This is a genomic window from Clostridioides sp. ES-S-0049-02 (genome assembly GCF_020658465.1).
GTDB lineage: Bacteria > Bacillota > Clostridia > Peptostreptococcales > Peptostreptococcaceae > Clostridioides.
The window spans coordinates 57,672-110,305 of sequence record NZ_JACVWG010000011.1 but is presented as its reverse complement, the minus strand read 5'-3'; the positions used below and the strand labels follow the sequence as shown (position 1 = coordinate 110,305).

The 52,634-nt window shown below is 28.6% G+C and carries 44 protein-coding genes, 1 pseudogene, 2 riboswitches and 1 other annotated feature (1 of these 48 only partly in view); of the genes and pseudogenes, 36 read left to right on the top strand and 9 right to left on the bottom strand.

Annotated elements, in window-relative coordinates:
- On the bottom strand, positions 1-1,813 hold a 1,813-nt coding region (locus IC213_RS17285), incomplete at its 3' end, for a serine hydrolase domain-containing protein (RefSeq protein ID WP_227863304.1).
- A gap of 330 nt (positions 1,814-2,143) precedes the next feature.
- Between IC213_RS17285 and IC213_RS17280 the strand changes: the two genes are divergently transcribed.
- The 7 genes from IC213_RS17280 (at position 2,144) to IC213_RS21075 (ending at position 10,138) form a co-directional block, all read left to right on the top strand.
- A complete protein-coding gene (locus IC213_RS17280) occupies positions 2,144-3,493 on the top strand; it encodes a glucose-6-phosphate isomerase (protein ID WP_227433670.1) in 1,350 nt (449 codons plus the stop codon).
- Positions 3,494-3,647: 154 nt separating this feature from the next.
- The gene (gene htrA / locus IC213_RS17275) at positions 3,648-4,727 is read left to right on the top strand and encodes a serine protease HtrA (RefSeq protein WP_227481856.1); all 1,080 of its coding nucleotides are present in this window, start codon (positions 3,648-3,650) and stop codon (positions 4,725-4,727) included.
- A gap of 346 nt (positions 4,728-5,073) precedes the next feature.
- On the top strand, positions 5,074-5,982 hold the full coding sequence (locus IC213_RS17270; protein WP_227433672.1) for a trans-4-hydroxy-L-proline dehydratase activase: 909 nt from the start codon (positions 5,074-5,076) through the stop codon (positions 5,980-5,982).
- A 4-nt stretch (positions 5,983-5,986) separates the two neighbouring features.
- Positions 5,987-8,356, top strand: a complete 2,370-nt coding sequence (gene hypD / locus IC213_RS17265) for a trans-4-hydroxy-L-proline dehydratase (RefSeq protein ID WP_227433673.1) — start codon at positions 5,987-5,989, stop codon at positions 8,354-8,356.
- A 303-nt stretch (positions 8,357-8,659) separates the two neighbouring features.
- Positions 8,660-9,463 carry a pyrroline-5-carboxylate reductase gene (gene proC / locus IC213_RS17260; protein ID WP_227836293.1) on the top strand — a complete coding sequence of 268 codons (804 nt, stop codon included), beginning with the start codon at positions 8,660-8,662 and terminating at the stop codon, positions 9,461-9,463.
- A gap of 251 nt (positions 9,464-9,714) precedes the next feature.
- Positions 9,715-9,960 (top strand): hypothetical protein, encoded by a 246-nt coding sequence (locus tag IC213_RS17255; RefSeq protein ID WP_227863303.1) that lies wholly within the window; start codon positions 9,715-9,717, stop codon positions 9,958-9,960.
- Positions 9,961-10,006: 46 nt separating this feature from the next.
- Positions 10,007-10,138, top strand: coding sequence for a hypothetical protein (locus IC213_RS21075; protein ID WP_255619096.1), 132 nt, complete (start codon positions 10,007-10,009; stop codon positions 10,136-10,138).
- Positions 10,139-10,206: 68 nt separating this feature from the next.
- Here the strand turns inward: IC213_RS21075 and IC213_RS17250 are convergent, their stop codons facing one another.
- Entirely contained in the window at positions 10,207-10,788 is a 582-nt protein-coding gene (locus tag IC213_RS17250) for a TetR/AcrR family transcriptional regulator (RefSeq protein WP_227836290.1), read from the bottom strand.
- Between the two features lie 171 nt (positions 10,789-10,959).
- Here IC213_RS17250 and IC213_RS17245 point away from each other — a divergent pair, with 171 nt between their 5' ends.
- Entirely contained in the window at positions 10,960-11,145 is a 186-nt protein-coding gene (locus IC213_RS17245; RefSeq protein WP_227433678.1) for a hypothetical protein, read from the top strand.
- Between the two features lie 190 nt (positions 11,146-11,335).
- On the opposite strand, the gene feoB is transcribed toward IC213_RS17245, so the two are convergent.
- Both feoB and IC213_RS17235 read right to left on the bottom strand, forming a co-directional pair.
- Positions 11,336-13,282, bottom strand: a complete 1,947-nt coding sequence (gene feoB / locus IC213_RS17240) for a ferrous iron transport protein B (protein WP_227863302.1) — start codon at positions 13,280-13,282, stop codon at positions 11,336-11,338.
- Positions 13,283-13,299: 17 nt separating this feature from the next.
- Positions 13,300-13,518, bottom strand: a complete 219-nt coding sequence (locus tag IC213_RS17235; protein WP_227433680.1) for a FeoA family protein — start codon at positions 13,516-13,518, stop codon at positions 13,300-13,302.
- 206 nt (positions 13,519-13,724) lie between these two features.
- Here IC213_RS17235 and IC213_RS17230 point away from each other — a divergent pair, with 206 nt between their 5' ends.
- The 17 genes from IC213_RS17230 (at position 13,725) to rgaR (ending at position 34,101) form a co-directional block, all read left to right on the top strand.
- Positions 13,725-14,234 carry a Gx transporter family protein gene (locus IC213_RS17230; RefSeq protein WP_227433681.1) on the top strand — a complete coding sequence of 170 codons (510 nt, stop codon included), beginning with the start codon at positions 13,725-13,727 and terminating at the stop codon, positions 14,232-14,234.
- 77 nt (positions 14,235-14,311) lie between these two features.
- Positions 14,312-14,473 (top strand): aspartyl-phosphate phosphatase Spo0E family protein, encoded by a 162-nt coding sequence (locus IC213_RS17225; protein WP_009891746.1) that lies wholly within the window; start codon positions 14,312-14,314, stop codon positions 14,471-14,473.
- A gap of 174 nt (positions 14,474-14,647) precedes the next feature.
- Entirely contained in the window at positions 14,648-15,313 is a 666-nt protein-coding gene (locus IC213_RS17220) for an MgtC/SapB family protein (RefSeq protein ID WP_227828304.1), read from the top strand.
- A 66-nt stretch (positions 15,314-15,379) separates the two neighbouring features.
- Positions 15,380-17,164 carry an oligoendopeptidase F gene (gene pepF, locus IC213_RS17215; protein WP_227433683.1) on the top strand — a complete coding sequence of 595 codons (1,785 nt, stop codon included), beginning with the start codon at positions 15,380-15,382 and terminating at the stop codon, positions 17,162-17,164.
- 256 nt (positions 17,165-17,420) lie between these two features.
- Positions 17,421-18,254 carry a phosphate ABC transporter substrate-binding protein gene (locus tag IC213_RS17210; RefSeq protein ID WP_227433684.1) on the top strand — a complete coding sequence of 278 codons (834 nt, stop codon included), beginning with the start codon at positions 17,421-17,423 and terminating at the stop codon, positions 18,252-18,254.
- 254 nt (positions 18,255-18,508) lie between these two features.
- A riboswitch (cyclic di-GMP riboswitch) is annotated at positions 18,509-18,592 on the top strand.
- Positions 18,593-19,170: 578 nt separating this feature from the next.
- On the top strand, positions 19,171-19,848 hold the full coding sequence (locus tag IC213_RS17205) for a response regulator transcription factor (protein ID WP_227863301.1): 678 nt from the start codon (positions 19,171-19,173) through the stop codon (positions 19,846-19,848).
- A gap of 78 nt (positions 19,849-19,926) precedes the next feature.
- A complete protein-coding gene (locus tag IC213_RS17200; protein WP_227863300.1) occupies positions 19,927-21,942 on the top strand; it encodes a sensor histidine kinase in 2,016 nt (671 codons plus the stop codon).
- A gap of 49 nt (positions 21,943-21,991) precedes the next feature.
- Positions 21,992-22,672, top strand: a complete 681-nt coding sequence (locus tag IC213_RS17195) for a response regulator transcription factor (RefSeq protein ID WP_227863299.1) — start codon at positions 21,992-21,994, stop codon at positions 22,670-22,672.
- Positions 22,673-23,011: 339 nt separating this feature from the next.
- A complete protein-coding gene (gene pstC, locus IC213_RS17190) occupies positions 23,012-23,929 on the top strand; it encodes a phosphate ABC transporter permease subunit PstC (protein WP_227855993.1) in 918 nt (305 codons plus the stop codon).
- Between the two features lies 1 nt (position 23,930).
- Positions 23,931-24,755, top strand: coding sequence for a phosphate ABC transporter permease PstA (gene pstA, locus IC213_RS17185; protein WP_227433689.1), 825 nt, complete (start codon positions 23,931-23,933; stop codon positions 24,753-24,755).
- Positions 24,756-24,773: 18 nt separating this feature from the next.
- Positions 24,774-25,538 (top strand): phosphate ABC transporter ATP-binding protein PstB, encoded by a 765-nt coding sequence (pstB, locus tag IC213_RS17180; RefSeq protein ID WP_227433690.1) that lies wholly within the window; start codon positions 24,774-24,776, stop codon positions 25,536-25,538.
- A gap of 27 nt (positions 25,539-25,565) precedes the next feature.
- On the top strand, positions 25,566-26,219 hold the full coding sequence (phoU, locus tag IC213_RS17175) for a phosphate signaling complex protein PhoU (protein ID WP_227433691.1): 654 nt from the start codon (positions 25,566-25,568) through the stop codon (positions 26,217-26,219).
- Between the two features lie 156 nt (positions 26,220-26,375).
- Positions 26,376-27,248 (top strand): FUSC family protein, encoded by an 873-nt coding sequence (locus IC213_RS17170; RefSeq protein WP_227433692.1) that lies wholly within the window; start codon positions 26,376-26,378, stop codon positions 27,246-27,248.
- An 83-nt stretch (positions 27,249-27,331) separates the two neighbouring features.
- Positions 27,332-28,768: a [Fe-Fe] hydrogenase large subunit C-terminal domain-containing protein gene (locus IC213_RS17165; protein ID WP_227433693.1), complete on the top strand. Its 1,437-nt coding sequence runs from the start codon at positions 27,332-27,334 to the stop codon at positions 28,766-28,768.
- Between the two features lie 47 nt (positions 28,769-28,815).
- Positions 28,816-29,643, top strand: coding sequence for a polysaccharide deacetylase family protein (locus tag IC213_RS17160; protein ID WP_227863298.1), 828 nt, complete (start codon positions 28,816-28,818; stop codon positions 29,641-29,643).
- Between the two features lie 320 nt (positions 29,644-29,963).
- Positions 29,964-30,228: a binding site (T-box leader), on the top strand.
- Positions 30,229-30,304: 76 nt separating this feature from the next.
- On the top strand, positions 30,305-32,971 hold the full coding sequence (locus IC213_RS17155) for a valine--tRNA ligase (protein ID WP_227863297.1): 2,667 nt from the start codon (positions 30,305-30,307) through the stop codon (positions 32,969-32,971).
- Positions 32,972-33,390: 419 nt separating this feature from the next.
- Entirely contained in the window at positions 33,391-34,101 is a 711-nt protein-coding gene (gene rgaR / locus IC213_RS17150; protein WP_227433696.1) for a two-component system response regulator RgaR, read from the top strand.
- Positions 34,102-34,357: 256 nt separating this feature from the next.
- Here the strand turns inward: rgaR and IC213_RS17145 are convergent, their stop codons facing one another.
- Both IC213_RS17145 and IC213_RS17140 read right to left on the bottom strand, forming a co-directional pair.
- Positions 34,358-34,681, bottom strand: a complete 324-nt coding sequence (locus IC213_RS17145; RefSeq protein ID WP_227433697.1) for an AzlD domain-containing protein — start codon at positions 34,679-34,681, stop codon at positions 34,358-34,360.
- Positions 34,674-35,387: an AzlC family ABC transporter permease gene (locus IC213_RS17140; protein WP_227481866.1), complete on the bottom strand. Its 714-nt coding sequence runs from the start codon at positions 35,385-35,387 to the stop codon at positions 34,674-34,676. Before IC213_RS17140 ends, IC213_RS17145 begins: the two co-directional genes overlap by 8 nt.
- A 738-nt stretch (positions 35,388-36,125) precedes the next feature.
- Between IC213_RS17140 and IC213_RS17135 the strand changes: the two genes are divergently transcribed.
- Both IC213_RS17135 and IC213_RS17130 read left to right on the top strand, forming a co-directional pair.
- Positions 36,126-37,148 carry a S8 family peptidase gene (locus IC213_RS17135; protein WP_227863296.1) on the top strand — a complete coding sequence of 341 codons (1,023 nt, stop codon included), beginning with the start codon at positions 36,126-36,128 and terminating at the stop codon, positions 37,146-37,148.
- Between the two features lie 129 nt (positions 37,149-37,277).
- The gene (locus IC213_RS17130; protein ID WP_227824485.1) at positions 37,278-38,576 is read left to right on the top strand and encodes a bifunctional folylpolyglutamate synthase/dihydrofolate synthase; all 1,299 of its coding nucleotides are present in this window, start codon (positions 37,278-37,280) and stop codon (positions 38,574-38,576) included.
- A 140-nt stretch (positions 38,577-38,716) separates the two neighbouring features.
- On the opposite strand, the gene IC213_RS17125 is transcribed toward IC213_RS17130, so the two are convergent.
- Complete coding sequence (locus IC213_RS17125; RefSeq protein WP_227433701.1) at positions 38,717-38,962, bottom strand: TIGR03905 family TSCPD domain-containing protein; 246 nt, start codon at positions 38,960-38,962, stop codon at positions 38,717-38,719.
- A 148-nt stretch (positions 38,963-39,110) separates the two neighbouring features.
- Here IC213_RS17125 and IC213_RS17120 point away from each other — a divergent pair, with 148 nt between their 5' ends.
- Positions 39,111-39,977, top strand: a complete 867-nt coding sequence (locus IC213_RS17120) for a YncE family protein (protein ID WP_227433702.1) — start codon at positions 39,111-39,113, stop codon at positions 39,975-39,977.
- A 3-nt stretch (positions 39,978-39,980) separates the two neighbouring features.
- On the opposite strand, the gene IC213_RS17115 is transcribed toward IC213_RS17120, so the two are convergent.
- Positions 39,981-40,517, bottom strand: a complete 537-nt coding sequence (locus IC213_RS17115) for a DUF4364 family protein (RefSeq protein ID WP_009891708.1) — start codon at positions 40,515-40,517, stop codon at positions 39,981-39,983.
- 190 nt (positions 40,518-40,707) lie between these two features.
- Positions 40,708-40,911 carry an alpha/beta-type small acid-soluble spore protein gene (locus tag IC213_RS17110; protein WP_003422115.1) on the bottom strand — a complete coding sequence of 68 codons (204 nt, stop codon included), beginning with the start codon at positions 40,909-40,911 and terminating at the stop codon, positions 40,708-40,710.
- A 290-nt stretch (positions 40,912-41,201) separates the two neighbouring features.
- Between IC213_RS17110 and IC213_RS17105 the strand changes: the two genes are divergently transcribed.
- The 8 genes and pseudogenes from IC213_RS17105 to prdB form a co-directional block, all read left to right on the top strand.
- Complete coding sequence (locus tag IC213_RS17105) at positions 41,202-41,966, top strand: polysaccharide deacetylase family protein (RefSeq protein ID WP_227824484.1); 765 nt, start codon at positions 41,202-41,204, stop codon at positions 41,964-41,966.
- A gap of 390 nt (positions 41,967-42,356) precedes the next feature.
- Positions 42,357-43,670, top strand: a complete 1,314-nt coding sequence (gene prdC / locus IC213_RS17100) for a proline reductase-associated electron transfer protein PrdC (RefSeq protein ID WP_227433704.1) — start codon at positions 42,357-42,359, stop codon at positions 43,668-43,670.
- Positions 43,671-44,133: 463 nt separating this feature from the next.
- Positions 44,134-44,219: riboswitch (cyclic di-GMP riboswitch) on the top strand.
- A gap of 589 nt (positions 44,220-44,808) precedes the next feature.
- The gene (locus IC213_RS17095; RefSeq protein ID WP_227863295.1) at positions 44,809-46,803 is read left to right on the top strand and encodes a Cys-Gln thioester bond-forming surface protein; all 1,995 of its coding nucleotides are present in this window, start codon (positions 44,809-44,811) and stop codon (positions 46,801-46,803) included.
- A 355-nt stretch (positions 46,804-47,158) separates the two neighbouring features.
- Positions 47,159-48,919: a sigma-54 dependent transcriptional regulator PrdR gene (gene prdR, locus IC213_RS17090; protein ID WP_227433706.1), complete on the top strand. Its 1,761-nt coding sequence runs from the start codon at positions 47,159-47,161 to the stop codon at positions 48,917-48,919.
- Positions 48,920-49,361: 442 nt separating this feature from the next.
- Positions 49,362-49,623, top strand: a pseudogene (locus IC213_RS21400) (D-proline reductase (dithiol) proprotein PrdA); the annotation flags it as partial.
- Positions 49,624-49,933: 310 nt separating this feature from the next.
- Entirely contained in the window at positions 49,934-51,814 is a 1,881-nt protein-coding gene (prdA, locus tag IC213_RS17080; RefSeq protein WP_227863294.1) for a D-proline reductase (dithiol) proprotein PrdA, read from the top strand.
- Between the two features lie 81 nt (positions 51,815-51,895).
- Positions 51,896-52,189 (top strand): CBO2463/CBO2479 domain-containing protein, encoded by a 294-nt coding sequence (locus IC213_RS17075; RefSeq protein ID WP_227433709.1) that lies wholly within the window; start codon positions 51,896-51,898, stop codon positions 52,187-52,189.
- A 40-nt stretch (positions 52,190-52,229) separates the two neighbouring features.
- Positions 52,230-52,634, top strand: the 5' portion of a protein-coding gene (gene prdB, locus IC213_RS17070; RefSeq protein WP_079739805.1) for a D-proline reductase (dithiol) protein PrdB. 321 nt of this gene lie beyond the right edge of the window; only the first 405 of its 726 coding nucleotides appear in the window; its start codon is at positions 52,230-52,232; the stop codon falls past the right edge of the window.

The window sequence follows — 52,634 nt, the reverse complement described above, 5'->3', positions numbered from 1 at the left end:
TATACAGTTTGATATCACTCAAATCACGACCCATTACACCAGGTATTTCTATAAAAGCATTTGAATTATTCTCATCTATTATTTTAGTATTAGCTAAAAAACCTGGAGTTTTATCAGAAACACCAAGCATTGCTTTAACAGAGCCAAACATATAGTATTGAGAAGTATATTTTTCATCTACTAGATAGTAACCTTTTTCACCTCTTTTTTCCCATGCTTCTTTGACACTATTTGATATATTATTGTCATCTACCTTTTGAGCTACATAGTATAAACTTGCTGTCTGACCTAATCCAGGAACATCATCATAAGAGCTCATATTTAAATATGTGATATTATTTTTTTCTTTTACAAATTTTAGGCAACTATTACCTTTTTCAGATACGAATCTATCTTGACCTATGTATACATATTTATCTTTAGGTCCATTTTCTATGTATGGAGAAGATACTGTTAGAGTACCATTATCATTAACATCAACTTTTAGCATATTTGAAGAAGCATAAAGTCCACTATTTTCTTTTAAATAACTTGGCATTTTGACTTGTTGTGGCTTACTAAATGTTTTATCAGGTTTTATTTCTTTAATTTTACCTTTTTCTTTTAATGCAGATAGTAAAATTTCTTGCCCAATTACTTCGTTAAGTTGACTACTTCCACCAGAAGAAACAACTGCAACTGCCATATTTTCATCTGGAAGCACTGTAAGATTACTATGGAATAATAAAGAATCTCCACCTTTTGTAAGTGCTTTTAGATTATATTGATTAAATGGATAAGTGTTGACACAATCCCATCCTAAACCATATCCAAGGATAGAGTCTTCTCCCTCAGGCCATAGACCATTTAAATATTCTTTATTTTCCATAGCTTTTACTGAAGCAGGAGAAAGAATTCCATTTGATTTTTTCATAAATGTTTGTGCAAATGTACATAGATTTTCTGCACTTGAATATAAACCACCTGCACCTATAGTATTAAGGTTATCTTGTGGAACTGCATCTTCCCAATAAGGTACATAGGCTTTTGCAAGTTTTGAACTATCAAAGCTATTTTCTGGAGTTTTTGTGTTTTGTAAGTTAAGTGGATTGTTTATGTATTTATCAAGAAAATTAGTAAATGACATACCAGATACTCTTTCTACTAAAATTTCAGCTAAAGTAAATCCATCATTACAATAAACAGAAAAAGCTCCTGGCTTAGCTTTTAATCTTTGTTTCTTTAATTCTTCTAAGAAATTATCATGATTATAAGAATCATTGTCTCCCAATAAAAGGGCATTTTTAAAACTACTTCCCATTAGCCCTGATGAGTGATTTAATAACATTCTTGGAGTGATTTCTTTATATCTATCATCAGCCATTTTAAATTCAGGTATATATTTTACAACAGGAGTATCTAAATTTACTTTTCCCTGTTCAACCAATTTCATAACAGCTGTAGTAGTAAATACTTTACTGATAGATGCAATATTGTACATATTATCCTTAGTTAAATTTTTATTATCTTGTTTGCTGTATACTCCACCATTTCCAGAAATCTCAATTTTACCATTATCAATTAGAGCATATTGAGCGCTTACAGCTCCGTATTTAGATAGTAAAGTTTGAATTTTCTCTTTAGCAAGAGCTCTAGTTTTTGTGTAAGACTCCGAACCTTTACTATAATCATTTAACTCTATATCAGAGCTTTGATACTTATCGGAGATATTGTTTGTGTCATTATCAGCAAAAGCAATATTTGGAGTAGCTGTAAATAACATACTAAGTACCAATGTGCTAGATAATAACTTAAATAATCTTTGCTTAAACATATTAAATTACCTCTTTTCCCTTTTAATAATTACAATTAGCATAACATTCTTAATTATTTTAATCAACAGATTATTGTTAAGAAAAATACATTTATAATAAGTTACATTTTATATATATGAGAGAAATAAAAAGATAACATTTTGCTATTGGACTATTCATTTATTTAATTAAAATTTTATAATTGACAAATAGTTGTAATATTTAGAAGAATCGATTTCCTAATAATGCTTGAGGATATATGCATTATTTTGTGGCAAACTTTTTAAAAAAACACCTAGATTTTATGTTATAATCTCTGTAAAACGCATATGCTGAAAAGAGGGATTTAAATGGGAAAAATAAATTTTGATTATAGTAAAGCTACGGAATTTTTTTGCCAAAAAGAAATAGATGTCATGCAGCCGTATGTAGATGTGGCACATGATATGTTACATAATAAAACTGGTTTAGGAAATACTTTTTTAGGATGGATAGACCTTCCTAAAAATTATGATAAGGAAGAGTTTGCTAGAATAAAAAAATCTGCTGAGAAGATAAAATCTGATTCTGAGGTTCTTTTAGTAATCGGTATAGGAGGCTCTTATTTGGGTTCAAGAGCTGCGATAGACATGGTAAGTCATTCTTTTAGAAATGGGCTTAAAAAAGAGCAAAGAAATGCTCCTGAAGTATATTTTGTAGGTCATAACATAAGCTCAACATATATTATGGATTTACTAGATGTAATTGAAGGTAAAGATGTTTCTGTAAATGTAATATCTAAATCAGGTACTACTACAGAGCCAGCTCTTGCTTTTAGAATATTTAAAAATTATTTAGAAAAAAAATATGGAAAAGAAGAAGCTAGAAAGAGAATATATGCAACAACAGATTCAAGTAAAGGGGCGCTTAGACAATTAGCTACAGAAGAAGGATATGAGACTTTTGTAATACCAGATGATGTAGGTGGTCGTTTTTCTGTATTGACAGCTGTTGGATTACTTCCTATTGCAGCTGCAGGACTTGATATTGATGCCATAATGAATGGTGCAAATGATGCTCGTGAAGCATTTCAAAATTCTGACTTAAAAAATAATGACAGTTATAAATATGCTGTAGCTAGAACAATTTTACATAGAAAAGGAAAAGATGTAGAGTTATTGGTTAACTATGAACCTCAACTACATTATATGAGTGAGTGGTGGAAACAACTTTATGGAGAAAGTGAAGGAAAAGAAAATAAAGGATTATTTCCTGCTTCTGTAGATTTTTCAACAGACTTACATTCTATGGGACAATATATTCAAGATGGAAAAAGACTTTTATTTGAAACAGTACTTAATGTTGAAAGTTCTAAGAGAAATATAACTATAAATTCAGAAGAAGTAGATTTAGATGGTTTAAATTATTTAGCAGGCAAAACTGTAGATTTTGTAAATCATAAAGCTTTTGAAGGTACTCTATTAGCACATACTGATGGAAAAGTGCCTAACTTGGTAATAAATATACCTAAGTTAGATGAGTATAATTTTGGATATTTAGTGTATTTCTTTGAAAAAGCTTGTGGAATAAGTGGATATTTACTAGGAGTTAATCCATTTGACCAACCAGGAGTAGAAGCATACAAGAAAAATATGTTTGCTTTACTAGGAAAACCAGGTTATGAAAAAGAAAAAGAAGAATTAGAAAAAAGACTTAAATAATTTTAGATAGTTAAGGTTTAATTAAGATTAGAATAATATAATGAAATCATCGAAAGAGAGTTTACTCAAAATAGATGATTTCATTTTTTTATGGAAAATTGGGAAAAATATATTTTGATAATTTATATTATATTTAGATAGGGAGTGGTATGAGATGTCAAGAAGAAAGAAAGGTATAAGTTTAGTAATATTAGTCGCTATAATAAGTTCAATACTTAGTAGTTTGCTAACAATAATTTTAGTTAAAGATAATTTAGGAAGTAAATCTACAGGAAGTTCTACGCCCATAGTTGTAAATGATGATGGAAAGAGCCAAAACATTTACCAAGCAGTTGCAGAAAAGGCAACACCATCTGTTGTAGGTATTACGACAACTAGCGTCGATACTAGTAATATGTTTGCAATACCAACTGAAACACAAGGAGTAGGAACTGGGATTATAGTAGATTCAAATGGATATATACTTACTAATTCTCATGTTATATCAGATGGCCAAGCAACTAGTGTTAATGTTTTATTTAATGATGGTTCAACAACATCAGGTAAAGTGGTATGGTTTGACCAACAACTTGATTTGGCCATAGTTAAAGTTGATAAAACTGGATTAACACCAGCTGAATTTGCAGATAGTGATAAAGTAAAAGTTGGAGATATATCAATAGCAATAGGTAACCCACTTGGACTAGACTTCCAAAAGACAGTTACTCAAGGTATAATAAGTGGATTAGATAGAACTATACAAACAGAAAAAACTAATATGACAGGGTTATTACAAACTGATGCAAGTATAAATGCAGGAAATAGTGGAGGGCCATTGTTAAATCAAAAAGGTCAAGTAATTGGTATAAATACAGCAAAAGCTTCTCAAGCAGAAGGGTTAGGATTTGCGATACCAATCAATACAGCTAAAAGTATAGTTGAAGAAGTAATAAAAACTGGAAAATATGAAAAAGTAACTTTAGGTATAAAAGGAACAGATGTATCAAATTATGAAGCAGCTACAGGTACAAAATTAAGTACTGACAAAGGAGTATATGTTGCAGAAGTAATATCTGGTTCATCAGCAGAAAAAGCAGGAGTAAAAGTAGGGGATATTATAACTAAAGTAGGAGATGCAGATATAACTGGTATGAATGACCTTAATAAAAAGTTATATACTTTCTCAAAAGGTGCTAGCACAAAAATTACATTAAATAGAGGCGGAAAAGCAGTAACAATAAATGTAAAATTCTAAATGTTACTAGAGAAACAGAGACTACATGGTAAAGTGTAGTCTCTGTTTTTATTTAATTTTTATAGTATATATATCTAAATTAATTAAAATAACATATTGTTTATAGAGATTATCTATATTTACTTATAAAAATAAAATTAATAAATATTTAAATTTAATTTATAAAATCAATATAAATATCATAATAAAATAAAAATTTTTAATATTACTAAAAAAATATAGACAAAATAATAACGAATATAGTATTATGTAATTGTAGAAATGCTTTTCATAGAAATAACCTATGAAGATGAATTACATAAAGATGAAAAAAAAGGAATGGATATTCTTTAGGGGTGAAAAAATTATGAATCCATTAGTTATAAATTTACAAAAATGTAGTATACATGATGGTCCAGGGATAAGAAGTACAGTTTTTTTTAAAGGATGCCCACTTGAATGTGTTTGGTGTCATAATCCAGAAAGTCAAACATATACAAAACAAGTTTTGTATAATGAAGAGAGATGTTCAAGATGTGAAGCATGTATAAATATATGTCCTCACAAAGCAATTTACAAAGGTGAAACAAAAATATGTCTAGACCAAGAAAAATGTGAGTTTTGTGAAACTTGTTTAGATTATTGTATAAACAATGCTAGAGAAATAGTAGGTCAAGAGTATTCTGTTAAAGAACTGGTTAAAGAGATAGAAAAAGATAGAATTTTCTATGAAGAATCAGGTGGAGGAGTAACTTTATCAGGTGGAGAAGTAATGGCTCAAGATATGGATTTTATTTGTGGAGTAATAAACATGTGTAAATCAAAGGGAATTCATGTGGCAATTGATACTTGTGGATATGCAAAGTCAGAAAATTACGAAAGAGTTGCTGAATGTGCAGATTTGTTCTTATACGATATTAAACTTATTGATGAGGAAAAACATATAAAATTTACAGGAAAATCAAATGATTTAATACTTAAAAATGTTAAACTTTTGAGTGAATCAGGAGCTAATATAAATATAAGAATACCATTAATTGTAGGCGTAAATGTAGATGATGAAAATTTAGAGGTTAAAAAAATGATAGAGTTTTTAAAGCCTTTGAATATAAAAGATGTAAGTCTTCTTCCATATCATAATATTGGTAAACATAAGTATGATAAAATTTATAAAAAGTATGAAGGAGAAGAGTTACAAAGACCTACTGAAGAAAAATTAGAAGAAATAAAAAGGCTGTTTGAAGCAAGTAATTTCAATACTAAGATTGGGGGGTAATAAAATGTTAAGAGGAACTTTTGAAAGAACTAAAAAATTAAGAGAAGAAAGTGTTAATGCAGAACCACACATATCTATTGAAAGAGCAGTACTTATGACAGAAGCTTATAAAAAATATGAAGGAAGTGTAGAAATTCCTGTACTTCGTGCTTTATCATTTAAACATTACATTGAAAACAGAACTCTTAGTATAAATGATGGAGAATTAATAGTAGGCGAAAAAGGAGATTCACCTAATGGAGCACCAACATATCCAGAAATTTGTTGTCATACAATGGAAGATTTAGAAGTAATGCATAATAGAGACATAATAAATTTTAGTGTGTCTGAAGAATCTAGAAAAATACATCAAGAGGAAATAATACCTTTCTGGAAGAAGAGACAAACCAGAGATAAGATAATAAATGCTATGACACCTGAATGGTTAGCAGCATATGAAGCAGGTATGTTTACAGAGTTTATGGAACAAAGAGCTCCAGGACACACAGTTTGTGGAGATACAATATATAAAAAAGGATTTTTAGATTTAAAGAAAGATATAGAAGCAAGACTAAAAGAATTAGATTTCCTTAATGACTTAGATGCATATAATAAAAAAGCTGATTTAGAAGCTATGGCAATAGCTTGTGATGCAATGGTTATATTAGGAAAGAGATATGCTGAAAAGGCAAGAAAAATGGCAGAAGAAGAAACTGATGAAGCTAAGAAAAAAGACTTATTGTTAATTGCTGAAACTTGTGATGTTGTACCAGCTCATAAACCAGAAACTTATCATCAAGCTATACAAATGTACTGGTTTGTTCATATAGGGGTTACTACTGAGCTTAATATATGGGATGCATTTACTCCAGGAAGACTAGACCAACATCTAAATCCTTTTTATGAAAGAGATGTAGAAAATGGAATATTAGATAGAGATAGAGCACAAGAATTACTTGAATGTTTATGGGTTAAATTTAACAATCAACCAGCACCACCAAAAGTTGGTATAACACTGAAAGAGAGTAGCACATATACAGACTTTGCAAATATAAATACTGGTGGAATAAATCCAGATGGTCAAGATGGTGTTAATGAAGTTAGTTATATAATACTTGATGTCATGGATGAAATGAAATTAATACAACCTAGTTCAAATGTTCAAATAAGTAAAAAGACTCCTCAAAAATTCTTAAAGAGAGCTTGTGAAATATCAAGAAAAGGATGGGGTCAACCAGCATTTTATAATACTGAAGCAATAGTTCAAGAGCTTATGGAAGCTGGTAAAACTATAGAAGATGCAAGACTTGGAGGAACTAGTGGTTGTGTTGAAACTGGATGTTTTGGTAAAGAAGCATATGTTTTAACTGGATATATGAATATTCCAAAAATACTTGAATTAACACTAAATAACGGTTATGACCCAATTGCGAAAAAGCAAATAGGTATTGAAACTGGAGACCCTAGAGATTTTAAATCTTATGAAGAATTATTTGACGCATTTAAAAAGCAGTTACATTATATGATTGATATAAAAATACAAGGAAATGCTGTAATAGAAAATATATGTGCAAAACATATGCCTTGCCCACTTATGTCTACAATAGTTGATGATTGTATAGCAAAAGGTAAAGACTATCAAAGAGGTGGAGCAAGATATAACACTAGATATATACAAGGTGTTGGTATAGGAACTATAACAGATAGTTTAACAGCAATAAAATATAATGTATTTGACAAGAAAAAATTTGATATGGATACATTACTTAAGGCACTTGATTCTAACTTTGAAGGATATGAAGCTATACTTAATATAGTTTCAAATAAAACTCCTAAGTATGGAAATGATGATGATTATGCTGATGGAATAATGGAAGAAATATTTAATGCATATTACAATGAAGTAACTGGTAGACCAACTGTTTGTGGTGGAGAATATAGAGTAGATATGTTGCCAACTACTTGCCATGTATACTTTGGAGAAATTATGGGAGCAAGTGCAAATGGTAGACTTTGTGCAAAGCCAGTTTCAGAAGGAATCTCTCCAGAAAAAGGTGGAGATACTAATGGACCTACAGCAGTTATAAAATCTTGTGCTAAGATGGACCATATAAAAACTGGTGGAACATTGTTAAATCAAAGATTTGCACCATCAGTAGTACAAGGTGAAAAAGGATTAGACAACATGGCTAATCTAGTAAGAGCATACTTTAATATGGATGGACATCATATACAATTCAATGTATTTGATAAAAATGTATTATTAGAGGCTCAAAAGAATCCTCAAGATTACAAAGACTTAATAGTTAGAGTTGCAGGATATAGTGACCATTTCAACAATTTAAGTAGAACATTACAAGATGAAATAATAGGTAGAACTGAGCAAACATTCTAGGATTGTTTGTAAATAAAACTTCTTACTATATAAAAATGTAACTGGTATAATAGTATATATTACCAGATACCATTTTAAAAAATTTTAGATTAATTCTGAGCTAACTTTCTGGATAGGAAGTTAGCTCGTTGAGTTTAATGAAAAAATCGTTAAATTTATATTTAATAAACTATATAAAGAAGTAATTTATAATAATCATAATAAAATTATATTTTATAATAACTAAGATAATTTTAAGCAGTTAAAATATTATAAATTTAGCTACTTTAAAATAAAAACTAATAGAAAAAGAGGAGATTTGATATGAAAACTTTAGGATTTATTGGTTCAGGAAATATGGGAAGTGCAATGATAGGTGGTATAGTAAAATCAGGATTAGTAAAAGCAGAAGATATAACTGTATCAGACTTAAGTCAAGTTGCTTTAGATAAAGTAAAAGAACAATTTGGAATAAATACTACAACTGATTCAAAGGTGGCTGTTGCAAATTCAGATGTAGTGATAGTAGCACTTAAGCCTAATATATGTGAAAAAGCTTTAGCTCCACTTAAAGAATTAATAGATGAAAGTAAAATAATAGTATCAATAGCAGCAGGAAAAACTATAGAAACTCTTGAAAGTATTATAGGTTCAGATAAAAAGATAGTAAGAGTAATGCCAAATACTCCAGCACTTGTTGGAGAAGGTATGTCAGCTCTTTGTAAAAATTCAAATGTTACTGATGAAGAATTGAATATGATTAAAGCTCTATTTGAATCATTCGGAGAAGCAGAAATAGTAGCAGAATATTTAATGGATACAGTTACAGGTATTAGCGGCTCTTCTCCTGCATATGTATTTATGTTTATAGAAGCTATTGCAGACGCAGCAGTACTAGCTGGTATGCCAAGACAGCAAGCTTATAAATTTGCATCTCAAGCTGTTATGGGCTCAGCTAAGATGGTTCTTGAAACTGGAAAACATCCAGGAGAATTAAAAGATATGGTTTGTTCTCCAGCAGGAACTACTATAGAAGCAGTTAAAGTGTTAGAAGAAGAAGGATTTAGATCAGCAGTTATAAAATCTATTGTCGCTTGCATAGATAAATCTAAAGATATGAGCAAATAGTAAATTAAGAATAAGATAAAAATATATGTCTCAAAATGAATTTTGTAGTTTATTTTGAGACATTATTTATATGTATTAACAATTATAATTCTACTAATAAAAAAGAAGTAATCTTCATCTTGATTTTTTACAGATTATATAAATATGTATTAATCTTTTTAAATATTAGTTTGATAATATGAATTTTATTTTAAAATAAAAGATTTATATAAATAGCCAATAGAATCTATTATTTTAACGGTTTTTGATATATGGAAAAACTAGCAAAAGAACTTGGTGTTGAAATTGATATATGTCTTAGTTCTATTAAAGATAGAAAAACACAAAATGAAGTGTGCATAGAGCTAATTGACAGTTGTATATATGTCTTAATTATAAGACCTAAAGATACTACAGGTATGGATGCCCAGTTAGAAACAGCGAAACAAATCATTGCAGGAATACAATCAAGTACTATATATGGACGGAAAGGTATTAGCATAAACCGCTATAAATGAAGCCTATTACGTGGCTAGAGGAGAAAGAATTAATTATACTAACACTTTGGATAATGGTACTGAAAAGTCAATACCAGAGAGTCTTATTATTGGACGCTTGGTTATAAAAGAAAATTTAGATAAGATACTAATTGATAGCAAATGTTATACAAAAGAAGAAGTTTATGGTTCTAATTAATCAATAATTATAACCATAATTAATAAAAATTCCTATGGTTTTTTAATGATACCATAGGAATTTTTATTTTATATTTTATTTTTCAGTCCATGCATACCTTTTGTAATAAATATACTAATAATTTTTGCAGTTTTTTCTTCTGTTTCTGAATTATTTCCACTATATTCTTTAGAAATCATTTCTAAACACCCATCTATAATTCCTCCTATAATACAAGCATCCAAAATATCAACTGTTTCTTTATCTTCTATTGTATGACTACTTTCTTGAATGCCTTTTTTCAGTATTTCTTTATATTTATAAAAAAAGGATGTACTTTTACCATTACAAGATAAATTTTTAATTGTGTTTGCATGTTCTTGGAAAAAGGTAACAATTTCTAAAATTTGAGGATATGGATTTTCAACAATATCATAAATATTACTTTCCTTCATTAGACTTATACATTTATTGAATAGCTCTTCTTCTATTTGTTCTTGAACATCATAAATATCTTTAAAGTGTGCATAAAATGTCCCTCTACTTACATCAGCTAATTCTAAAACTTCTTTCACAGTAATTTTACTAATATCACTATTTATACTTAGTTTAATAAATGCTTGCTTTATTGCTTCTTTTGATTTTCTTATATCTCTTCTTTCTTTTTTCATCTTCTAATTATCTCCAATAATTTTTTGATATATGTATAAATTCATACAAAATTTATTTAATTTGTATAGAACTATACAAAATATTTATAATTTATACATTGTGTATAATATTATATAATAGTATACTCTATCTAAAATAAAAATCAAGTTTTTGGAAAGGTGGAATTTTATATGAATAGTATAAAAAAAGAAATAGAAAATATAGTATCTTCTTCTAAAAAAATTGGGAAAGCATACCATGAAACTGGTGTTGAAGTTGGAAAAGCTTATGCAAAAGCAGGTAAAAAAACTGCAAAATTATTCAAAGAATTATATGATGGTGAAGAAACATATGAGGTAAAAACAAAAGAAGATTGATTTGTAGAAACATAGGGAGTTGAACATGAAGTTAGGTAATAAGAGGCTAAATAAGTAAAAAAGAAGCTATTACACAACAATTTACATTTGTTTGTGTGATAGCTTCTATATTGTTATAACAAGATTTTTGTAAGAACTATTTTTGAAAGATAGCTCTTTAAATTTATTTTTAAATTAAAATATTTACATATTAGTGTGTACTACTTTTTTTATTACTGTTTTCCTCACCTGAGCAAGAATTAGTACTTGGACATCCAGAACAACCAGAACATCCACTACAGCTATTTCCATTTTTGGTAGATTTAAATTTATTAAACAAAATTAAAAATGCAAGAACTATGATTATTCCGCCGATTAAAGCCTCCATTATTGAATTTCCCATAAATAATACTCCGCCAATACTTTTAACTATAAAAGCCATTATCCATGCTAATATAAACTGATATGCAAATGATGTAAACATCATTTTATTTCCATATTCTTTTTTCATAGTTGCAAGAGCAGCTATACATGGAGTATATAGAGCTGTAAATATTAAGAATGTATATGCAGTAACACCATTAAATATTGTTGGTAATACAACAGTCAAATTACCATATAGTATATTCAAAGAGTTTACCACGATTTCTTTTGCTCCAAGACCACTTAAGATAGCAACTGAAGTTCTCCAGTCATCAAAACCAAGAGGTTTAAATATAGGAGATATAATATGACCTATAGTAGCTAAAAAGCTTACATTTATATCTTCTGTAAATCCAAATACATTAAATGAAGAAAGTCCCCAAATAACAACTGACATTGCAAACATTACAGTAACTACTCTTATTAAAAAACCTTTTGATTTATTCCAAGTATTTTTAATAAGTGCGTCTATAGTAGGTATTCTATATTCTGGTAACTCTAATATAAATGGTTCAGCCTCTGTCTTAAAAGCTGTTTTATTTAAAACTAGTGCAACCACAATTGCCATAATGATACCGACCAAGTATAATGATGTAGTTACTAAAGCAGCATTGTGTGGGAAAAATATAGCTACAAATAATGCATATATAGGTAGCTTTGCTCCACAAGTCATAAGTGGTGCAATAAGAGCTGTAACTCTTCTGTCTTTTTCACTTTCTAGTGTTCTAGTTGCCATTATAGCAGGAGAAGAACATCCCATACCCATAACTATGGGTATAAAAGCTTTACCAGATAGACCAACCTTTCTCATAACTTTATCCATCAAAAATGCTGTTCTTGACATATATCCACTATCTTCAAATAGAGATATACCAAAGAATAATGTAAATATTAAAGGGAAGAATGGTAAAGTACCACCAACACCTCCAATTATTCCATCAACAATAAGTGATTTAAACCATGGGCTAGAGTTAGCTAACATATCACTAACGGGTGTAGAGATATAAGCTTCTATAAGGCCTGCAAAGCCCTCTTGAAGTGGGCCTCCAACCCAATCAAAGGTGAACTTAAATAAAAGAAACAATACACCAATAAATATTGGATAGGCTAATATAGGATTTAAAACTATATTGTCTATTTTATCACTGATAGATTTTGTGTGTGTATATGTAGTCTTTGTACATCTTGATAAGATAGATTCTAACTTCTTATACGTTTCTGTTTCGCTTCCAAAGTCTGTTCGATATTTAAATGATTTTTTAGTAGCATCTTTAATTTCTGATTCTATTTTTTCTACGCCATCTTTCTTTTTTGCGATGATTGGAACAACAATTACTCCAAGTTCTTCACTTAATTTTTTATCATCTATATTAACACCCTTAGATTCTGCAATATCTAACATGTTAAGCAGTATAACGATAGGTTTATTAAATTGCATAAGTTGAGTTGTTAAGTAGAGATTTCTTGATAAGTTAGAAGCATCTACTACATTCACTATTACATCAACATCTTCATTTTCTAAATATGACTTAGAAACCTTTTCTTCATTTGAGAAAGTATCCATTGCATATATACCAGGTAAATCTACAACCTTTATTTCTTTCCCAATAAATCCTTCTTTTTTCTCAATAGTAACACCAGGCCAGTTACCAACATACTGATTTGAGCCTGTAAGCAGGTTAAAAACAGTAGTCTTACCAACATTTGGGTTTCCTAATAATGCTACATTAATCACAGGTAGCTCCTCCTCTATTATTGTAAAGAAATATTTTTAGCATCAGATTTTCTAATAGCTAAGTCAAATCCTCTAAATCTAATTATAATTGGGTCTCCAAATGGAGCAACTTTTTTAACTTCTATTTCAGTACTATTTATACATCCAAGTGCAAGTAATCTTTTAGATAATTTAATATCTCCATCTATATTATTAATAAGTCCTTTTTCTCCTATTTTCAAATCGTAAACAGTCATTATTAACACCTCCTAATGAAATTCATTATCATTAAAATTGTAACAAGTATGATACAAAAAGTCAAGGATTATAGGGGGAATTACAAGTTCAAATTGATGATATTTACTTTAAATATATTATAGAATATTTTAGTCTAAATTAGGTGTTTTTATATATTTTGTATTATAATGTAATATGATATATAAAATTTGGAGGAATTAACTTAATGAAAACTAGAAAAATGACATTTTTAGGTCTTATGATAGGATACAGTTTAGCCTTATATGTACTAGAGACATATATACCAAACCCTCTTATAATTATATTTCCAGGAGCAAAATTGGGTTTGAGTAATATTATAACTTTAATTTCATTAATGTTGTTAGGTGTCAGAGATACTGTTATAATTGTTACTATCAGGGTAATTTTGTCATCAATATTTGCAGGTCCTCTATCTTATCTTTTATTTAGCATAGGAGGAGCTTATTTGAGCCTTTTATTTATGTATTTAGCAAGTAAAATAAAGGGATTATCAATGATAGGAATAAGTATTTTAGGGGCAATAGGGCATAATATAGGTCAATTAATAGTTGCAAGTTTAATAATAGAAAATATACTTGCTATAGGATACTTGCCATTTATGTTAATGGCATCATTAGTAACGGGTATGTTTGTAGGATTAGTATCTAGGTATACGGTGCCCAAATTAAAGCATTTTTATAGTAAGTTTTATTGACATAATATTGACAAAATATAATATTGTTTGATAAAATGTATATAAAAATATACAAATTTGTAATAGTGGTGATTATTATGGCGAACAATGAATTAGAAGCGTTAAAAAATGAAATTGAAGCAGTTAGGGAAGAGATAAATACATACATAGAATATCCAGAAATATTTCAAGAAGAGCTCGTAGAATCAAGTAAGAAAATAGATATATTAATAAATAAATACATGTACTTAAGCAAATAGCCCACAGTTGTGGGTTTTTTTGTATTAAAAATTAACAGATATTACTATTTATCATATACTAATAATAATATTAAGGTATAAGATGTTATTTCTGATATAGAAATTATCTGTATGATATGATGTAGAAGTTATTTATATGATATAAATTATAATTGGGTCAGGAGGTTTTATATTATGGGCGATATAGGAACTAAGGAGATAGCAATAAGATTATTATTAGCATTAGTTATAGGAGGAATAATAGGACTAGAGAGAGAAAAGATAAGGCAATTTGCAGGATTTAGAACACATATATTAATAGCAATAGGTTCTTGTATTACCTCAATAACTTCAATCCAGTTATTGTCTGACTATAGTTTATATACAAATGCTGACCCAGCAAGAATGCCTGCTCAAGTGTTGTCTGGAATTGGTTTTTTAGGTGCAGGAGCAATTCTAAAGAACAAAGGTGGAGTGAAGGGGCTTACTACAGCCGCTGGTATGTGGGCAACTGCATGTATTGGTATAGCAGTTGGTTATGGTTATTATGAACTAGCAATTTTAGGATGGTTGTTTGTAATGATAGCATTATTTGTGCTTAGGATACTAAATACGTTTCTATTTAGTCAAGAAAAAAATGTATTGATATTAAAAATAAATAATTTAGATTCAATACCTTTTTTATATGATAAATTTGAAAAAAATCAACTTATTGTAAGGAATATGGAAATAGAATGTCGTAGTGAAGAATATTGGAAAGTAAACTTTTTTATATCTTATGATAAGAGAATACACTTACATGATGTTATGAAAGAAATAAATATGATAGAAGGAGTAATAAATGTAGATTATTTGGACTAAAATATATACAATATATTTTGTAAAGTAAATAAAATATAAAAATGAATTAAAATAGAGGTGTATAATATGGGAACTGATAGAAGTACGATAGAAGAAAAATACAAATGGAAAATAGATAAGATGTACTCTACTAAAGAAGATATTGAAAAAGACATAAGTAAAGTAAAAAATCTTATTCAAGAAGTAAAAGAATACAAAGGTAAATTTTCTGAGAGTAAGGAAAATTTATACAAAGTATTAAGTATCTCTGAAAATGCATCTAGAATCATCCAGAATCTATATGTATATACTCATATGAAACAACATGAAGATACTAGAATCAATGATAATCAAGGAAGAGCCACTAAGACAGAAATGTTATCAACTGATTTAGGAGTGGCTACTTCTTATATAGTTCCAGAGATACTGTCCATAGAAGAAGACAGATTAAATGAATATTTGAAGGATGAGAAGTTATCATTTTATACAAAATATATAAAAGATATATTGAGAGATAAGCCTCATACTTTGAGTGAAAAAGAAGAAGAGATACTTGCAGCTACATCTGAATTATCAACAGTTCCAGAAAATGTATATGATATGTTAGCATATGCAGATATGGAATTTCCTGAGATAGAGGATGAAAAAGGTAATAAGGTTAAACTTTCACATTCAAACTATTCTCTATTTATAAAAAGTAAAAATGGAAGAGTTAGAAAAGAAGCTTTTGAAGGAGAATTTTCTACTTATGGAAAATATAAAAACACATTTGCTTCAACACTTTATGGTGGAATAAAGTCAGAGATATTTTATGCAAAAACTAGAAAATATAATTCAGCAATAGAAGCATCGCTATTTTCAGATGATGTAAGCCTAGAGGTTTATAATAATCTTATATCAGCAATAGATGAAAGTATTCCTACTTTGAATAAGTATGTTGAACTTAAAAAGAAGTTCTTGGGATTAAATGAAATACACATGTATGACTTATATGTTCCTCTAACTGATAAATTTGATATGGATATACCTTATGAAAAAGCACAGAGCATTATATTAGAGGCACTTAAGCCTTTAGGAGAAGAATACTTAAAAGTTATAAAAAATGCATTTGAAGAAGGTTGGATTGATGTATATGATAATGAAGGTAAAAAAGGAGGAGCTTACTCTTGGGGAAGCTATGATTCACATCCTTATATATTAATGAGTTATAAAAATGACCTTAACTCTCTATTTACATTAATTCATGAATTAGGTCATTCTGTCCATAGCCATTATTCGAGAACAAGTCAGCCATTTTTATATTCAGATTATAAAATATTTGTTGCAGAAGTTGCATCTACATTAAATGAATTACTTCTTATAAATTATTTATTAGAAAATTCTAAGTCTAAAGATGAAACTATATATCTATTAAATTATTATTTAGAGCAATTTAGGACTACTGTTTATAGACAAACTATGTTTGCTGAATTTGAAAAAATTGTACATGAAAGAGTAGAAAGTGGAGAGCCACTTACTGCTGATGAATTTACTGATATATACTATAAATTAAATGAGAAGTATTATGGAAAATCTGCAATAGTAGATGAGCAAATAGGGATAGAGTGGGCAAGAATTCCACATTTTTATTCAAATTTCTATGTGTATAAGTATGCTACAGGATTTTCTGCTGCAAGTGCATTAAGTCAACAGATACTTTCAGAAGGTAGTAAAGCTGTAGATAGATATATAAACTTCTTAAAAAGTGGAGGGTCAGAGTATCCTTTAGAACAATTGAAATCTGCTGGTGTAGATATGACGAAAAAACAATCTATAGAAGAAGCTTTAAATGTGTTTGCTAGTTTGGTTAATAAATTAGAAAAAGAATTATAAAATATGATAAATTAATAGCTTAGATAAAAAATTATAAGAATATTATATGATGTATTATACTAGTGTTGATTGGAAAACACTTAAAAAAATTAATCTAATTTTAAATATACTATATAAAATTAAATTTTTACATGTATTTAACAATATTTACATTTACTTAACCTCGCTCTAATATTCACTTAACAAAAAATATGTATTATTAAAATATAGCAAATATGAAAACAAAAAAATTAAAATATAAGCGGGGGTAAGTAAAATGTTCAAAAAGAAAATAGGAGTTCTTTTAGCTAGTACAATGTTGGTTGGAGTCTTAGCAGTAGGATGTGGTTCTGACTCTGGAGGTTCAGGAGATTCAAATAAAGTTTCTGTTTCAGGTTCAACTTCAATAGGGCCTCTTATGGAAACTATTGGAGAGAAGTTTCAGGAAAAAAATCAAGGTGTTAGTGTAGAAGTACAACAAATTGGTTCTTCTGGAGGTATAAAAAATGCAATAGAAGGAACGTCTGAAATAGGTATGAGTTCAAGAGATTTAAAAGATGAAGAAAAAAGTGCTGGATTAAAGGAAACTAAGATAGCAATAGACGGTATAGCATTAATAACTAATAAAGACAACCCAGTAAAAAATCTTACAATGGACCAAATAAAAGGTATATACACAGGAAAGATAACTAACTGGAAAGAAGTTAACGGAAATGATGAACCAATAGTAATAGTATCAAGAGAAGAAGGTTCAGGAACTAGAGATGGATTCCAAGAAATTGTAGGATTCAAGTCAGAAGAATTGACTAAAGATGCACAAATAAGTGATGGTTCAGGAAATATAAAAACTACAGTTGAAGGAAATAAAAATGCTATAGGATATATATCATTTGGATATGTTGATGAGAAAGTAAATAGTTTAAAAGTAAATGATGTTGATGCAACTGATGCCAATGTAATAGCTAATAAATATCCAATATCAAGACCATTTATATTAGTTAATAAAGAAGATAAATTATCAGAAAAAGGTAAGGCTTTGATAGACTATATATTGAGTGATGAAGGACAAGCACTTGTTTCAGAAAAAGGATTCATTAAAGTTAATCAATAAGATAAAGCTAATTATTAAGATAAAAACTTAACATAAAAAAATATATGATACCCTGCAAAGTCAGCTTATAAAAATGCTACTATAACTTGCAGGGTATTGTCTATTATTGATGATAGAACTATAAACATTTTTAAATAAAAAATATATATAGTTAGTACATTATATTTAAAAAATATGTAAATATTGACAAGATAATATTACAATGTTAGAATAGAAATGAAATTTATCAGAACAATTTAAACAAGTTTAATGAAAATATTTTAGAAACTGAGAAGTATATCTTATTATTGGGCATCTAGAGGTATATGGAGTTAGTGGTGCAACCGGCTATGAATATAATTTTATATTACATAGCCTTTTTTTTGTTTTAAATTTAACATAGTTGATATGAAATTTGAAAATTATAAGCTTTAATAACTTTACTTATATATATAAATGGCTATATTTAGCCAAAGTAGCCCTTTGTTGGAAAAGGGAAATTTTTTAAAAAATATAATGCAATTATAACGAAGATATAATAATTTTATAATCAATTAAAATACATAATATAATTTTTTTATAACAATGTACTTACCAAAATAATACAATTTATTTTATATTATAACCATATAAATCGTATAAATCAATACTCAAACTGGCTAATGGACAAGTTTCTATAAATATCGTATATATATGAGATATAATGATTTTAAGTTCCATTTTCCAACAATCGGAGACTTTGATTAGTATTTAATAATGAATGCTTAATATTTAAGACAATGTTCAAGAATTATTCAAAAATACTTAAGTTTTATAGTCTAGTTTGTAAAGATATTATAAAATAATAATATTAGTTAGATTAAGAGGTAAAACATTATAATTTGTAATACTTATAACTTTAGATTATGATTAAAATATTTTTGAATGGAGTGGTGTAATGTATAACTTATTAGTTGTAGATGATGATGTTGATATTTTAAACATAAATCAAATTTATTTTTCTAACATAGGTTTTAACGTATACACAGCAGAGACTGCTAAACGTGCAATGAAGATAGTAGAAAGTATAGTTTTAGACTGTATAATACTAGATATTGCACTACCAGATTCAGATGGATATAAAATATGTAATGCTATAAAAGAAAAGGTTAACATACCTATAATATTTTTATCTAATTACGAACATGAAGAGGAAAGAGTTCAAGGTTTTTTATCTGGAGCAGATGATTATATAACAAAGCCATATAGCTTAAAAGAACTTGAACTTAGAATCTATGCTCGGATGAGGCAATATAAAAACATTACATCAGTTCCTAATGTGTTAAAGTTTTCATCCCTAGTAATAAATGTAAATTCAAGAAAAGTAACCTTTGATGAAAAGGGTATTGACTTAACCACCATGGAGTTTGAAATACTATTATTTTTAGCTGAAAATAAAGAACAAGTATTTTCAAAAATAGAGATATATAATCAAGTTTGGAAAATGCCTGATGTTGGAGATCAACATACTGTACAAGTTCATATTGCACAGATGAGGAAAAAAATTAATTCTTTAAGCAGAGAGCATCAATATATTCAAACCGTGTGGGGTAAAGGATATAAGTTTGTACCATAAGCAAGATAATGTAAGCAATAAATAGTTCTTATTTTATCATTTAATATTACTACAAAAGAAAGAGATGTGGTTAATGCAATGAAAAAGTCTAATGTACTAAAAGGAACTCTCATTGTATTGATAGTCTCTCTGTTGGCAATAATAGGATTAAATTTTCTTTATAAATATGATAATAAATATACATATAAGTCTATTAGAGCAAGTAATGGAATTTTAACTATAGATGAGGATACTTTTTCTAAAAATAAACTTGTTTTTCTAATAGATGATTGGGAATTTTATAACCATAAGATATTTAAGCCAAAAGATTTTAGAGAGAAACATATAAAACCAGAATACATTTTCATAGGACAATATCCAGATTTTTCCATGAGAAAAGAAAAACAATCGCCATATGGAAATGCAACTTATCGCATGAGGATAAAAAATGAAGGTAAAGACAAAGTACTAAGCCTAGAACTTCCAGAAATCTTTTGTTCAAGTGAAGTTTGGATAAATGGTGAAATAGTCTCTAAGTTAGGAGATATAGGTACAGAAAGATATAGACCTAAAATTAAAAACACAGTAGTAAGTTTTGTTGCAAAGAAAGATACAGAAATTATAATCAATGTGTCCAATTTCTCACATTATTATAGCGGTTTGTATTATCCACCTGCATTAGGAAAAACAAAAGATGTAAGTAATATGATATTTTATAGATTAGTTTTTTATAGTGTTATTTGTTTTACAACTATTGCAATAGCTATATTTTCTCTAGCTGTTTGGGTACTTTCAAAACAAAGCAAGCTATATTTATACTTTGGATGTATGTGTATTTTTTTTGCTATACACGTGTCATATCCTTTTATACATTTAATGGGGCTTCCTTTAGTGAACTTTACATATGCAGTTGAAGATTCATCATACTTTATAGCAGTTTTATGTATTATTTGTATAAATGGAAATATATCCAAAATTGAAAGAAATAAAGTATATAGATTTTTAATTTTACCATTAGGAATTACTATGTGTATCATATCCATTGTGATACCAGTTATTCTTCTTCCATATGATATATACTTTGTTAATATCTATGGAAAATTAATAGACATATATAAATATGTTGTATTTATTTACATATTGATGTCTTCAATAGTTTCAATTTATAAAAAAACATACTTTGAGCAATTAAGCTCCTATATTTTAGTTTCAGCAAACATAGTGTTTGGTGTCAGTATATTATTTGATGTAGTGACTAGTAATAGGTTTGAACCTATATTTACAGGATGGCAAACAGAATACTGTGGTTTTTTAATAGTTATTTTGTTTTCTATTATGATGATAAATAGAAATAGAATAATAATAAAAGAAAATGAAAAACTCACACAAAATCTTGAGCATGAAGTTGAAGTAAGAACTAATGAACTTACAACACTATTAAATGAACGTAAAAAATTCTTGGCAGATGTAGCACATGATTTAAAGGCACCTGTTTCAGCTATACAGGCATTTATAGATTTAATAAAGTTGGGGAATATTCATGTAGATGAGGAGACAAGAACCTATCTTTATGCAATAAACCAAAAATCAAATGAAGTTCAAAATAGAGTACGTAGTTTACAAGAATTTACATTACAAGATAAAAAAATTGGTCTTAGTGAAAAAATATGTCTGAATGATTTTATTAAAGAGGTATATGAAAATAATTTACCAGATACACAAGCATGTGGTGTAAATTTTGAAGTTTATATATTAGATAAAAAAATATATGCAAAAGTAAATAAAGAAAGATTGGCTAGAGCATTTGAAAATTTAATTTATAATGCTTTGAGCTTTACTTCATTTGATGGGAAAATAATTTTGTCAGTGAATAAAGAAGATGGATTTGCAATTATTAAAATTTCTGATAATGGTAAAGGTATACCAGCAGAAAATATACCAAAGATATTTGACCGATTCTTTACAGAAAGGGACAATAGTACTTCAAAAGGTCAAGGGTTAGGATTATATATTGTTAAATCCATTATAAGAGAGCATGATGGAGAGATTTTTGTAGATTCAGAGTTGGAAAAAGGAACTGTTTTTACAATAAAATTAAGTTTATGTTTTTTATAATAAATAGTTATTTAATATAAAAGAATAATGATATTTAGGAGTGATTATAATGCAAACTAAGATATTAATAATAGATGGAGACAAGAATAATTGCCAGGAATTAAAAAATTTCTTGGAGCAAAAAGGAATAAATGTAGATTTGGCGTATAACTGTGAAGAAGCTATTGGAAAAATATTTAGCAATAAATACGATTTGATATTTTTAGAAATAATCTTAACTGATGGTGATGGATGGACTTTATGTAAAAAGATTAGAAATGTAACTACGTGTCCTATTGTTTATATGACTTATATAAATGAAGACCAAAGTATTTTAAATGCTTTAAATTCTGGTGGTGATGATTATTTAATCAAACCTTTAAATTTGGAAATACTATATGCAAAGGTAAAAGCAATTTTAAGAAGAGTAACTTCATATATAAATAACAATGAAAGTAATACAAGATTAGAAGAATACAATAGAACAAGTGGAGTAATAAAATTAGAAGATAAAATAATAAAATTAACTCCAACAGAAAATAAGTTGTTGAACTATTTTATAGAGAATCCAGAAAAGACCTTAACTACCAAAGAGATATATGAACATGTATGGTTAAATGATTATCTAGAGGATAATTATAGTGTAGTAGTTGCAGTGAACGGACTGAGAAAGAAAATAGAGAAAGATTACAAAAATCCTCAAAAAATCATAACAATAAGAGGAGCAGGGTATTACTTTAATAAGGAATAATAAATATATAGATTATAAAAGGTTAAATCTAGTTAACAAATTTTAATAGCAGATATAAATAATAAATTACGTGTAGTACGTATTATTACTTATATCTGCTATTTTATTGTTGCCAAATATAGTTAAATTGTAAAGTAAATGTCAAATATAGTCCAAAAAGTAAAATTAATGTTAAAAAAGTGAATATAATTTTACACTTGTTTAACTTAAACCTAATATAGATTTAACTTAAAAAAAGTAGAATAAAAATATAGAAAATTTAATAATGACGAACTTATAAAAATTTAAATTTTAAATACAGAACGAAAATAAATAGGTATATTTTAATGGGAGGATATTATGATAGTAAAATCTAGGTTAGTAGGTTTAGAAAAAAATGACAATAATGGAAATAAGACTAAATATATAGTCGAAAAAGTAGCAAAAAATATATTTCTATTAAGTGCTTTAGTAGCAGTCGCAAGTTTACTTTTGATAATAGGATTTGTATTTTATAAAGGGTTAAGACCTTTTATATTTGAGGGATACTCATTTATAGATTTTTTAACAGGTGCGGATTGGGTTCCTTCAGCTAATAAGTTTGGAATATCATCTATGATAGCAGCATCAATAGTTGCTACAATTGGTGCACTTGTAATAGGAGTACCAATTGGAATATTAACATCTGTATTTATAGCAGAAGTAGCACCTAAAAGATTAGCAAAAATAATGTCACCAGCAGTTGAACTTCTGGCAGGTATACCTTCAGTACTATATGGGGTGTTTGGCCTTGCAGTAATAGTTCCAATGATACAAAGTATATTTAATCTTCCAAAAGGACAGAGTTTATTAGCAATAATAATAGTATTAGCAGTAATGATGCTTCCAACAATAATATCTGTATCAGAAACAGCTATAAGAGCAGTACCAAAAGCATATAAAGAGGGTTCATTAGCACTTGGTGCATCAAAAATAGAAACAATATTTAAAGTTGTATTACCAGCTGCAAAGTCTGGAGTATTAGCAGCAGTAGTACTAGGCGTAGGAAGAGCTTTAGGAGAGACAATGGCAGTAATACTTGTTGCAGGAAATTCACCAGTTATGCCAACTTCTATAACAGATAGTGTAAGACCACTTACAACTAATATAGCACTTGAAATGGGATATGCATTTGGGACACATCAAGAAATGTTATTTGCAACTGGAGTAGTATTGTTTACATTTATATTAATTTTAAACTTAGTTTTAAATAAACTTTCAAATAAGGCGGTAAATTAAGATGAGAAAGTTCAGAGAGAATATATTGAAATTATTAGTATATCTATCAGCATTATTTACAATAGTATCACTAGTAGTTATAGTAGGATTTATATTTATAAAGGGAATCGGAAATATGAATTTTAACTTCTTATTTAGTAATTATTCAGCATCAGGTGATGGTGGTATATTCCCAATGATAATTACAACATTATATACTGTATTGGTTTCTATAATTGTAGCAACACCAATAGGAATCTTAGCAGCTATATATTTACAAGAATATGCTAAAAAAGGAAAAGCAGTTACAGCTATAAGGTTTGCCACTGAAAGTTTGTCAGGAATACCATCTATAGTTTATGGGTTATTTGGAGGAATTTTCTTTGTAGTTACCTTAAAAATGGGATATTCAATAGTTGCAGGGTCACTTACAGTTGCAATAATAATATTACCAGTAATAATTCGTACAACAGAAGAAGCTTTAAAGACAGTTCCTCAATCATATAGGGAATCATCTCTAGCATTAGGAGCTACTAAATTTCAAACTTTATATAAAGTAGTACTTCCAAGTGCAGTACCAGGAATTTTGTCAGGAGTAATATTGTCAGTTGGTCGTATAATTGGAGAATCAGCTGCTATACTACTTACAGCAGGTACTGTAGCTAAGATGCCAGGAGGAATATTTGATAGTGCAAGAACACTAACTGTACACTCATACTTACTAACTAAAGAGAGTGGAGACATAGCGACAGCAGCTAGTATAGGTATTGTTTTAATAGTAATTGTATTAGTATTAAATATGTTAGCAAGATTTGTTGCTAAGAAGTTAAATAAGGCTAATTATTAAATTTAAGAGGTGTGAATGATGGAATTAATCAATAAAATAAAAATGAGTGTAAAAGATTTGGATTTATTTTATGGTGACAAACAAGCTCTAAATAAAATAAATATGGATATAAAAGAAAATAAAGTTACTGCCTTAATAGGTCCATCTGGATGTGGAAAATCTACTTTTATAAGAACATTAAATAGAATGAATGACCTAATAGAAAATGTAACAATTACAGGGACTATTTCCGTTGATGGAGAAGATATCTATACTTCAGATGATGTTATAAACCTTCGTACAAAAGTAGGAATGGTATTTCAAAAACCCAATCCATTTCCTATGAGTATATATGATAATGTTGCATATGGACCTCGTACGCATGGGTTAAGAGATAAAAAGCAACTAGACAAGATAGTAGAAGAAAGTTTGAAGGGAGCAGCTATTTGGGAGGAAGTTAAAGATAGGCTTAAATCATCTGCATTAGGATTATCTGGAGGACAACAACAACGTATATGTATAGCGAGAGCAATTGCTATGAGACCAGAAGTTATACTTATGGATGAACCTACATCTGCTTTAGACCCAATTTCAACATTAAAAGTAGAAGAACTTATAGAAGATTTGAAAAAGGACTATACAATAGTCATAGTTACACATAATATGCAACAAGCTGCTCGTATATCAGATGAAACAGCTTTTTTCCTAAATGGAGAGGTTATAGAATTTAGTGATACAAAAACTATGTTTACTACTCCTGTGGATAAAAGAACAGAAGACTATATAACAGGTAGATTCGGTTAAAATATATAACTATAAAGGAGTTAGACAATGGTCAATAATAGTTTAGATATAAGTATTGATACTTTAAAAGAGCAGACAGTACTTATGATGGAAAAATGTGAAGAGGCAATAGAAAAGTCTGTAACTTGTATGATAGAAAAAGATTTAGAAGGTGCAAGAAAAGTAGTGGATGATGATGAAGAAATAAATAAATTGAGAGAAGAAATAAGAGATAAAAGTATAGAATTAATAGTGCTAAAACAGCCAATGGCGAGAGACTTAAGATTTATTTATTCTTTGGGAAACATATCAATAGAATTAGAACGAATTGGAGATTATGCAGCAAATATAGCTAGAGAAATGTTGAAAATAGGTGGAGAAGCTTATATAAAAGAGTTGATAGATATACCTAAAATGGCAAAGGAATGTAAGAATATGATGTCTCAAACTAGAGAGGCTTTAATATCATTTGATGCAAGTATAGCTTATAATGTTGGAAGTAAAGATGACATTGTAGATGATTTATATGAGCAAGTACAAATTGATTGTTTAAAAATAATGCATGAAAATTCAAATACAATAGATCAAGGTGTAAAACTTTTACTTATAGGAAGATACCTTGAACGAATTGGAGACCATATAACAAATGTATGTGAAAAAATAATCTTTGCAATTGAAGGTAAAATGGTAGAGATAGGATAAAAAACTGCTTTATAGCAGTTTTTTTATTGTCTAAATTAAAAAGCAATTGTTAAAAAAATGCGATTAATGGGTAAATTTAAAAAATTGTGATATACTAGGAACATATTAAATATGAGGATGCGTATTTTATATAAGGTGCTTTTAGGAGGTGGAAATTTGAAACTTCAAAAGATGGGTATGAGGACTATAAAGACAGGAATTAGTGTAACTTTATGTATGCTTCTTGGTAATTATTTAGTTGAGAATATGTTTTATTCTCTAGTAGCATGTATAATTTCTGTTCAGGACACAGTGAAAGGTTCTTTAAAGACAGGAATCAATAGAGTAGAAGGTACTATTTTGGGTGGTATAATAGGATTTTTATTTGCTATCACTAAAGCAGGAGACCCATTTTTATGTGGTCTTGGTGTAATGTGTTCAATATATCTATGTAATCTGTTTAAAATAAAGTCAGTAGTTGTTGCCTGTGTCACTTTTCTAGCCATACATCTAGGTGTAGGAAACAATGACCCCGTATACTATTCTTTACACAGGGTATTAGATACATCTGTAGGAGTTTTATTTGGTGTACTCGTTAATTATTATGTTGCTAGACCAAACTACCTAAATAGTGTTATAGATGAGTTTAAAAAAATAGAAGAACTTTCAATGTTGCTTATTGAAGAAAAAATACTTAGAAAAGAAAATCTAGATGTAGAAAAATTTGAAGAAGAAGTAGAAAAATTGGAAGAAATATATTCAAAACTTATCGACGAGCTAGACTATAGTTTAAGTGAAACCAATATAGAAAAAATAGAAAATGCCTTAAGGATATGTAGAGAAATCCACTTTCACATGCAATCTATAGAGTTACTAGAAAATAAACTCTATTTAAAAGAGCATACATATAAATACCTTAAGAAAACATATGGTGTGGATGAACTGGATTGGAACGTAGATGAAGAAAAAAGTCCAGTGTTTAACTATCATTTAATGAAAATAATGCTTGAAATAGAATTATTGAAAAAATTAAATAAGTCATATCAATAATAGTCAATAAATAATAAATAAAAAATAGTATCTTTGTAAATATTAAACATATATAAGTTTAATTTACGGAGGTACTATTTTTTATGAATACTATAAATGATAATTCTAAAATATTAGAAAGATACAAAATGAAGCTTTTTGGAGAACTTGTAAAGGCAGTATGGAATGAGGATACAGAAGATATTGAAAACTTGCCTGAAAAAATTTTAAGTGAAGAGTTAAACGAAAATTTAGATAGTCATTTTGATAATCAATTTGACAAAGATACTATGGTGAATTTAATCAGGGTAACTATGGGATTGGATGTAACAGGAGATACAGATAAAAACCTAAAAGATGCATTGCACGAAGCTGTAAATTTGGATGAAGTAAAAAGACCAATAATATCTATAATATCAGATGCTTGTAAATATTGTGATGAAAATAATAAAGAAGATGAGTCATGCAATATAAGAAATAAGCATATTAATTGTAATGAGGAAGATACATGTAGTGCCTGTGGTGATTGTGTGTCAAGATGTAAATTAGGTGCGATATCAGATAAGATTGAATTCATACCAATGATAAAGCTATTAAAAGATATAAAGAGTCCCGTATATGCAATAGTCGCACCAGCTTTTGTAGGTCAATTTGGAAAAGATGTAAGTCCTGGTAAGTTAAGAACTGCATTAAAAAAGATAGGATTTGAAGATATGATAGAAGTTGCTTTAGCAGCAGATATGCTTACTGCAAAAGAAGCATATGACTATTATGAGCATATGAAAAAGGACGAAGAAGGATGCTTTATAACTAGTTGCTGTTGCCCTATTTGGGTTAGCTTAATACAAAATAGTTTTCCTCAAATATTAGATAAGGTATCACCATCTGTGTCACCTATGATTGCTTGTGGTAGAGCTGTAAAGATTTTAAATCCAGAGGCTAAAGTTGTATTTATAGGCCCTTGTATGGCAAAGAAGAAAGAAGCAATGTTGGAAGATATAAAGGATGCAGTTGATTTTGTACTTACGTTTAAAGAATTACAGGAAATATTTGATGCATTAGAACTAAATCCAGCAGTAATGGATGAAAGTAATAGAGTAGAAGCATCTCTTTCAGGTAGAGTTTATGCTAGAACAGGGGGTGTAAGTAAAGCAGTCAAATTATCAGTTAGAAGAATTGATAAAAACATAAAGTTTAAAGAAAAAGCATTTGAAGGAACAAAAGAATGTATGGATGGTCTGAAGAAAGTTTTAAATAAAGAGATAGAGGCTACTTTCATAGAAGGAATGGGTTGCGTAGGAGGTTGTGTGGGAGGTCCTAAGCGTATTTTAAGTGTAGAAGAAGGTACTAAGAATGTTGATGAATACAGTGAAAGTACAAATATGGAAACACCATTTGATAATTTAAATGTTCTACAATTTTTAACTTCTATGGGAATAAAGAGAGTAGAATCATTGGGAGAAAAAGAAGAAGAACAAGTAAAGAAAATATTTAGCAGAGACATAAAAAGTAATAAGAAGGACAATAAATATAAAAAATAATTTTTTTAGTTTGAGTTTATGTTTTTATAAAAAGGGAGATATGGGGGATGAAAATTAAAGATAATAAAACTGTTTTTCATGTAATTATACGTGTATTTCTTGTAGCTGTTTTAATTTTAACTGGGACATTATTAGAAGAAAAAATTAACAATGTTCCAGTTGAAAATCTCAATACAAAAGATAAAACTACATTAGAATTACTTTCTCAAAATAACACTTTAGGAGAAATTATATATAAAACATCTCAAGAAGAGAGGAAAGGACCAGGAGCTACATCTGAAAAAGTTGCATACATAACAATAGATGATGGACCATCAAAATATACAAATACATTGCTCGATATTTTAAAAGAAAATGATGTCAAAGCGACATTTTTCATGCTTAATCAAAATATGAAAAACCACAAAGAAGAGGTGAAGAGAGTCTTAGAAGAACAAAATTCGATAGGATTTCATAGTGTAAGTCATGATATACATAAGTTGTATAAGAGTCCAGAAGTAACAGTTGGAGAATTTGACACATGTAATAAAACGCTACAGGATATAACTGGTCAAAGCTCAAAGTTAATAAGACTACCATATGGAAGTAAGCCATATATGCCAGAAGGTTCATACGATAAGCTTATGGCAAATAATTACCTAATTTGGGATTGGAATTTAGATACACAAGACTGGAAATCGTCCACAAGTCAAATAGTTAGTAATATTTTATATTATGGAAGAAAAAGAGATGAATTAGTAGTATTAATTCATGAAAAAGAACAAAGTGTAAATGCTTTAAATAATATGATAAGAATTTTAAAAGAGAGAGGATATACTATATTGCCAATTACAGAGAATGTTATGCCTAAAAACTTCTGGCAAGAAAACCTATAGTGAACTTTAAAAAATATAAAATAAAGCATTTATAAAATATAATACATAACTTAATTACATTTAAAATATTATAGTTAAAATGTCATATAGGAAAATAGCATATAAAGTGAAACTAACATAAAATTGATAAAATAGTAGTAAAAATGTCAATAAAGTAATAGAATAATTATTGACTATGTAAGACAAAATAATTTAAAAAAATAGTATAGATTATAATAATTAGCATAGAATATAAAAAATGATAATTGGGAAAATTCAGAAAAAATAAAATAAAAATAATTGACAAAGAGAATAATATTTGTATATAATAATATATAATATTAAAGACTAAGAAGAAGAGGAGTAAGTAAATACTACTAAAAGAGAGGAAAATTCACTGGCTGTAAGATTTTCTAAGTATAAGGTTTGCTGAATGTAGCTTTGGAGTTTCTAAACTGAACTATTAGTAAGTTTAGACGGTTAGAATCGTTAAATTCTTTGAGAGTCAAAGTTATTAAGATTGTCATTAACTATTAATTTAATTATACGTTGATGAATTTTTAAGCTTTGGAATTAAGGTGGTAACGCGAGCTTTTCGTCCTTTTAAAAGAGGATGAAAGGCTCTTTTTTATTCCCAAAAATATTTAAAAAATTTATTTATAAAAATATAGGAGGCAATACAATGGAAAATACGAACTTATCAAAAACTTATAATCCTAAAGATTTTGAGGCTAGGCTATATAAAAAATGGATGGATGAAGGGTATTTTAAATCTAAACCAAACCCAGATAAAAAACCATTTACAATAATGATGCCGCCTCCAAATATAACAGGTCAATTGCACATGGGACATGCTCTTGACCATACTCTTCAAGATATACTTATTAGATGGAAACGTATGGATGGATATGAAGCTTTTTGGCTTCCAGGAACTGACCATGCTTCTATAGCAACTGAAGTTAAAGTTGTTGAAAGAATAAAAAAAGAAGAAGGTAAGACTAAATACGAAATAGGAAGAGAAGAATTTTTGAAGAGAGCTTGGGCATGGAGAGACGAATTTGGAGGAAAAATAGTTAATCAGCTTAAACAATTAGGAGATTCTTGTGATTGGGATAAAGAAAGATTTACTATGGATGAAGGTTGCAATGAAGCAGTTATAGAGTTCTTTGTAAACCTATATGAAAAAGGACATATATATAGAGGGAATAGAATAATAAACTGGTGTCCAGACTGTAAAACTACTTTATCAGATGCAGAAGTTGAGCATGAAGAGCAGGATGGAAACTTTTATCATATAAAATATCCATTAAAAGATAGTGAAGACTTCTTGGAAATAGCTACTACTAGACCTGAAACAATGATAGGGGATACTGGTATAGCTGTAAATCCAGACGATGATAGATACAAACACTTAATAGGAAAAACAGCAATACTTCCATTAGTAGGAAGAGAACTTCCAATAGTTGCAGATAGTTATGTAGATTTAGAGTTTGGAACTGGTGCTGTTAAGATGACTCCAGCTCATGACCCTAACGATTTTGAAGTAGGTTTAAGACATAATCTTGAGCAATTAAATACAATGAATGAAGATGGAACTATGAACGAAGTTTGTGGAAAATATGAAGGTATGGATAGATTTGAGTGTAGAAAAGCCATCATAGCAGACTTAAAAGAACAAGGATATCTAATCAAGATAAAAGAGCATAATCACAATGTAGGAACTTGTTATAGATGCCATACAGTAATTGAGCCTAGATTATCAGAGCAATGGTTTGTTAAGATGGAAGAACTTGCAAAACCAGCTATAGAGATTCTTAAAAAAGGAGAATTAGAATTTGTTCCAGATAAATTTGATAAAACTTATTTACAATGGTTAGAAAATATAAGAGATTGGTGTATATCAAGACAATTATGGTGGGGTCATCAAATACCAGCTTACTATTGTCAAGAGTGTGGAGAAATAGTAGTTGCTAAAAAGATGCCAGATAAATGTCCTAAATGTGAAAGCACTCATTTTAAACAAGATGAAGACGCACTAGATACTTGGTTTAGTTCTGCATTATGGCCTTTCTCTACCCTAGGATGGCCAAATAAGACAGATGCATTAGATTATTATTATCCAACAAGTGTACTTGTTACAGGATACGATATAATATTCTTCTGGGTAGTTAGAATGGCATTTGCAGGTATGTTCTGTATGAATGAAAAGCCATTTGACCATGTACTAGTTCATGGCTTAGTAAGAGACTCTCAAGGTAGAAAAATGAGTAAATCTTTAGGAAATGGTATTGACCCATTAGAAATAATCGAGCAATATGGAGCTGATGCACTAAGATTTACATTAACAACTGGAAATTCCCCAGGAAATGATATGAGATTCTATATGGAAAGAGTAGAATTTGCTAGAAACTTTGCTAATAAATTGTGGAATGCATCAAGATTTGTATTTATGAATATTGATGAGGAGATAATTAAGAATATAAATAGAGAAAATGTAAAAGATAATTTAACTCTAGCTGACAAATGGATAATATCAAGAGCCAATAATATTGTAAAAGAAGCTACTAATAATATGGATAAATTTGATTTAGGGATAGCATTACAAAAGATATATGATTTTACTTGGTCAGAATACTGTGACTGGTATATTGAAATGGTAAAACCTAGATTATATGGAGACGATACAGATGCTAAGTCTGCTGCTTTATATACATTAACTTATGTACTTGAAAAAATATTAAAATTACTACATCCATATATGCCATTTATAACAGAGGAAATATACACTCATCTTCCTACTGTTGAAGGTTGTATAATAGTATCTGAATGGCCAAAATATAATGAAGAAGATAATATGGTTGATGAAGAAGAAATGATGAGTTTATTAATGGAAGGTATAAGAAGTATAAGAAATGTGAGAGCAGAAATGAATGTACCACCTTCTAAGAAGGCTAAATTAATAATAGTACCAAGTGAAGATAAGATAGAAACTATTGAACTTGGTAAGGATTATTTTATAACTTTAGCATCTGCTTCAACTGTTGAGATATCAAAAGACAAATCAAATGTACCAGAAGATGCAGTTGGTGTAGTTATTGATGGTGTTGAAATATTCATACCTCTTAATGAATTAGTTGACTTTGAAAAAGAAATTGAAAGGCTATCTAAAGAAATGAAAAAGTTAGAGGGAGAGATAAAGAGAGTTAATGGAAAACTTGCAAATCAAGGATTCTTAGCAAAAGCTCCTGAAAGCTTAATAGAAGAAGAAAAAGCTAAAAAAGAAAAATTTGAAGAAATGATTAAATCTGTTGAGGAAAGATTAGCAAATTTAAAAACTAAAGTAAAATAAATGTGTGGGATAAAAACATACAAAGAGTACTAAATATGTATTCTTTGTATGTTTTTCTTTCTATGTAGATAAATATGATGTTATAATTTTTTAGAGATATGTGATATTTTTATCTTATTATGACTGTATTAATTTTATATTTTTGAACTTTATAATCAATAAAAAATTGATATATTATAATATTTAATATAGGATAATAAATACATGTTGCGTTTGTTTTCCTATATTTTTTATGTTGTATAGTTAAAAAAAAAGATAAATATGTCAAAAAATAAGTTTATATATCAAAAATAATTGTTATGAGTAATTTAATCGACAATTTAAATTTATATCAAAATTTAAATATAAAGCTAGTTAGATACAGTTTGTAAATTGAAATAAAGTAAACTAAATGATATTTTAGATTTGGAGGTGATATTATGTTTAGGGTAGTTATATGTGATGACGAGAAAATACAAAGAAGCATACTAAAAGAGTTTGCAGAAAAACTGTTGTCTGAAAGGTGTCTAAATTATCAAATATTGGAATTTTCCTGTGGAGAAGATTTACTCTCCAAATACCCAGAAAAAATTGACATTATATTTTTGGATATCCAAATGAAAGATATTAATGGAATCGAGGTGGCTAAAAAAATAAGAAAATTTGATGAAAAGGTAGAGATTATATTTACGACAGCTTTTTCAGAGTATGCCCCACAAGGTTATGAAGTTCGTGCTTATAGGTATTTAGTAAAACCTATAGAGTATAGTAATTTCGCAATGGGTGTAAATCTTTGTATTGACAACCTTCAAAGAAAGAAGGAGCGTTATATAGTTTTGTACAATAAAAAAGGATTTAACAGAATACTGATAGATTCTATTTTGTATGTTGAAACTGTAAAGAGAGATTTAGTTGTACATACATCAGGTAGAGATTATAAAGCTAATATGAGTATGAAACAAGCGGAAAAGTTATTGTGTGAAAATGGCTTTTTTAGATGTCATACAAGTTTCATTGTTAACTTGAGAAGAATAGAAGATATTGGAGACAATATGATTACTATTAATGAAAAATTTATACCTATTAGTAAGTACAGACTTAAAGATTTAAAAGCAACTTTAACAAGCTTGTTATGTGATATAATGTATTAATTTTGAAAAAGGTAAAGAAATATAGTAAAAAATATTTAATGTCATCACAAAGCTATTGATTCAAAGCTGTCTTAATGTAGAAGAAATTTTCTATATTAAGACAGTTTCTATTATGTAAAGTGGTAATTTAGTAGTTATCAATATTGTTTTATATGTAAGGTATCCCAATTATAATCTGCATTAATTTAATTTTTAAATATTAACCTCAATATAGTATATTTTATATTTTGTACTATATCATATGTTGTATATAGTATTATAATATAATTCCAAATAAAAATATGGATATTGCACCTACAGCTATTGATACTGCAATAGATTTAAATTTATAAGCTACTAATAGTACTATTATGCCTGAAATAATCTTAGGATTAGTAAATGAAAGGTATAGATTATCTCCATTAAAGAAAATATCTTTTGCTATTAGTGAACTAAGTATAGCAATAGGTATAAATTTCATGATATCTTTAATAGATTCAGGCATATCATTTTTTGAGAATATTATCATAGGTAAAATTCTTGGAATATAAGTAACAATTGCCATGCCTAAGATAACTATAATTATGTAGTTATTATTCATAGTTGCCTTCCTTTCTATGTGTTAATTTTTGAATATAAAAACCAAATAAAGCAGATAAAATAGATGCTATTATAATAACTAAACTATTCTTAAAGAAAGTATATAAAACTACTGATAATAATATAGAAAGTATAGAAACAAGTACATATATTTTATTTTTAATTTGATTAACTATTAGAGTAATGAACATAGCTGTCAGCAGAAAGCCAGCAACAGAATCGCTTATATGAACAATCTCTCCAAGAAATGCACCCACGAAGCAACTTACAGCCCATACTATTATACAAAGGTTATTTAAGTATAAAGCATGTGTATCAGTCCAATTTCCATAAGTATATTTTTCTAAGTTTATAGCAAATGTTTCATCTGTAACACCATGACAAAAATACATTAAAAATTTCATGTTCTTATTTTTTATGTGCATATGTAAGTTAGAGCTCATTAGGAAGTTGCGAAGATTCAATATAAATGTAGTTAAAATTATTGAAGTAATACTTCCGTTTGAAGCGAGCATAGAAGCAGCTACAAATTGTGAGCTACCAGCAAATACTATAAATGACATAAACAATATATAGAAGGCTGGTAGACCTGATTTTTGAAGCATAATACCACAAATAAGTCCTAAGGGAATATATCCTAGAAATATTGGGATTGATGCTAGAAAGCTTTCCTTTAAGATTTCTCTTTTTGACATGTCTTTTTTCAAATACAATCACCCCTTAAAAATAATGAATATTTATAAAATTCTATAAATAATTGTTTCATTTTATTATAGCTATTTTAGCTAGTTATATCAATGATTAAGATGGTAGCCTGTAAGTATCAAAAATTCACTTATAGTCTGTAGAACTTATGGTAATGATTTTATAAATAGTTTAATTCTATTAAAAGATTTACTTTTATGCAATTTATTTATTGAAATATGATATAATGTATAGATATATGGTATTATTTAACATGCAAGAGAAATTTTATTTGATTGGATTTTTTAGATACTAACAAAATATAGTTTTTTAATATTACTTACGGATATTAATTTTTAGAATAGTGCTTAAATGGGTTGTACAACATATAAAGATAATTATTCCCCTAGATAAATAGAATTAAGATATATAACATTTAAATTACAAAATATGAAATATAATTAATTGTGAATAATAAATAATAAAATATACAAGGGGATTGTCTAATAAAAAAGACAGTCCCCTTTTTACAAATAATTCTAAAATGTGATATAAATCTAAAAATTTTATCGTAATATTTAACAATTTAATGACAATAATTGATATAATTAAGATGAATTAAGTATATAGTGTACTTATTTTACGTTTTTAGCAACAAATATAGCATTTAAAAGATAAATTGTGCCACATAAATTAAAGTTTAAGATGAACTATTAATGTAGATATATTAAAAACTTTTAGTAATGGAGAATATATGTGATATGAATAATAAAGTTAAGGTTGCAGTATTAGATACAGGAATAGATAAAGAACATGATTACTTAAAAGATAACTTAGTTGGAGGAATTGCTTTTGAATGTATGCATGACTATATCTTTATATCAGACAAATTTGATGATGAGGATGGTCATGGAACTGCTTGTGCATCAATAATAAAAAAGGAGTATGAAGATGTAGAACTATTTGTGATAAAAGTTTTAGGTAAAGATAGTATTGCAAATATAAAGGTTCTTGAAGAGGCATTAAAATACCTTTTGGATACTAATATAAGACTGATTAACTTAAGTTTATCAGTTATAGGTGTAGAAAGTGTTAAAGGTTTATTTGAAGTTTGCTATGAATTGTTTAGAAAAGGAAAGATAATAGTATGTTCCTTAGCCAATAACTTTGACTTGAGTTATCCAGCTATGTTTAACAATGTTATAGGTGTAAGGGCTTCTACTTTAGATATAGAGAATTCTTTTTGGTACAATAAAAAATATGATGTTCAATGTGTTATGGATAGTAATTCATATATAAGTTGTGATATAAATAATTCTTTCAGATTGCCACCAAAATGTAATAGTTATGTAGCTGCAAAATTTACTGGGAAAATAGCTAAAATATTGTCAGAAGAACCAAACATAACAGTATCTGCGTTAAATAAAAAACTTGAGTCTCTAGCAACCAAAAATTGTTGGAGTAGTCGTGATTTAGATAAGTATAGTAGGATTCCAGATTTTAAAGTGGATTTATATGATAAGGAAAATGCTCTGCTTATGGAAGTTGCAAATGTTATTAGAGAGTGTTTAAATACTGAAGCTGAGAATGAAAAATTATTTCAATGTAGTCTTTTTAATAAAGAGATAGGATTAGTTTATGATAATTGTTTTAATCTATTAGAAAAATTAGAGAAAAGATTTGATTTGAAATTTAATTATATGGATATATCAAAATATGACTTAGTTTCAATATATACATTAACTGAATTAGTAGAAAGATATAAAAATACAAAAGATAAATAAAAATTTATTAACTAAATTTAATGTAGAAGGTGTTAGATTATATGTATTCTTTGTTAGTAGATTAAAAGTTAAAAATATACTATAATTAGATAACATAAAATAAAATGCCAATACAGGGGGAATTAGATAATGAAATATGAAGAAGCATTAGAATATATATCACAAACCAATAAGTTTGGTATAAGATTAGGGTTAGAGAATATTGGAAAATTATTAGAACTGTTGGGAAATCCACAAGAAACTTTAAATATAATACATGTAGCTGGAACTAATGGAAAAGGTTCAGTGTGTTCTTTTATTTCTAATATATTAAGAGAAAGTGGATATAAGGTCGGCTTATACACATCTCCATATCTAGAAACTTTTGCTGAGCGTATAAGAGTAAATGGAGAGAATATACCACAAGAAGATGTTGCTAGAATAATTGGTTTAATAAAAGAAAAGATAGAAGTCATGGTAAGCCAAGGTTATGCATATCCAACTGAATTTGAAGTGGTTACTGCAATGGCATTTTATTACTATTCCGAGCAGAAAGTAGATTTTGTAGCTTTAGAAGTTGGATTAGGTGGAAGATATGATGCTACAAATATAATAACAAAATCACTTGTAAGTGTAATAACATCTATAAGTTTAGACCATACAGGAATACTTGGAGATACAATAGAAAAAATAGCATATGAAAAAGCTGGTATAATAAAGGAAAATGGAATAGTACTTGTATATGACCAGACTGATGAAGCAAAGGATGTTATAAAGTCAGTTTGCAAAGAAAAAAATGCAAAATACATAGAAGTTAATTTTGATGATATAAATATAAAAAAATCAAACATAAACTCTCAAATATATGACTGTAATATAATGGGAGAAACTTATAAGAATCTTGAAATAATGTTGATAGGTGAACATCAAATAAATAATTCTATATTGGCAATGAGTGTACTAAAATATCTAAAAGATATAAAAAAATTAGATAATATAAGTGAAGAATCTATAAGAAAAGGTCTTATAACTACTAAATGGCCAGGAAGAATAGAAAAGATAAAAGAAAGTCCAATATTTATAATAGATGGAGCACATAACGAAGATGGAGCAAAATCTTTAGCAAAAGCACTTGATAAACATTTTAAAGACAAAAAACTAACTTTATTAATAGGCATGTTGGAAGATAAAGATATTGATGGTGTCTTGGACATACTAATGCCTAAATTTAGCAAAGTAGTGACAACAACTCCTAATAATCCAAGAGCTATAAATTCAGATATATTAAAAGAAAAAATATTAAAATATGTAAGTGATGTAACATCAAAGCATGAAATAGAAGATGCAGTTAATTATACATTGGAAACATCAAACAAAGATGATATTATAATAAGTGCAGGTTCTTTATATATGATAGGCACAGTTAGAACTTTGGTAAAGAAATTATAATCTTATAAAATAAATACATAGATATAAATATATGGATATAAATAAAAGATATATAAAGAGGAGTTGGCTAAAATAATAGACAACTCCTTTTTTAATGAAATCAGTTTTTAGATTAGCGTATCACTATATATTAGTAATATCTATATAGATTGACGAATAGCTTTAGATAATTGGTCTGGGCAAGAAGTACCCTTACCTCCACAATCAATACCATTTAATTTATCAGCAATTTCAAGAGCATTTTGACCAATTATTAAACTCTTAAGCCCTAATAAATTTCCATTACATCCGCCTATAAACTCAGCATCAACAATCACATTATTTTCATCAACTTCAAAAAACATCTCTCTACAACAAACACCACTTGGGTTAAAAGTAACCTTCATAAAAAAGACCTCCATTAATTATTATTTCATTGTGTCAACATCAATAATAATACCAAATATATGTATAATAATGCAACTATAAAGCATAATACAAGCTAATAAAATAATATATTATTGTAGTATATGTATTGTAGAGAGGAGGGGTTATGTGAAAATCTATATTTCTAACTACCTATCAAAGAGCATTAGTATAGTTGATTATTCTACACTTGAACTAGAAAAAGAAATAGTATTAGAGGATAATATATATCCACATCATTTTTGCATAGAAAAGGAAAAAAATTTGATATACATACCTAGTTCGAGCAATGGAATACTATATGTTTTAGACTTAAGTAATGATAAAATAATTGATACTGTTTCTATAGGAGGAAGTCTTAGTCAAGTTATGCTTAGTGATAATGAGCTATTTGTAGCAAATGAAGATTCAAATAGCATATATGTGTTGGATAAAAATACATTAAATCCAATAGGAATCATTGGTGTTGATAATATGCCACATGGATTTGATTTTGACAGAGAGAGTAAAAAGTTATATGTACCATGTATAAATTCGATAGTATGTATAGACACAATAAATAAAAGTATACAAAAGAAAATCAATATGGACTTTAGAGCATGGCATATAGCACTTGATAAACAAAAGAAAGAAATGTATATATCAACACTTGATGGAAAGCTTGTAATAGTTGATGAAGTAAGTATGGATATAAAAAAGGTATTATATGAATTCTTATTGCCAGTAGAAATAAGGTTTAATTATAGTGGGAAAAAAGTTTATGTTGCTGACTTGGGTTATAATAATGTAAGAATTTTGGATTATACAACAAGTAAATATATTGGAAATATTGAAATAGATGGAATTCCTCAGGGATTAGAAATATCTAAAGATGAAAAGTTATTATTTGTATCAGATACTCAAGAAAACTCAGTTAAAGTATATGAAACTGCAAATAATAAATTAATAAAAGTAATCAAGGTAGGAAAAGAGCCTACAACTATAGTTTGTTTGTAGGCCTTAATGTATGTCTCTTATAAGTAAGTCGATAACTTCAGCATACATATAAGATGCATTGTTTTTCCAATTGTTACAAATAAGTTTTGCTTGTTTCTCTGATGAAACATTTAGATTTAAATCTATTAAGTTAGATTGATTTTCTATGACTCTAAGATTGACAATAAATTCATTATCACTTTGTTTTACGAAGCTAGATTTTACTTGAGTATCTGCTAGTAAATTTTCTTTATTAGAATCTATATACTTGTCTATTTTTTCAGTAACACTAGTAGGTATTCGATTAAAAAAGTATTCTAGACTTTCTACACCTCTTTGAGTAAGAGCATAATATTCTCTGTCAGAGTCTTTATATGTAGTCAAAAACTTAGATTCCATAAGCTGAGATAAAAGCTGTTGTAATGAAAAGTAATTCATCATTTCAGTCTCTAATACTACTTGAGTTATTTGAGAATTAGTTAAATCCATTTTAATTTTTTCCAATATATACAAAATTAAAAGTTTGTGATAAGCTAATTCTTCAGATGAGTTTTCAAACATAAATATCATCCTCCGTCAAACTATTTCTATATATAATATATTAAACTAATTTATACAAAATTAAAAGAATAATTTGTATAGTATCATTAATCTTTAACAAATTAGATAAAATTAATTTTATAAATGAAGACAAGAAAACAGGGCTACCAATCGGCAGCCCTGTTGATACCCAGGTGTCAAAATTTACTATCTATTTTCCAGCCATTTGTCTTTCAGCCATTTCAACTAATTTCTTAGTCATGTATCCACCAACATATCCATTTTCTCTAGCTGTTAAGTTACCTTTGTCTATGTTTTCATAGTTAGATAAACCTATTTCGTTAGCTATTTCTAATTTCATTTGATTTAAAGCTGCTTTTGCTTCTGGCACTACTGTTCTGTTTGAATTTGACATAGTAAATTTCCTCCTTAAATAATTAGTTTATGATGTCTAACAACACTTTTATTTATGTGATGTTAATACTAATTTCTCCAAAATAAAAATAATATATACAGAAAAATAAAGGTAAAAATGTAAAAAATATAAAAAAATTAAAAAAAGTAGTATTTTAAAGGATTTAATTGGCCTAATATAGAGTTTATTTTTTTATTTGTTGTCCTATAAATTAAATATTACAGTACTTTTTTGAGCTAAAAAAAAATAAATTTTAAATATAGAAGAATTTATTTAAAAGGGGGAACAGTATGAAAAGAGAAGTTAAGAGAACTAAAGCTTTAATATATAGTGTTTTATTTTTTTCATTATTATTGGTACTAATATTTGCTCTTGTTTATGGAATAAAATATGTGTGCTCTAAATCTGATAACTCAAAAATGCCTATATATAGAGTTGATACAAATGAGAAAAAGATAGCTCTGAGTTTTGATGTTGCTTGGGGAACTGATAACATGGATGATATTCTTAAAATTTTGGATAAACATAACATAAAAGCTACTTTTTTTCTAGTTGGTAGTTGGGTGGATGATAACAAAGAAATTGTTAAAGCTATAGATGAAAAAGGACATGAGATTGGAAATCATTCAAATACACATGCTAATTTAAAAGAGATATCAAAAGAGGATATAAAAGAAGAAATAGAAACTACATCGGAAAAAATATTTAGCATAACAGGTAAAAAGACTAATCTATTTAGACCACCTTTTGGAGACGTAAACAATAAAGCTATGGACATTTGTGGGGATTTAGGTTATAAAGTAATTAAGTGGGATGTAGATTCGATAGATTGGAAAGAGCTTGGCCCAAATCATGTAATTGAAAAAGTAATAAAAGAATCTCAGCCTGGTTCAATAGTTTTATTTCATGCTAATATAAATGATGTAGATAACTATTTGGACACCATAATAAATAGACTTAAAAAAGATGGATATAGCTTAGTAAAAATATCTGATTTATTATATAAAGACAATTACATAGTTGATTCTAATGGAGTACAAAAACTAAAAAATTAATAATTAATAAATGTATATTTTTAGCAGTGTTGTGGAAAATTATATAGTATATGTTAGAAAAGTGTCGATAAAAAGACGGTGTCTGTTTTTTGACACTTTTTTATGTATGTATGTAATATCAATAATTATAGATTAAATCAGTAAAAAAAACGTCTAATAATTGACTTTTTTTTATTGGGTTTAAATGATTAAATTGAATTATAAACGCTGTAAGATAGTATTTTCAAAGGGTATAACTTTGTTTAAAAGTTGGCATAGAAATTGCTTTGATAATAAGCGATATGTTCTATAGAAATAAACAATATGTTAAAGTCTTGTAATAGAAAAACAAGATTAATATTATTTGAACAGCTTATAAAAAAAATTAATATATTTAAGGGGGCGTACTAGTTGAACAAACTATATTCTATTTTATTAAAACAACACGTTGGTGGTCCAGATAAGCCAGTAGTAAGTGTTGGAGATGTAGTAAAAAAAGGAACTCTAATCGCAGAACCAGCTGGATTAGGAGCAAATATTTATGCCAGTGTTAGTGGAAAAATAAGTGAAATAAATGACCAAGCTATAGTAATTGAAGCTGATGAAGCACAAGATGATACTTTTGAACCATTAAAAGGAGAAAGTATACTTGACTTAATTAAAGAAGCTGGAGTTGTAGGAATGGGTGGAGCAGGATTCCCTACTCATATAAAATTAAACATAGATTTAAAAGGTGGAACAATATTAGCAAATGCAGCTGAATGTGAACCTTTACTAGCTCATAACATAAAAGAAATAGAAGAAAATCCAGAAATAGTTTACAAAGGTATAAAATATGCTATGGAAGTTACTAATGCTGGAAAAGGTATGCTAGCAATAAAAAGCAAACATCCAGAAGCAATAGCAGCATTCAAAAAAGTAATAAAACCAGGAGACAATATAGAAGTTGCTGAACTAGTTGATATGTACCCAATGGGAGAAGAGAGAGCTATAGTAAGAGATGTTCTAGGAAAATTACTTGAGCCAACTCAATTACCTTCAGAAGCTAATGCAGTAGTAATAAACGTAGAAACATTAACTAGAATAGTAGAAGCTGTTGAGCAAAAAAGACCAGTTATATCTAAAAATATAACTGTAGTTGGTCAATTAAACAGTGGAAAAGAATCTATAGTATTTGAAGATGTGCCAATCGGAACTACTGTTGGAGAATTAATTGAAAGAGCTGGTGGAATAAAAGGTGAATATGGTGAAATAATCCTAGGAGGACCTTTCACAGGAAAAGCTACTACTTTAGATACTCCAATAACTAAAACTAGTGGTGGTATAATAGTTACTATGCCATTTGTTAATGAAAAAAGAAAAATGGGTCTTTTAGTCTGTGCATGTGGACCTAACGAAGAAAGAATGAGAGACATAGCAGCTAAAATGGGCGTTACTGATATAGTATCAGTTCAAAAATGTAAACAAGCTCAAGAAATAAAAGGTGCATTAAAATGTGAAAATCCAGGACACTGTCCAGGACAAGCTCAAAAATGTATAGAATTTAAAAAAGCTGGAGCAGAAGTTATATTAATAGGTAACTGTACTGACTGTAGTAATACAGTAATGGGTTCTGCACCAAAATTAAAATTAGGTGTATATCATATAACTGACCATGTAATGAGAACAGTTAATCACCCATTAATAAGAAGAATAAAAGGTGACGTAAGATTAAAAATAAAATAATTAATTAATGTAAAATCATATATTAATTAATGTAAAATCATATAATAAAAACATCTTTAGAAGTGAGTCTTAAAAATTACTTCTGAGGATGTTTTTTTATGTAATATATAAGTTAAATTTATAAAATATATAAATGAAATGGAAAAAATAGACAAAAATTAATCTATATTGTATAATAATGACAATAGCTATTAAAATTATATCAGACAAAAATAGTAAAGCTCAAGTATGTGATTTGTGTTGACATATATAAATTAAATTTAGTTAACTATCCAATAGAGTAAAAGTTTTTGTGTTATTTAAAGATACTCCATGGTATCTTTTTTAGTATAGAAACGAATTTTTGTCTTATATTAGAAAAATTATTTTGAAATATTAGTTTGTATTTTAATACATTCATAAAAAGTGCACTTAAAGAGTTAAAGCATTGAACAAAATATTAAAAAAATAAAAATTACAAAAACCTATTTATAGAAACTTTGAAGTATATCTTAAATTTGGGCACTTAAGGGATATATGGAGTTAGTAGTGCAACCTGCTATAAATATAAATAGGAGTAACTTTTAATTATCAAAAATATATAAACAGATATAATAAAGTACATAAATCATAGTAAATATAAATAAATATAAAATATATTTTTGAAATAGCTCCCTACATTCATAAAGAGTGTAGAGTGGCAGAACATCTGCCCAAAACTCCTTTAATTGCTGGAAGTTCCTAAAGCTAACTAAACCACAACATAATCATGAAATAAGGATAGATGTGATAGAGTGTCTATTTGATAGATACTTGATGGTTACGAAAGTAGAAAAAATTAGTTAGATAGCATAAGGTTAAATCCTAAGTGCCTTAAAAATGGATAATCAGCAGGTAAGCTTCGAAAAGAAGAAACTTCAACGACTAGAGAGAAATCTCGTACCTACAAGTGTGGGGAAATGGGGAGTACCTAATTATTAGGTAATGATATAGTCTGTGCTTAATAGAAATATTAAGAAGTTCATTAGAGAACTGGTTAGGATTAACGACCCTAATTGAACACGCTAAAGATGTATTGTGGAATCAAATCTATACAAGAATATAATATTTTGAATTATATTAGATAGATACAATATATATTTTTAGTATCAGGAGAATTTTGAAAGTAAAAATTAAAAAATCAAGCATAATTAGTTTAGCCATCGCTTTTAGTATGGTATTTGCTACATTTACGCCAATAGTATCTTACGCTGCTGAAATGAAGGGCAAAGATGTAGTTCTTGATGGTGAGAAGCCATCAGAGGGACAAACTCCAGAGGGAGAACAACCATCAGAGGGGCAAACTCCAGAAGGAGAGCAACCATCAGAGGGACAAACTCCAGAGGGAGAACAACCATCAGAGGGGCAAACTCCAGAGGGAGAGCAACCATCAGAGGGGCAAACTCCAGAAGGAGAACAGCCTTTAGAAGAACAAACTCCAGAAGAAGAACTAGTAGTAGAAGAAATGAACTTAAAGCAAAATATTGAGAAAATTCTTGATATGACTTTATCTCAGATAACTAAAATTGTATATAATTTCTGGGAAGATGAAGAATCTGTAAAAACAGATGAACAATCAGAAATTAGACAAGTACTTACTTCAAAAGATCAAAATTTACATCTATGGTATGATAAAAAAGCAAAAGTAAAAAATACATGTTTACTAAAAGAAGATGGTTCAAATAGACCTTATTATGATATAAGATTTGATGATATTACAAAGACGTTAACTTTTGATTATATAGTAGAGGGTCTTATAGGCGCAAGTACTAAAGATAACAAATATATAATAGATGGAGAAGATGGCGAACAAACTGCATTTTGTTATAATAATCATCTAAAAGCTCCAACCAGTGATGGTAAGAGTCCATATTTACCAGCAGAAGATTTTAATGGTCAAGAAAATAAAAATGAAGATGCAATTAAATCTATAATCTATGCAGGTTCTGAATTTGATGGATTTGGATATAAACAACAGTTCAATTTAGGTGGAGAAGAAAATGAAGGTGCAGTTTATTCAGCAACTCAAAGTGCAATATGGATTATGCTTGGACAAGTGGATGAACAAGCAAAACTTAAACAATATCAAGGAAGTATAAACTTTTATGATATACTTATAGAAAGTGCAAAGACTGAAGAAGAAAAAGTTGAATATCAAAAAGGTAAAGAACAAGCAATAAATATAAAAGCTTATTTAGAAGCATTGTTAGATGCAGGTCATAAACAACTAAAACCAGATGATACAGGAAAACCTAGCCTAAGCAATGGTTCAACTGATATTAAATTTGATAAAAATGAAGATGGAACTTATGAAACAGAAGCTATAGCTTTAGTGGGTTATAGTGGTGTAGTTAAGTTAAGATTGCCAAATGGAGTAACTGCCTATGACGAAGAGGGCAATATAATAGGTACAGGTGAAGTAGAAGTTTCAACACAACATAAATTTAAACTTAAAAGTGTTGAAAAGCCAGATTCAAAGGCTAATATCTCTGCAGTATCTTATGATTATATTTTCCCTAAAGCTATTCAATATTATAAGTCAGTTTTTGATTTTGGAGAGAAAGACCATTCATCTTTATTACCAGCTAGTAAGCAAAATTTATTGAGTTATACAATAGAACAAAAGAATGGTGAAGAAGTTAACTTTAATATAGGTTTACCAACAGATGGAGGTTCAGATGTAAATCCACCAGTGCCACCAACAGATGATACTGTAAATCCACCAGTACCACCATCAGGAGGAGGAGACTCAAATGGACATAAGCCATCACCACCAACAGATGACACAGTGATAAATCCACCAGTGCCACCAGCAGATGATACTGTGATAAACCCACCAGTACCACCAACAGATGATACTGTGATAAACCCACCAGTGCCACCAACAGATGATACTGTGGTAAATCCACCAGTACCACCAACAAGTGATACAGTGGTAGATACATCAGTACCATCAACAGATGATACAGTAATAAACCCACCAGTACCACCAACAGATGATACAGTGGTAAAATCACCAAAAACAGGTGACGAAACTCAAATAATGTCATATGTATTTATTGGTATAATTGCAATTTGTGGATTAGGGTATCATTGTAAAAGAGCAAAAAATTAATCTAGATTATTATTTATTAAGTTTAAAAATACATTGTCTCAAATTGATTTAAAAATCGTTTTGAGACATTTTTTTTGCGTAAGTATAACTTATTTTAAAGTGTACACTAACTGTTTTATGAATAGAAAAATGGTTTGAAGGTGAAAATAGTATTGAAAAAGTAATGTACTAAGTATATAATTCATTTGATTTTATTTGTATGAATTAAAAGTCAATTTTAGTGATTATACAAATTTAGATATTAATCTCTTAAGAAATTTTAATATTAATTATTCAATAAATTATTATTATAATATGCTAGAATAAATATATATAAATAAGTTTTGATGAGGTACTACTATAAAGGGGGGACTTTATGTTTTCGATACCAGAAGTAAAAAAAGTAGAAGAAGTAATGGATACAAAATTTACAACTATAGACGAAGACACAAAAATAGAAAGTGCAATAAAAGAAATGATAAGAAGTAATACAAAAACTCTAATGGTAATAGATTCATCTAGTGAATTAAAAGGAATTATATCTATGACTGATATACATAATCTTTATGAGATGCATAAAAAATATGAAGGCCAACCAGTAAAACTTATAATGAAAAAAGATGTTATATATGTCAGTGAAGGCTTAACCTTAGATGAGTGTAGAGATATAATGATATTAAAAAATATAGGTATTCTTCCTGTGCTTAGAGATAATAAAATCATTGGTGTCTTGAAACAAGAGCATATTAGAGATTATTTATACATGCATTTAGAAGATTATGGATTAACTTTAAAATACATTATAGGTCAGATTAAAGAAGGAATTTGTGCTATAAATAATGAAGGTGTTGTAATTTTATGGAATAATTTTATGGAAGAAAGGTATGATATAAAGTCTGAAGACATAGTGGGTCGACCGATGAACGAGTTTTTGGAAAATACTATTTCAGAAAAAGTACTAAATAGTAAAGTCGGTATGAGTGATTTATATTTTACTGACAAAAAAGAAAACATGTATGCATTAGTTCATGCAAATCCTATATTTTATAAAGAAGAATTCATTGGTGTTGTATGTACTGAAGTAGACGTTACAGAAGCTAAGATATTAGCTCTTGAACTTGAAAAAGTAAATGATACATTAAAATATTTAAAAGATGAAGTAAAAAATTTATCTAAAGGTAGCTTTGACAAGATTTTAGGTAAAAGTTATAAATTGGAAAAATCGAAAGCGATTGCAAAACAAGTAGCTAGAACCAACAGTAGTATATTCATTTGGGGCGAAAGTGGTACAGGTAAAGAAGTATTTGCTAGAGCTATTCATGATTATAGTGAGAGAAAAGGTCAATTTATACCTGTTAACTGTAGTGCTATACCAAATGAATTATTTGAGAGCGAATTTTTTGGTTATGAATCAGGTGCATTCACTGGAGCAAGTAAAAAAGGTAGAATAGGTATATTTGAACTTGCGAAGGATGGAACAGTATTTTTGGATGAAATCGCAGATTTACCTCTTAGTATGCAAGCTAAATTGCTTAGAGTATTGCAAGAAAAAGAAATAAGACGAGTTGGTGGAGATACTACAATAAAAATAAATCCTAGAATAATATCAGCTACTAATAAAGATTTAGAAAAAATGGTAAAAGCAGAAAAATTTAGAGAAGATTTATATTATAGATTAAATGTTGTAGAAATAAAAATACCACCTCTTAGAGAGAGAAAAGAAGATATAGGATTATTAGTGCATAGTTTCTTGGAAGAAATATGCAAACAAAACAATAAGCCTGTTCTTACAATAAGTAAAGATGTAATTGATATATTTCAAAATTATAGATGGAAAGGGAATATAAGGGAATTAAAAAACACAATTGAAAATATTGTTGTCCTATCCCAAAATCCTAGAATAGAAGTAGATGATGTACCAAGCTATATGATGGATTCTAGAAATAACAATACAGAGGAAGAAGAATATCCTCTAGATTTGACGAAAGCTACTCAAAAGATTGAAGTAAAAAATATAACAAAGGCACTTAAAATGTCTAATGGAAATAAAGCTAAAGCTGCTAAAATATTAAACATACCAAGAACTACGTTATATTATAAGATAGATCAGTATAAAATAGATGTGTCTAAAATATGACACATGACTAAATTTTGACAAAATAATAATCTTTAATTTGAAACCAAGCAAAATCAATGTTTGGAGTAGTATGATATATGTGACTGTGTTAAAAAAAATAAAAAAGTGTTGATTAATTGACACTTTTTTTGTTTTGAGAAAATGTTTCCAAACATAAAAAACAGGGTGTTGTAAATAAATAGTTATATAATATTTGGCTAAAAATAGCGATAGAGGAAGGTTGTATTATAGAAAATATCTTTTTGTTAATAAGTTGGCATAGGAATTGCTTATATATAAAGTGACTTCAAATGAGAAAAAAATAGTATTAATTATGACGATTTATGTAAGTTGAAAAGTTTTAACACTTAGGGCTGTTAGTAGGGAACAGTAAATATGTTAATTATTAAGAGTGTTAGGGCATCAATATAAATTAAAAATCAAATGAAGGAGGCATTTTATTATGTCAATAACTTTAGAAACAGCTCAAGCCCATGCAAATGATCCAGCAGTATGCTGCTGTAGATTTGAAGAAGGAACAATAATAGCACCAGAAAACTTAGAAGACCCAGCAATATTTGGAGATTTAGAAGATTCAGGATTATTAGTTATTCCAGAAAATCATTTAACAGTTGGTCAAGTATTAGGAGCTAAATTAACAAAAACTTTAGACGCATTATCTCCAATGACTACAGATAATGTAGAAGGATATAAAGTAGCAAAAACAGATGCTGAAGAATCTGCTAAAGAAGTAGAAGCTCCAGTAGCTCAAGTAACGCCAGCTCAAGGTGCTACAGTTCAAGCTACAACAGGTCAAGTAATAAAAATACACATAAAAGAAGGTAAAGATATAAACTTAGAAATACCTTTGAAAATAGCTGCTCAAATGGGAGTAGTACCACAAAAATAATAGTTGAAATATAACTATTAAAGCCGGTTTTAATTTACTTGATTCCTCAGTTAAGGGGTTACCTGTTGAGGAATCGAGATTTAAAATAATAAATAAGAAAATAATGTAAGGAGGTATTTTATACTATGTCAATAACTTTAGAAACAGCTCAAGCCCATGCAAATGACCCAGCAGTATGTTGTTGTAGATTTGAAGCGGGAACAATAATAGCACCAGAAAACTTAGAAGATCCAGCAATATTTGCAGACTTAGAGGATTCTGGATTATTAACAATACCAGAAAATGGATTAACTATAGGTCAAGTACTAGGAGCTAAGTTAAAAGAAACTTTAGATGCTCTATCTCCAATGACTACAGAAAATGTAGAAGGATACAAAGCAGGAGAAGCTAAAGAAGTAGTAGTAGAAGAAGCAGTAGTAGAAGAAGCTCCAGCAGCTTTAGAAGCAGTAGTGCCAGTAAGCACAGGAGTTTTAGGTGAAACAGTTAAAATACACATAGGTGAAGGTAAAGATATAAGCTTAGAAATACCTTTATCAGTAGCTGGTCAAGCGGGAGTTGTTGCTCCAGTAGCAAACGTTGCTGCTCCAGTAGCAGGTGCAGTAGCAGAAGTAGCTCCAAAAGCTGAAGAAAAGAAATTATTAAGAAGTTTAACTAAAAAACACTTTAAAATAGACAAAGTTGAATTTGCTGATGAAACTAAAATAGAAGGAACTACTTTATACATCAGAAATGCAGCAGAAATATGTAAGGAAGCTAATGACACTCAAGAATTAGTTGTTGATGTTAAATTAGAAATAATAACTCCTGATAAGTATGAAACTTACAGTGAGGCTGTATTAGATATACAACCAATCGCTACTAAAGAAGAAGGCGAATTAGGTTCAGGTATAACAAGAGTTATAGATGGAGCTATAATGGTATTAACTGGTACAGATGAAGATGGAGTTCAAATAGGTGAATTCGGTTCTTCAGAAGGTGAATTAAACACTACTATAATGTGGGGTAGACCAGGTGCTGCTGACAAAGGTGAAATATTCATCAAAGGTCAAGTAACAATAAAAGCTGGAACTAACATGGAAAGACCAGGACCTTTAGCTGCTCACCGTGCTTTTGATTATATAACTCAAGAGATAAGAGAAGCTTTAAAGAAAGTTGACAACTCTTTAGTAGTAGACGAAGAAGTAATCGAGCAATATAGAAGAGAAGGTAAAAAGAAAGTTGTTGTTATAAAAGAAATAATGGGACAAGGTGCAATGCATGATAACTTAATATTACCAGTTGAACCAGTTGGTACATTAGGAGCTCAACCAAACGTTGACTTAGGAAACATGCCAGTTGTATTATCTCCACTTGAAGTATTAGATGGTGGTATCCATGCATTAACTTGTATAGGACCTGCATCAAAAGAAATGTCAAGACATTACTGGAGAGAGCCATTAGTAATAAGAGCTATGCAAGATGAAGAAATAGATTTAGTAGGTGTTGTATTTGTTGGTTCTCCACAAGTAAATGCTGAGAAATTCTATGTATCTAAGAGATTAGGTATGTTAGTTGAAGCTATGGAGGTTGATGGAGCTGTAGTAACTACTGAAGGTTTCGGAAACAACCATATAGATTTCGCATCTCACATAGAGCAAATAGGTATGAGAGGTATACCAGTAGTTGGTGTAACTTATTCAGCAGTTCAAGGTGCTCTAGTTGTTGGTAATAAATACATGACTCACATGGTAGACAATAACAAGTCTAAGCAAGGTATAGAAAATGAAATATTATCAAACAATACATTAGCTCCAGAAGAGGCTATAAGAATCATGGCTATGCTTAAAAATGCTATTGCAGGTGTAGAAGTTAAAGCTCCTGAAAGAAAATGGAATCCAAATGTTAAGTTAAATAACATAGAGGCTATAGAAAAAGCTACAGGAGAAAAAATAGTATTAGAAGATAATGAGCAATCTTTACCAATGAGTAAGAAGAGAAGAGAAATATACGAAAAAGACGAAAACTAAAATTTAGATAATAACTAAGATTTAGATAACAATATAAATTTAGATCCAAGTTTAAAATAAGTATAGAGAGGTAAAATTATAATGGATAGATTAAAATATATCTCATCAGAGACTTTTTATGAGGGTGTTATAGTCGAAATCATGGGTGGTGGAGTAACTATAGACCTAAAAGGTAGACTTGGACAATTTAAAATACCTAATAGAATGCTTATAACTGACTACGAACTTAAGATAGGTCAAGAGGTTGGATTCATGCTAAGCTATCCTGAGGTATTAAGTCCAGAACCTAATCATGAGTATGTAGAAAATATTAGGAGAGAAAAAGAAAAGCAAGCAGAAATGCAAGCTAAAAAGAAGCAAGAAGAAGAAAAATAATAATAATTAATCGTTTGAAAATAGAAGGGAGAGGAAATATATGAGCCTTACAACAGTACAAGGACTTCAATCTGAAATATTTGTTCCAATAACACCTCCTCCAGTTTGGACTCCTGTAACTAAAGAATTAAAAGATATGACTATAGCTTTAGCTACAGCAGCTGGTGTTCACTTAAAATCTGACAAGAGATTCAATCTAGCAGGAGATACTACTTTTAGAGCTGTACCTAACACAGCTACAGTTGATGAAATGATGGTATCACATGGTGGATACGATAATGGAGATGTAAATAAAGATATAAACTGTATGTTCCCTATAGATAGACTACATGAATTAGCTGCAGAAGGATTTATAAAAGCAGTAGCTCCTATGCACTATGCATTCATGGGTGGTGGAGGAAACCAACATGTCTTCACTGAAGAAACTGGTCCTGCTATCGCTGCT

Coding starts and splice junctions, on each gene's coding strand:
- IC213_RS17195 (WP_227863299.1), top strand. CDS start 21,992: ATGCAAACTAAGATATTAATAATAGATGGAGACAAGAATAATTGCCAG.
- IC213_RS17235 (WP_227433680.1), bottom strand. CDS start 13,518: ATGACTGTTTACGATTTGAAAATAGGAGAAAAAGGACTTATTAATAAT.
- IC213_RS17110 (WP_003422115.1), bottom strand. CDS start 40,911: ATGTCAAATTCAAACAGAACAGTAGTGCCAGAAGCAAAAGCAGCTTTA.
- phoU (WP_227433691.1), top strand. CDS start 25,566: ATGGTCAATAATAGTTTAGATATAAGTATTGATACTTTAAAAGAGCAG.
- IC213_RS17200 (WP_227863300.1), top strand. CDS start 19,927: ATGAAAAAGTCTAATGTACTAAAAGGAACTCTCATTGTATTGATAGTC.
- IC213_RS17250 (WP_227836290.1), bottom strand. CDS start 10,788: ATGAAAAAAGAAAGAAGAGATATAAGAAAATCAAAAGAAGCAATAAAG.
- htrA (WP_227481856.1), top strand. CDS start 3,648: ATGTCAAGAAGAAAGAAAGGTATAAGTTTAGTAATATTAGTCGCTATA.
- IC213_RS17145 (WP_227433697.1), bottom strand. CDS start 34,681: ATGAATAATAACTACATAATTATAGTTATCTTAGGCATGGCAATTGTT.
- pepF (WP_227433683.1), top strand. CDS start 15,380: ATGGGAACTGATAGAAGTACGATAGAAGAAAAATACAAATGGAAAATA.
- IC213_RS17205 (WP_227863301.1), top strand. CDS start 19,171: ATGTATAACTTATTAGTTGTAGATGATGATGTTGATATTTTAAACATA.
- rgaR (WP_227433696.1), top strand. CDS start 33,391: ATGTTTAGGGTAGTTATATGTGATGACGAGAAAATACAAAGAAGCATA.
- IC213_RS17160 (WP_227863298.1), top strand. CDS start 28,816: ATGAAAATTAAAGATAATAAAACTGTTTTTCATGTAATTATACGTGTA.
- IC213_RS17280 (WP_227433670.1), top strand. CDS start 2,144: ATGGGAAAAATAAATTTTGATTATAGTAAAGCTACGGAATTTTTTTGC.
- IC213_RS17135 (WP_227863296.1), top strand. CDS start 36,126: ATGAATAATAAAGTTAAGGTTGCAGTATTAGATACAGGAATAGATAAA.
- IC213_RS17115 (WP_009891708.1), bottom strand. CDS start 40,517: ATGTTTGAAAACTCATCTGAAGAATTAGCTTATCACAAACTTTTAATT.
- pstA (WP_227433689.1), top strand. CDS start 23,931: ATGAGAAAGTTCAGAGAGAATATATTGAAATTATTAGTATATCTATCA.
- IC213_RS17155 (WP_227863297.1), top strand. CDS start 30,305: ATGGAAAATACGAACTTATCAAAAACTTATAATCCTAAAGATTTTGAG.
- prdA (WP_227863294.1), top strand. CDS start 49,934: ATGTCAATAACTTTAGAAACAGCTCAAGCCCATGCAAATGACCCAGCA.
- IC213_RS17220 (WP_227828304.1), top strand. CDS start 14,648: ATGGGCGATATAGGAACTAAGGAGATAGCAATAAGATTATTATTAGCA.
- pstC (WP_227855993.1), top strand. CDS start 23,012: ATGATAGTAAAATCTAGGTTAGTAGGTTTAGAAAAAAATGACAATAAT.
- pstB (WP_227433690.1), top strand. CDS start 24,774: ATGGAATTAATCAATAAAATAAAAATGAGTGTAAAAGATTTGGATTTA.
- IC213_RS17245 (WP_227433678.1), top strand. CDS start 10,960: ATGAATAGTATAAAAAAAGAAATAGAAAATATAGTATCTTCTTCTAAA.
- IC213_RS17230 (WP_227433681.1), top strand. CDS start 13,725: ATGAAAACTAGAAAAATGACATTTTTAGGTCTTATGATAGGATACAGT.
- IC213_RS17255 (WP_227863303.1), top strand. CDS start 9,715: ATGGAAAAACTAGCAAAAGAACTTGGTGTTGAAATTGATATATGTCTT.
- IC213_RS17210 (WP_227433684.1), top strand. CDS start 17,421: ATGTTCAAAAAGAAAATAGGAGTTCTTTTAGCTAGTACAATGTTGGTT.
- IC213_RS17125 (WP_227433701.1), bottom strand. CDS start 38,962: ATGAAGGTTACTTTTAACCCAAGTGGTGTTTGTTGTAGAGAGATGTTT.
- IC213_RS17105 (WP_227824484.1), top strand. CDS start 41,202: ATGAAAAGAGAAGTTAAGAGAACTAAAGCTTTAATATATAGTGTTTTA.
- IC213_RS17270 (WP_227433672.1), top strand. CDS start 5,074: ATGAATCCATTAGTTATAAATTTACAAAAATGTAGTATACATGATGGT.
- prdR (WP_227433706.1), top strand. CDS start 47,159: ATGTTTTCGATACCAGAAGTAAAAAAAGTAGAAGAAGTAATGGATACA.
- proC (WP_227836293.1), top strand. CDS start 8,660: ATGAAAACTTTAGGATTTATTGGTTCAGGAAATATGGGAAGTGCAATG.
- IC213_RS17165 (WP_227433693.1), top strand. CDS start 27,332: ATGAATACTATAAATGATAATTCTAAAATATTAGAAAGATACAAAATG.
- IC213_RS17075 (WP_227433709.1), top strand. CDS start 51,896: ATGGATAGATTAAAATATATCTCATCAGAGACTTTTTATGAGGGTGTT.
- hypD (WP_227433673.1), top strand. CDS start 5,987: ATGTTAAGAGGAACTTTTGAAAGAACTAAAAAATTAAGAGAAGAAAGT.
- IC213_RS17130 (WP_227824485.1), top strand. CDS start 37,278: ATGAAATATGAAGAAGCATTAGAATATATATCACAAACCAATAAGTTT.
- IC213_RS17225 (WP_009891746.1), top strand. CDS start 14,312: ATGGCGAACAATGAATTAGAAGCGTTAAAAAATGAAATTGAAGCAGTT.